Raw genomic sequence first — 57,671 nt, forward strand, 5'->3', positions numbered from 1 at the left:
CGCGTTCGACGGCTCGTTGGACGCGTCTTTGCAGGTCAGCCCGTGTTTTCCGGCCTTGACCGGCCATGACCAACGACCACCGCAACCCCGCGTGATCGTTCCGCTTCAACGTCTGAGGCGCTGCGCCGTCGGGTTCGGGGTCGTGTGCTCGAGGACGTGCTGTGGCGCGTTGTGGGGCACACGACCCGGCGGGGGCCGGGTTCGGGTCAGGTGCTGGTGGCCCAGTGGCCGAGGACGGTTTCGACGGTGTGGGGGTTGATGGGTTTGGAGATGTAGTCGTCCATGCCGGCGGCGAGGCAGCGGTCGCGGTCGTCGTTGGTGGCGCTGGCGGTCATGGCGATGATGGGGGTGTGGTGGACGTCGCCTTCGAGGCGGCGGATCTCGCGGGTGGCTTGGAAGCCGTCCATGCCGGGCATCTGGACGTCCATGAGGACGGCGTCGAAGTGGGTGCGGCCCATGGCGGAGAGGGCGGTGACGCCGTTGTCGGCGACTTCGGTGGTGTAGCCGAGGTGTTCGAGGATGCCGACGGCGACGAGTTGGTTGAGCTCGCCGTCCTCGACCACGAGGATCCGGCCGCGGCCGATGGGGGTCGGGGGGATCTGGAGGGCGGTGGGTTCGCGGCGGGTGCCGATGATGTCGTGCAGGGTGGTGCGTAGTCGGGAGAGCTGGACGGGTTTGGTCATGGAGGCGGCGATGCCGACGGCGCGGGCGTCGGTCTGGCTGACCTCGCCGCCGGAGGTGAGCAGGGCCATGCCGAGGCCGTCGAGGGTGGGGTCGGCGGAGATCCGGTGGGCGAGCTCGAGGCCGTCCATGTCGGGCATGCACAGGTCCAGGACGGCCAGGTCGAAGGGTCGGTGGGTGCGGTGGGCGTCGGCGAGGGCGGTCAGGGCGGCGGGGCCGTCCTCGGCGAGGTCGACGTCGAGGCCCCAGGCGGTGAGCTGGTCGTGCAGGATCAGCCGGTTGGCCTGGTTGTCGTCGACGACCAGGACCCGGAGGCCGGCGAGCTCCTCGGTGCGGTGGGTGCTGGTGGAGGGGTCGTCGGCCAGGCCCAGGGGCAGGGTGAACCAGAAGGTGCTGCCGCGGCCGGGGTGGCTCTCGACGCCGATCTGGCCGCCCATCGCGGTGACCAGGTGCTCGCTGATGGCCAGCCCGAGGCCGGTGCCGCCGTAGCGGCGGGTGGTGGAGGAGTCGGCCTGGGAGAACGGCTCGAAGAGCCGCTCGCGGTCGGCCTCCTCGATCCCGATCCCGGTGTCGGTGACCTCGAACCGCACCACCACCCCACCAAGGCCGGTGTCGGCGTCCGGGTCGGTGTGGGGGCCGGGGTTCAGGCTGGCTTCGAGGCTGGCGCGGACCAGGACCTCGCCGCGGGCGGTGAACTTGACCGCGTTGGAGGCCAGGTAGAGCAGTACCTGCCGCAGCCGGCCCGGGTCGCCCCGCAGGCGGGTGGGCAGCTCGGGGGAGCAGTAGGCCAACAGCTCCAGCCCCTTCGACTGGGCCGGCTCGGCGATCAGCTCGGCGACCTCCTCGACCACCTGGACCAGGTCGAAGTCGATGGTCTCCAGGTCCAGCCGGCCCGCCTCGACCTTGGAGAAGTCCAAGATGTCGTTGATGATCGTCATCAACGCGTTCGCGGCGCTGGCCACCCCCTCGGCGTACTGGCGCTGCCGCTCGTCGAGATCGGTCGACTCCAACAACCCGGTCAACCCGATCACCCCGTTCATCGGGGTCCGGATCTCATGACTCATCGTCGCCAGGAACGTCGACTTCACCCGCGACGCCTCCAACGCCGCATCCCGCGCCGCCGCCAGCTCCCGACGGGTCCGGTACTCCGAGCGCAGCAGCCGCTCGGTGCGCCAGAAGGCGATCAGCGCGATCGCGAGGATGCCGGTCGCGATCGCCACCTCCCGGTCGTGCCCGAGGGCCTTGCTGACCAGCAACAGCACCGGGGGGACGAGCATCGGGCCGATGGCGATCCCGAGCTTGGCCAGCGGCGGTTGCGCGATCACCTGCTCGTCCTCGATGGGGTCGAGGACCAGCGGAGGGCGCAGCGTCGAGACGCCCATCAGGATCACGCTGAGCATCCAGCCCACGTCGAGCAGGGCCGAGACGGCTCCCTCGAGGGGCAGCGTGAAGTAGCCGACGTCGGCGATCAGCCAGCACGCGATGCCGAGTGCGAGCCCGCGGCCGACGACCTGGCGGGTGCGGTGTGCCGACATGGCGCGGAGGACGAGCGCGAGCAGGACGGCGTCGAAAACCGGGTAGCTCACCCAGATCAGGCGGGTCGGCACCGACGCCGCGTGGTCGAACACGATGTCCTGGATCGAGACGGTCCAGAAGATCAGCAGGCTGATCACGACGATCGTCAACGCGTCGATGACCGAGTCCAGGTCGGTGCGGAACGTGCCGTTGCTGCGCCGGAGCATGGCCAGCGAGATCGCCGTCCCGATGGCCACATAGCTGAGGAAGTGGGGCAGGTCGGCCCACGACACGTCCGGGTCCTGGCCGGCCCACGCGTAGATCAGCCACCCCAGGTCGCCGAGCGCGGAGAGCGCCAGCCCGGCGGTGAGCACGCCGGGGACCAGCCGGAGCCCTCGCGGGGTGCGCATCGTCCCGACCAGGCCGACGAGCGGGCCCAGCCAGACACCGATCAGGTACGTCGTGTCGCCGAAGGGCCCGAGGCCCTCGATCAGGTGCGCCACGACGAGTAGGGCCGTCACCCCCCACAGGGCGACGACCCACGACGACGGTCGGTGCGGCACGCTTCCCCCTCTCAGATGAGGCTATCGGCCGGGAGCCGGTCCAGTCCTGGGTTCGAGGGCCCTGCGATCCCGGGACCTTCGACCCTGTCGGCCGCGGGTGGCGACGACCGAGGGTCGCCAAGCCCGAGGGCTCCGAGCCGGATCAGCGTCCGAGCTGCGCGGGTGTCGTGGGTGCGCCGCTGCCGTCGGCCGCCGCCGGGCGCCATCCCGGCGGGCCGAAGACGTAGCCGAGCTTGTCCCGCAGGGTGGGCGCGGCGCGCACGTCGCGGACGATCGCGGCGTACTCGTGGGTCTGCAGGCGCAGGATGCGGTGGGTGCCGACCGGGGTCGTCAGGCCGTACGTCGGCCGGTGCAGCTCGGGCTGGAAGGAGCCGAACAGCCGGTCCCAGACGATCAGGATGCCGCCGTAGTTGCGGTCGAGGTACTCCGGGTCGGTGCCGTGGTGCACCCGGTGGTGCGAGGGCGTGTTCAGCACCAGCTCGACGGGCCGCCACAGCCGGTCGACCCGCTCGGTGTGCACGAAGAACTGGTAGACGAGGCTCACCGAGAAGCCGAGGAACACCAGCGCCGGCGGCACACCGAGCAGGGGGAGCGGCAGCCAGGCGACGATCTCGGCCGAGTTGTTCCACTTCTGCCGCAGCGCGGTCGCGAAGTTGAAGTACTCGCTCGAGTGGTGCGCCTGGTGGGTGGCCCACACGAGGCGGACCCGGTGGGCGACCCGGTGTGCCCAGTAGAAGAAGAAGTCGACGCCGAGGATCGCGAGCGCCCAGGTCCACCACGCGTCGACGGGCAGCTGCCAGGGCGCGACCCACGCGAACAGCGCCGCGTAGAGCACCAGCGCCGCCGCCTTCCACAGCGTCATCGTCACGGCCGAGACGGCCCCCATCGAGATGCTGGCCACGGCGTCGCGTCGGTCGTAGCCGCCGGGCAGGGGCAGTGCCCGGCCGTCGGGCGCGCGGCGGTCGGCGACGGGGCGCTCGTCCTCGAGCAGGTACGCCGCCAGGCCCTCCAGGGTGACGAACAGCAGGAAGAACGGCGCGGCCAGGGCCACCGGGTCGTGCAACGGGTCCGGGATGGCCTGCCAGAGGTCGGTCAGCGCCTGCATGGACGCCGACGATAGTGGAGGGGCCCGACCTCAGACGACGGCTGCCAGTGCGTCGATCAGCGGCCGCGGGTCGGGGTGGTCGCCCGGTCCTTGGAGGATCACGGTGTCCGCCCCCGCGTCGCCGAGGGCCCGGATCCGGGCGCCGAGGTCGGATCCGTCCCGCGGGTCGACGGGCGTGTACGCCGCCAGGTGGGCGGGACCGACCAGCTCACGGGCCCGGCGTACGACGTCGGGGTCGGTGACCGAGTCCAGGAGGACGCCGTCGGCGGCCTCGCCGGCGAGCGTGACGGTGCGCGGCCCGCGCCCGCCGACCAACAGCCGGGGCGGCGTCGGTGGCGGCCAGTCCAGCGCCACCCGGTCCAGCTGCACGTAGCGCCCCTGCGCCTGGACGGTCTCACCGGCCAGCAGCGACCGGACCGCGGCCAGGTGCTCACGGAGCAGGGTCATCGGGGACTCGACGGCGGCACCGACCTGCGCCATCCAGTCCTGGACGCCGTGGCCGAGCGCGACGACGAGTCGCCCGGGGAAGATCCGGGCCAGGGTCGCGATCTCCATCGCGGCGAGCGCCGGGTTGCGCAGCGGCACCGGCAGCAGGCCGACCCCGATGACGAGCCGCTCCGACCGGGCGAGCGCCGCGGCGGCGGTGGTGAGGCCGCCCTCGAGGAAGCAGTCCTCCCACAGCCACAGCTGCCCGATCCCCGCGGCCTCCGCGTGCGCCACCACGGCGAACAGCTCCTCGGGCGGGGACTGTGGGCGGAACACGATGCCGGTCGCGGGAGTCGCGGAGCTCATGACGCCACGCTCTCACGGTGTGGCCTGGTGTCGCCGGTCGGTCAGGTGCTGGTGGCCCAGTGGCCGAGGACGGTTTCGACGGTGTGGGGGTTGATGGGTTTGGAGATGTAGTCGTCCATGCCGGCGGCGAGGCAGCGGTCGCGGTCGTCGTTGGTGGCGCTGGCGGTCATGGCGATGATGGGGGTGTGGTGGACGTCGCCTTCGAGGCGGCGGATCTCGCGGGTGGCTTGGAAGCCGTCCATGCCGGGCATCTGGACGTCCATGAGGACGGCGTCGAAGTGGGTGCGGCCCATGGCGGAGAGGGCGGTGACGCCGTTGTCGGCGACTTCGGTGGTGTAGCCGAGGTGTTCGAGGATGCCGACGGCGACGAGTTGGTTGAGCTCGCCGTCCTCGACCACGAGGATCCGGCCGCGGCCGATGGGGGTCGGGGGGATCTGGAGGGCGGTGGGTTCGCGGCGGGTGCCGATGATGTCGTGCAGGGTGGTGCGTAGTCGGGAGAGCTGGACGGGTTTGGTCATGGAGGCGGCGATGCCGACGGCGCGGGCGTCGGTCTGGCTGACCTCGCCGCCGGAGGTGAGCAGGGCCATGCCGAGGCCGTCGAGGGTGGGGTCGGCGGAGATCCGGTGGGCGAGCTCGAGGCCGTCCATGTCGGGCATGCACAGGTCCAGGACGGCCAGGTCGAAGGGTCGGTGGGTGCGGTGGGCGTCGGCGAGGGCGGTCAGGGCGGCGGGGCCGTCCTCGGCGAGGTCGACGTCGAGGCCCCAGGCGGTGAGCTGGTCGTGCAGGATCAGCCGGTTGGCCTGGTTGTCGTCGACGACCAGGACCCGGAGGCCGGCGAGCTCCTCGGTGCGGTGGGTGCTGGTGGAGGGGTCGTCGGCCAGGCCCAGGGGCAGGGTGAACCAGAAGGTGCTGCCGCGGCCGGGGTGGCTCTCGACGCCGATCTGGCCGCCCATCGCGGTGACCAGGTGCTCGCTGATGGCCAGCCCGAGGCCGGTGCCGCCGTAGCGGCGGGTGGTGGAGGAGTCGGCCTGGGAGAACGGCTCGAAGAGCCGCTCGCGGTCGGCCTCCTCGATCCCGATCCCGGTGTCGGTGACCTCGAACCGCACCACCACCCCACCAAGGCCGGTGTCGGCGTCCGGGTCGGTGTGGGGGCCGGGGTTCAGGCTGGCTTCGAGGCTGGCGCGGACCAGGACCTCGCCGCGGGCGGTGAACTTGACCGCGTTGGAGGCCAGGTTGAGCAGTACCTGCCGCAGCCGGCCCGGGTCGCCCCGCAGGCGGGTGGGCAGCTCGGGGGAGCAGTAGGCCAACAGCTCCAGCCCCTTCGACTGGGCCGGCTCGGCGATCAGCTCGGCGACCTCCTCGACCACCTGGACCAGGTCGAAGTCGATGGTCTCCAGGTCCAGCCGGCCCGCCTCGACCTTGGAGAAGTCCAAGATGTCGTTGATGATCGTCATCAACGCGTTCGCGGCGCTGGCCACCCCCTCGGCGTACTGGCGCTGCCGCTCGTCGAGATCGGTCGACTCCAACAACCCGGTCAACCCGATCACCCCGTTCATCGGGGTCCGGATCTCATGACTCATCGTCGCCAGGAACGTCGACTTCACCCGCGACGCCTCCAACGCCGCCGCCAGCTCCCGACGCGCGACGACCTCCCACTGGAGCATCCGGCCCATCCGCACGGAGGCCCGGCACGAGCCGGGCCCCCGGCGGCCTGCTCGCGGTGCCGATCCAGGCGACCAGGGGAGCCAACCAGACGGCGGCCAGGTAGGTGACGTCGAAAGCGGTTCCGTAGCCGACCATCAGGTGGGCGAACACCAGGACGGTCATCGCCAGCCACAGGGCGACGACTGCCGGTGACGGACGTTTGACTCGCACGGTTCCCCCTCTTCGGAGAACGTATCGGCCGGCAACCGGTCTAGCCCTGGGATTTGCGGACCCGGGATCGCGGTACTTCCGGCCGGTCACGTCGACGCCGGGATCAGCCGGCGGCCTGGAGCAGCTTGCGCCGCAGCGCGAGCGTCGCGCGGCTGTGCAGCTGGCTGACCCGCGACTCGCTCACACCGAGCACCTGGCCGATCTCCGCCAGCGTCAGCCGCTCCCAGTAGTACAGCGCCACGACCACTTGGTCGCGCTCGGGCAGCTCCCGGACCGCGCTCAGGAAGCCCGGCGGGATGTTGTCGTCGGCGCCCGGCAGGTCGGTGGTGGCCCGCGGCGTCTCCTCCTCGTCGAGCACGGCCTCGAAGCTGACGACGCTGGTGTGGGCGGTCTGGCTGTAGATCTTGCGCAGGTCGCGGACGCTGATGCCGAGTCGGGCAGCGACCTCGGTGTCGTTCGGGGTGCGACCCAGGCTGCGCTCCAGCTCGGACTGGGCGGTGTTGATGTCGCGGATCTTCTCGCGCACCGAGCGCGGCACCCAGTCCGCCGCCCGGAGGCCGTCGACCATCGCGCCGCGGATCCGGGAGACGGCGTAGGTCTGGAACTGCAAGCCGCGCTCGGGGTCGAACTTGTCCAGGGCATCCAGCAGGCCGATCACGCCGTCGGAGACCAGGTCCGCCTGCTCGACGGCCGGGGGAAGCCCGGAGCGGACCCGGCCGGCTACGAACTTCACCAGGGGCGAGTAGTGCACGACGAGCCGGTCCCGGGCCTCGCGGTCGCCGTCCTGCTTGAACCGCTGCCACAGGCCGTCGACGGTGTTGTCGGTCTGCACGCGCACCTCCGCTGGTCGCGGCCAGGCTATCGGCTCGCGTGGCGATTGCGGCGCAGGCTCAGGCCAGCCCGCCGGCGTACTCGAAGTGCCACGGCTCCGGACGGCTGCCCCCGGCGGCCGCCCAGCCCGGGTGTACCCAGCCGTAGCCGGGGCCGTGTCCGAGCAGCCAGTCGTTCTCGGTGCTGCCGAACCGTTCGACGCCGCCGCACAGGTCGACCGCCAGCCCGAGCCCGTGCACGGAGGTGCCGGGGGAGGCCGCGAGGCCCGGCTTGGTGGCGAACACCCGCTCCTGCCCGGCGCGCGAGCGGTAGGAGTCGGTGATGCAGAGCGTGGCGCCGAGGTCGCCGGCGTACGCCGCCGCGAGCAGCCGGAACGCCACCGCCGCGTCGCAGCGCAGCTGCTGCGCGCCGTCGGAGGTCGCCGGGCAGAGCGCGTCGGCCGGCAGCTCGCCGTTGGGGTACGTCGGGCGCGGCCGCTCCGGCACGTCGAGGACCAGGGCCGGGTCGTAGGCGTCGCCGTCGAGCCGCACCTCGAAGTGCAGGTGCGGTCCACTGGCGTTGCCGCGGCCACCGACCAGGCCGACCGGGTCCCCGGCGGCGACGACCTGGCCGGAGGCCACGTCGACGCGGGAGAGGTGGGCGTACCAGGTCTGGACCCCGCCGCCGTGGTCGATCCGGACGAGCGTGCCGGCCCAGGCGGGGTGCTGCACGGTGACGGTGCCGGCGCCGGCGGCGACGACCGGGGTGCCGACCGGTGCGGCGAAGTCCAGGCCGGTGTGCACGCCCGTGGACCACAGGGGTCCGGGGCTGCCGAACCCGGCGGTCAGGTGGTAGCTGCCGGGCGAGACCGGCAGCCCGAGCGGTCCTCCGGTGACGGTGTCCGGCGCCAGGCTGGTCGCGCCGCAGGTGCCGCCGGCCGGGGGCGCGGCGTGGTGGCCGCCGCTCTCGACGCCGGCCCGGCGTACTCCCAGCACGGGGCCGGCGAGCGGCCGCACCGCCGCGACGCCGGTCGACGGGTCCGCGACCACGACCTGGTCGCGGCCGATGTACACGCCGCTGGTGCCGAGGCCGTCGCGGCGGCTGCCGAGGACCACGACGTCGCCCACCTGCACGGACGCGCCGGGCACGGTGCGCAGGGCGTCCCACTGGCCGGGGACGTCGGCCGGCAGCGGCTCCACCGACGCGGACGCCCCCCAGGCGTTCGCGACCAGGCCGCCGCAGGCGTAGGCCGTGGGGTCGATCGCCCCGGGAACCTCGGGGAGCCCGAGTCGGTGAAACGCGTCCGAGACCGCGCGGACCGCCTCGGCGGACAGCACGGTGATCGCCGGGCGACCGGGCGGGTCGAGGACGGCGACACCCGGGGACACGTCGTTGCGCGCGTCGCGCAGCGGCTCGAGCGGGGCTCTCGGCCCCCCGGCGAGGTCCGCGAGGCGGGGCGGGACGACGGCGTTGTCGGCCAGCAGCCGCAGGTAGTCCTCCCAGGCGCGCAGCGCCCGCTGGTTGCGGCGGTCCTGGGCGGGGTCGGTGACGGCGTACGCCGCCTGGAACTGTGCGCGCCGGACCGCGGCCTCCGCCGCCTGGCCGGCGCTCCACGCCGCCTCGACCCGGGCCTGCCGGCGCTCGGCGCGCTCCCACGCGACCCGGGCCTGCTCGGTCTCGGTGATCCGCTCGGCGAGCGCGGTGTCGACCAGGTCGACCAGGTCGCGCGCGAACACCGCGTCGTCGGCGGCCTCGGTGGCGCGGTCCAGGTCGGAGGGGCCGGGCCGGACCAGGTCGCCGACGGCCTGCAGGAAGCCGTGGTCGTCGCCGGCCACCTCGGCGCGCAGCCGGGCGGCCTCGGCCTCGGCGCCGGCGGCGGATTCAGCCAGCCGGTCGCGCTGGGCGCTCAGCGCCGCGACCTCGGCGCGGAGCTGCTCGTAGGTGGCCCGGGCGTCGTCGACCGATTGCTGGGCCGTGCTGCTCGTGGGCGTCGCGGCCGCCGCGGGGGTGGGGCTCGCCAGGAGCGTGGACCCGAGGGTCCCGACCGTCACGACGCAGGCGGCAAGCCGCAGCAGGGGGCGTGAGGTCATGGTCCGGGTTCTATTCGTCGAGGAAGGCGATCTCCTGGAGCGCCGCGAGCGAGCGGCGCTCCTCGGGGTCGGGCAGGGGGCCGCTGGGGGAGGGAACGGCGAGTGGTGGTACGGCGAGGGAAGGCACCGGCAACCCGACGGGCGGGGCCGGCGCAGGTGCGGGCACTGGGTCGGGCCTGGCGGCCGGGGGAGCGGATGGCGCCGGCGCGGCCACGGAGGGCGCGGGGGCCGGGGCGCCGAGGAGGGTGCGGACCACCGCCGCCATCTCGCGCAGCAGCCGGACCGCCTCGTCCCGCTCAACGGTCGGTGCGGGGTCGCCGGTCACGATCTGCATGGGTCCTCCGCAGATGGAGCGTAGGTTCGGTGCCGGGCGGCTTAGTGCAAGCCACCCGGCACCGACGTGGGACGACCTGTCAGGCGCAGGCTGCAGTCGAGAAGGTGGACTGGAGACCACCGGCGGACGAGTCGTACTTGATGTAGTTCGCGGCTTCCGACGATGAGGCATTCTTGACGTCGATGCAGTAGACGCCGCCCGTTGCACCCTTGATGTGCACAGCGTTGCCGGAGCTGACCTTGAAGCCGTCAAGCACGGCCGGTGCGGTCGTTGCGGTGCATCCGGTAGCGGAGGTGCTGCATGCGGTCTCTTCCGGAACGGCCGTGGTCGGGTGGTCGACGAGCCACGTCTGAATTGCCGTCGCCGCGTTCTTGGCGTCCGACTTCATGGATGCGTCTACGCCCTTCTTCTGCTGGTTGAGGAACAGCGGGATGGCGATCGCGGCGAGGATGCCGATGATCACGATGACGACGAGGAGCTCGATCAGGGTGAAGCCCTGGTCCTTCTCCTTCAGGGACTTCTGCATCCGAGCAAGCATGTTGGTTCTCCTGTGGGGGAAAGGTCGTGCTGGGGGTCGTGCGGGATCCGTACCGGCAGGCCGGTGGGCCGCATTTGTCATCCACTGCTTCGGCGCCGGGGACGACCGCCTTGAGGGCCGACCCGGAAAAATTCGGACGCGCCCCGGAAACTCGCGCGGACCACCTCAAGTCGGACCCCCCTCGTGCCGATGACACGAGGTCAGGGACATCCGCGTCGGGATGTCCGCACATGGGTGCTCGGAGGATCCGTCGGTGTCGCAGCCTGACCGGGACAGCGGGTTCACGCTGATCGAGGTGATCGTCGTCGTGGCGCTCCTCGGTGCCCTGATGGCGATCTCCGTGGGCGGCTACGACCGCTGGTCCCGGGCCAGCGAGCAGTCCGGCACGGCCCGTGAGCTGCAGACCCTGCTCCGCTCGACGCACCAGCGCGCGATCACCGAGGGCACCGCGATGTGCGTGCTCTTCGACACCACCGACGACGAGTACGCCGTGCACCGCGGCACCTGCGCCGCGCTCGGGGCCCAGGTCGACGGACCGTTCCGGACCGACGGGCCCCAGGTGCACCTCACGTCCCCGACCTTCGTCGGCTCCGGCGGGCCCGGCGTCACGTTCTACTCCCGCGGGACGGCGACCAGCGGGACCGTCCAGGTGACCCGGACCGGATCCTCGAAGGTCTACACCCTCCACGTCGAACAGCTGACCGGCCGTGTCTCGCTCAGCTGACCACCGCCCCGACGACGGCTTCACGCTGATCGAGATCATCGTCGCGCTCGGGATCATCATGACGGTGATGGCCGCGGTGGTGCCCCAGCTGCTCGTGGGCATCAGGTCGGGGGAGACGTCCCGGCTGGTCACCCAGACCAAGGGCGTGGCCCAGGGGCAGCTCGAGCGGATGCGCAACCTGCCCTACCACGTCGCCCCCGAGGCCGGCGACTACCGCGACGTGCTCGACTACTACTTCCGCAACCTCACCACCCCCGGGCCGATCACCTGCACCGACCCCGACGGGCTGGCGACGCCGACGACCGCGTGGACCGGCTACGTCCCGGCCGACGGCGCCCGCTGCTCCTACGAGCCGCAGTCCGGGGAGATGTACCGCTACGTGGTCCCGCACCCGGCCACCGGGACCGATCCGCTCGCGGGCTCCCAGGTCGTCGTCGACACCCAGTTCCTCTCGGCGCCGAAGTCCGACGGGAGCTCCGACGTACTGGCGCCGCCCTCGGGCTACAACACCCAGAGCGCCGGGCGCGACAGCCCGGTCTCCTCCCAGATCGGCGTCACCGTCACCGTCCTCTACGAGCGGCAGGGCAAGACCCGGCCGGTCACGACGTACACCCAGATCGCCGACCAGCCCGCCGCGGCCAGGCGGATCGATCTCGCCGCCACGGCGGCTGCGGTCGACATCGGCTCGATCACGGCGACCAACGGCGCCGAGTCGCTGCAGGCGGGGCTGCTCAGCCTCGCCGGATCGCTGACCTTCGCGAGCACCGCCACCGCCAGCCTCACGGCGGCCTCCGCCGGCCTCGCGACCGGCGAGCAGGGGGCCGGGGCCTCGACGACCGTCGCGGCGCCCTCCGCCGTGGGGATCCTGCCCGCCCCCGCCGGCGGCATCGACGGCACCTGCGGCCTCGCCTGCTGGGGCACCAGCCAGGTCGACCTCGGTGCCGTGAGCGCGACCGACGGGCTCCCGAACGTCGGGTCGGCGGCCAACCCGATGCAGGCCCGGCTCACCGACCTGACCAACCTGGGGCTCTCCTTCGAGAGCGGCGCGGCTGCCGACTACCGACCTGGACTGGATCTCATCGCCCCGCTGGTCCGCCTCGACGCCGCCGCCACCGCCACCGCCAGCGGCGTGAGCGCGACCTGCGCGCCGTCCGGTACCGGGGCGCCGGCGCTGATCCGCTCGTCGGGGTTCCTTCGCACGACGCCGATGACCGACGCCACCCCCACGGCAGAGGCCTGCGCGGTGAGCTCGGCGAGCACGATCTCGCTGTTCCCGACCTCGTTCGCCCCCGACGGCGTGCTCCAGATCGAGCTGATCCGGGCGACTGCACGGTGCGTGGTCAGCGGCGCCGGCCACGTCGCGCAGGCACCCACGTTCGACTACAAGGCCGTCGTACGCCGATACGTCCCGGCCACCGAGCCGGACGTCGCCGGAAGCTACGTCGATGTCCTCGCGATCACCCCCTCGCTGACCGCTGACGACCTCGCGGCGATCGACCCGGCGACCCTCGGCCTCGGCAGCGGGCACAACCTGGGCAACTACGTCGCCTCCTGGTCGGCGCTGGTCCCCGACACGGTCGAGCGGACGGCCGCCAACGGGCTGTCCGCCGTCTCGCTGTCCGGCGTCCTCAAGCTCACCAGCCAGCCCGTGCGGGTGCTGCCCGACGGCACCGTGGACCAGGCTTCGGCCGTCTCGGTGAGCCTCGGCCAGGTCGGCTGCTCGGCCCTGGACGCGCGATGAGGTGGCTGCGCCGCCCGCGGGCCGACAGCGGGGTCACGCTCATCGAGGTGCTGGTCAGCATGGGCCTGTTCGCGCTGATCGGGTCACTGCTCCTGGGCATGGCGCTGTCGACCGACTCGGTCACCGCGAGCACCCGGACCCGCGCCGGGATCACCGAGGAGACCCGGACGGCGATGGAGCGGCTGACCCGCGAGCTGCGGCAGTCGGCCGGGATCGAGGCAGTCACTCTTCCGGGGCCGTCCTCCTCGATGGCGCTCACCTTCTGGACCGACTTCGACGGCGACGGCGTCCGCGACACCGCCGCCACAGATCCCGAGGTGCTGACCTACTGCTGGTCGCCAGCCACGCTTCAGCTCACGCTCGGCTCGACGACCGACTGCGACACCGCCCGGCCGGTGCTCGCGGCCACGGTCGCCTCGGTGGAGCTCGAGCTGGACAGCAGCGAGTGGGCGTACGACGCGAACGGCGACGGCACCACCACCTGGCTCGAGCTCGACCAGAAGGGCGCGCCGGTCGGCAACCAGAACAACCAGCCCGACGGGACCGAGCTGCTCCACATCGACCTGGTCGGCGTGACCATCGCGGTCCGCGACGGCAGCGGCGAGCAGACCTACCACACCCAGATCGACCTCCGGAACAGGAGCTGACGGTGACGCGCACCCCCCCGACGACGTCCCGACCCGGGACCCGGCGCCGCGACGACCGCGGCTCGGCGATGATCCTGACGATGATGGCGCTCATGCTGATCACGGGGCTCGCCTCGACCGTCGCCGTGCTCACCATCGACAACCTGCGCTCGTCGTGGCGGGCCCAGCAGGCCGGGTCCGCGGTCAACGCCGCGGACGCCGGAGTCGCGCAGGCGATGACCTACCTGCGCAGCGCGGGAGTGCGCCCGCTGCGCTGCTCGCCGAGCTGCACGGGCAACTCGTGGGGCAACCAGGACGCGCCGACGACGGTCTCGCTGCCCGGTGGCGCGGGCGAGTCGTACCGGGTGTGGATCGAGGCGGTCTCGCCGTACCCGGTCAACGACCCGGGGCTGTACCGGATCCACTCGACCGGCGGCGCGGCCGGATCCGCCTCGCGCACCGTGCTCGCGGACGTCAGCGTCACCACGACCGAGGTGCCGCGCGGCATCTTCGCCCACACGATCAGCGGTGGCGGCTCGGCGAGCGTCACCCGGCAGAGCGTGTTCTCGACCGGCTGCGTCTGGGAGCGCGACAAGATCGCGATGGTGCCGGGCCAGATCGACGTCGCGTACGGCATCCCGATCGGCGTGCACACCTCCGACTACATCACCACCGCTCACGGCTCGGGCCAGCACTGCTCAGAGACGCAGGGTGGCCTGATCCACGTGACCGGCACCGGCAACAACGTCACCTCCGCCCCGTGCAGCACGGCGTACCCCTACGACCAGGACCGGGCGGGCGGCAGCCTCGTCGACACCCCGTGCGAGTCCGTGCAGACCAGCTACCCCAAGTACTACGGGCCGCAGAACGTCGACGCCGGGCCGGACACCGACGTCGTCGGGTCGTTCGTCAAGGATGACGCCACGCTCGCCAAGTTGTTCAGGCTCAAGGACCCCGCCCTCAGCCCGACCCAGCTCGACCAGCTGCGCAGCGTCGCCCGGTCCCAGGACAACTACTGGACCAGCTCGGACGGGTGGTCCACCCCGGACGAGGAGAACGCGGTGATGTTCTTCGACCTCACGAAGGGCTCGGACCTCGGCGGCACCGTCGACCTGAACCAGATCAGCGACACCGCCTTCGGCCGGGCGGCCAACCTGTCCGACACCGATCCGCTGTGCACGTCGCGCTCGCTGCTGATCGTGGTCGACGGGGGCAACGTCAAGATCAACTCCAACCAACGGCTGTTCGCCTCGATCTTCCTCACCTCGAGCGCGCCGTACGGCCAGGTGGTGAAGGCCAACGGCACGGCGGCCTTCATCGGCACGATCTACGCTGACAAGGTCAACCTGGTCGGCAACCTCGACGCCTCGATGGACACCTGCTTCCTCGCCAACACGAGCCCGGCCCTGCTCGACTTCCGGGCCGGCTCGTACCGCGAGGACGACCGCGGGCTGTCCTGACCCGACGCGACAACTCCCTCAAGCCGGCACCCCCACCGGCCGATGACCCAGATGACCCCTCATCAGTCCCGCGCTCGGAGGACCTGTTGAACGACGCACCGACGAACGGCTTCGGCCTGCCGCTGGCCGCTCGCCGGACGACCGCGCCCGCGGCCGCCCCGGCCACCGCGCCGGCGCCCGCCGTGGCCCCCGTGGCCGCCCCGATGGCGGCACCGGTCGTGACCCCGATCGCGCCCGTCGTACCCTCCGCGCCGGCCGCCCCCTCCGCCAACGTGAACCTCGACGACCTGCTGGTCCACGTGCTGCGGGTCGGGGCGTCCGACCTGCACCTGACCGCCGGCGCGCCGCCGACGGTGCGGCTGCGCGGCGACATGGAGGCGATCGAGGGCTACCCGATGATGGACGGCGAGCAGCTCCGCCGCACGCTCTACGGGGTGATGACCGAGCGGCAGCGCAAGGTGTTCGAGGAGGAGCTCGAGCTCGACTTCGCGTACGCCGTCCCGGGCCACGCCCGGTTCCGCGTCAACGTCTTCCAGCAGCGCGAGCAGCTCGGCGCCGTGATGCGGATGATCCCGTGGGAGATCGTGCCGCTCGAGGACCTCGGCATGCCCGAGGCGGTCGCCGGCTTCACCGACCTCAAGCGCGGCCTGGTGCTGGTCACCGGCCCGACCGGGTCCGGGAAGTCGACGACGCTGGCCGCGATCATCGACCGGATCAACCGGAGCCGGCGCGGTCACATCGTCACCATCGAGGACCCGATCGAGTTCCTGCACGAGCACCAGGGCTGCCTGGTCAACCAGCGCGAGGTCGGCGGTGACACGCACGGGTTCCGCGACGCGCTCAAGCACGTGCTGCGCCAGGACCCGGACGTGATCCTGGTCGGCGAGCTCCGCGACCTGGACACGATCTCGGTCGCGCTGACCGCCGCCGAGACCGGCCACCTGGTGTTCGCGACCCTGCACACCCAGTCCGCGCAGGACACGATCACCCGCGTCGTCGACGTGTTCCCCGCCGAGCAGCAGCAGCAGGTCCGCACCCAGCTCGCCGCGACGCTCCAGGGCGTCGTGTGCCAGACCCTCGTCAAGACCGCCGACGGACAGGGCCGCGCCGCCGCCGTCGAGGTGATGGTCTGCAACTCCGGCATCCGGGCGATGATCCGCGACGACAAGCTCCAGCAGATCCAGGGCGCCCTTCAGGCGGGCGCGAAGGACGGCATGCAGACCCTCAACGCCCACCTCGCCGCGCTCGTGAAGGCCGGCCGGATCACGTACGCCGCCGGCCTCGAGCACAGCTCGAACCGGGCCGACTACGACACGCTGGTCGCCTCCGACGTCAAGCGCGCCCCGGCCGGGTGGCAGTAGCCGTGGCCAGCACCACGCAGTACGCCTACAAGGTCCGCGACGCGCAGGGCCGCTTCACCGAGGGCAAGGTGGAGGCGGCCTCGGAGGCCGCCGTCGCCGACCGGCTGCGGGCGATGGGCTACGTCCCGCTCCAGGTGCGCCCCGCCAACGTCGGCATGCAGCGCGAGATCAAGCTGGGCCTCAAGAAGCGGATCAAGCCGCGCGACCTCGCGGTCTTCGCGCGGCAGTTCGCGACCATGATCGACGCCGGCCTGACCATGCTGCGCGCGCTCGCGATCATGGCCGAGCAGGTCGAGAACCCCGAGCTGCGCAAGGTGCTGCGGGCGGTCAAGCAGGACGTCGAGGCCGGGCACAGCCTGTCCTCCGCCCTGGGCAAGTGGCCGCGGGTGTTCCCGCCGCTCATGGTGAGCATGGCCAGGGCCGGCGAGGCGGGCGGCTTCCTCGACACCGCGATGCGCCAGATCGCCGACAACTTCGAGGCCGAGGTCAAGCTGCGCAGCAAGATCAAGGCCGCGCTGACCTACCCGACCGTGGTGTTCTTCCTCGCGATCCTGATGTGCATCGCGCTGCTGATCTTCGTCGTCCCGGTCTTCCAGCACATGTTCGAGGACCTCGGCGGCGAGCTGCCGCTGCCGACCAAGATCCTGGTGATGCTCTCGGCGGCAATGAAGTACGTCGTACCCGTCGGCGCGGTGCTCACCGGCGCACTCATCTGGTGGTGGCGCCGCTACGGCCGCACCGAGCAGGTCCGCAACGTGGTCGACCCCCTCAAGCTCCGCGTGCCCGTCTTCGGCAACCTGTTCCGCAAGCTCGCTTTGGCCCGCTTCGCCCGCAACCTCAGCACGCTGCTCTCGGCCGGCGTCCCGATCCTTCAGGCGCTCGACATCGTCTCCGACACGACCGGGTCGGTCGTGATCGGCCGGGCGCTGGCCGAGGTCAAGGAGTCCGTGCGCCAGGGCGAGTCGGTGGCCGGGCCGCTCAGCCACCACGACGTGTTCCCGCCGATGGTCGTGCAGATGATCGCCTCCGGCGAGGAGTCCGGTGCCATCGACGCGATGCTCGCGAAGATCGCGGAGTTCTACGACGCCGAGGTCGAGTCGATGACCGAGGGCCTGACCGCCCTGATCGAGCCGCTGATGATCGCGTTCCTGGGCGGCCTCGTCGGGTCGATGATCGTCGCCCTCTACATGCCGATGTTCAAGATCTACGACATGATCGGATGACGGTGCGCGCGCAGACCTCGGGAGACACCGTCCGCGCCCTGGTCGAGGGCGGCTGGATCAGCCGCGACCAGCTCGACGAGGCGGGCCGGCTCGCGGACGAGCGGTCGCAGAACGTGCTCGAGGTGCTGCTCGACAGCGGCTGGGTGGACCGCACGACCGTGGTCCGAACCGCCGCTGCGTCGGCGGGCCTGGAGTACGTCGAGATCACCGACTTCATCGTCGACATGGCGGCCGTGAGCCTGCTGCCCGCGGAGTTCGCGCGCCGCACCGGCGTACTGCCGCTGGTCCTCGAGGACGGCGAGCTGCTGGTCGCCGTGAGCGTGCGTCAGGCCGGCGACATCGAGCTCAAGGACGACCTGAGCCGGCTGACCCGCAGCCGGGTCCGCTTCGCGATCGCCGGCCGCAGCGACATCGAGGCTCGGATCAACCAGGTCTACCGCGCCGAGGGCGAGCTGTCCGACATCACCTCGGACCTGGCGCCCGAGGACGCGGTCGACGACCTCGCGACCCTCACCGAGGTCTCCGACGAGGCGCCGGTGGTCCGGTTCGTCAACCTGCTGATCAACCAGGCGATCAACGACCGCGCGTCCGACATCCACATCGAGCCGACCGAGCGGGACATGCGGGTCCGCTACCGCATCGACGGCGTGCTGCACGACGCCCACCGCTCCCCGAAGAGCATCCAGAACGGCGTCATCTCGCGCCTGAAGATCATGGCCGAGATGAACATCGCCGAGCGGCGGGTCCCGCAGGACGGCCGGATGTCGGTCACCCACCAGGGCCGGCGCATCGACCTGCGCGTCGCGACCCTGCCCACCGTGTGGGGCGAGAAGGTGGTCGCCCGGATCCTCGACACCTCCAACACCCAGCTCGGCCTCGACGACCTCGGGTTCAGCAACGAGAACTACGAGCGCTACCGCTCCTCCTACACCAAGCCCTACGGGATGATCCTGGCGACCGGTCCGACCGGGTCCGGCAAGTCGACCACCCTGTACGCGACGCTCAACCTGCTCAACCGGCCCGACGTCAACGTGATCACGGTCGAGGACCCGGTGGAGTACCGGCTGCCCGGCATCAACCAGGTGCAGACGAACGCGAAGGCCGGCCTGACCTTCGCCTCCGCGCTGCGCTCGATCCTGCGCTCGGACCCCGACATCGTGCTGATCGGCGAGATCCGGGACCACGAGACCGCCCAGATCGCCGTCGAGGCGGCGCTGACCGGCCACCTGGTGCTCTCGACCCTGCACACGAACGACGCCCCCTCGGCGGTGACGCGGCTGGTCGAGATGGGCATCGAGCCGTTCCTCGTCGGGTCCGCGCTCGACGCCGTCCTCGCCCAGCGGTTGTGCCGGTCGCTCTGCGAGCGCTGCAAGCAGGCCTACCAGCCGGACGCCGAGGAGCTGCTGCGCATCGGCTTCCCGTGGCAGGAGGGCGAGGAGGTGCCGGTGCTGTACCGGCACGTCGGCTGCTCCTCCTGCTCGCAGACCGGCTACCGCGGCCGGATGGCGCTGCACGAGGTGATGACGGTGAGTGAGGAGGTCTCCCGGCTCGCCGTCGCGCACGCGTCGACCGACGACATCGGCCGCACCGCACGCGAGCAGGGGATGACCACCCTCAAGGTGGACGGCTGGCAGAAGGTCCTGCAGGGCCGCACCTCGATCGAGGAGGTCCTCCGCGTCGTCGCCTGAGCCCCGAGGGCGAGCCGGCGGGTCGCGGTCCTACTCCTGGGGGATGACGGACAGCGCGGCGGCCGGGTCGGCGCGGTAGCGCACGATCAGCTCGCCGGTGGCCTCGTCGATGCGCTCGTGGAGGGCCCGGCGGTACGTCGTGAGCTGTCGCTCGGCGTCGGTCAGCCGCTCGACCGCGTCCGCGACCTGCTCGGGGTCGTGCGGGTCGACCTCGGTGCCCCACATCTCGCTGAGCTCCGGCAGCTCCGGCAGCGGGTCGGCCGCCCGGACGCTCACCAGTGCCCGGCGGGTGCCGCCGGTGCCGGTGTCGCCGAGGATCCGCACCAGGTCCTCGACGGTGAGCAGGTGGTCGGCGCTGGAGCCGGCGGCCAACAGGTCGAGCCGGGCGTGCACCAGCCGGCGCCAGTAGGACACCCGGTCCTCCTCGGCCTCCAGGCGGTGCCGGTAGGCGCGCAGGGTCTCGAGATCGAGCCCGGCGAGCTGCTCGGAGGCCATCGCGTCGACCACCGGGCGGCGGCGAGACCCCGTCATCGGATCGGGCTCATCGGGGCGGCTCCGCGTCGACCAGCGCCGGGTCGACCCCGGCTCGCTTCAGCATCACGGTGAAGTCGTGGGTGTTGGAGCTGACCAGCTTGGCGTCGGCGACGGAGACCGAGCCGTCCAGCACCAGCCGGACCAGGTGCTGGTCGAAGGTCTGCATGCCCGAGTAGGCGCCGTCGGAGACGATGTCGGGGATCGTGTCGGTGCGGTCCGGGTCGGCGACCGCCTCGGCGAGCCGGGGCGTGTTCACCGCGACCTCCATCGCGACCACCCGGCCCTGCCCGTCGGCGCGCGGCACCAGTCGCTGGCAGACGATGCCGCGCAGCGAGGCGGCCAGCCCCAGGCGCACCTGCTTCTGCTCGTGCGGCGGGAAGAAGTCGATGATCCGGTTGACGGTCTCCTTGGCGTCCGTGGTGTGCAGCGTCGACATCACGAAGTGGCCGGTCTCGGCGGCGGCGAGGGCGGCCCGGACGGTGTCGGGGTCGCGCATCTCGCCGATCAGGATCACGTCCGGGTCCTGCCGCATCGCGGCCCGGAGCGCGACCGCCCAGTCGGCGGTGTCGGTGCCGAGCTCGCGCTGGTTGACGGCCGCGACCTTGTCGCGGTGGATCACCTCGATCGGGTCCTCGATGGTGAGGATGTGCACCGGCCGCGCCTCGTTGACGGCGTCGACCATCGCCGCCAGCGTGGTGGTCTTGCCCGACCCGGTCGGGCCGGTGACCAGCACCAGGCCGCGGGGCTCCAGGGCGAGGCGGTGGATCACCTCGGGCAGGGCCAGGTCGGCCAGGGAGCGCGGCTCGTCGCCGACCAGCCGCAGCACGCAGCCGACCGCGCCCCGCGACCGGAACGCGTTGACCCGGAACCGGCCGATGCCGGGTACGGCGAGCGCGTAGTCGGCCTCGTTGGTGGCGCTGAAGTGGGCGTCGATGTCGGCGGGCATGGTCTCGCGGACCAGCTCCTCGACCTGGTCGGCGGTCAGCGGGTCGACCTGGAGCGGGACCAGCGACCCGGAGATGCGAACGCGCGGCGGGCTGCCGACCTTCACGTGCAGGTCGGAGCCGTGGTTGACCACCACGGCCTGGAGGAAGGGCGCGATCCGCAACGGGGCCGCGCTCGGATCCCGGGGGCTGCTCACGGCCCCTTGTGTACCACGTCGGTGTGGTGCCCGGTCGAGGTACGCCCGGGGGTCCGCCGTCGGTTTCCCCGGGTACCCGGGGAAACCTGCACTCTTCGGGTGAAACTTCGGCCGAAGAGTGCAGGCATTGCCTGTACGGCGCGATCCTCGCCGGCTCCCAGGCCGCTCAGGGCGCCACGCCGTTCTCCACAGGCGCAGAACTGACAGGCTTTCCGGCGACCGGTCGCGGGCAGATGACCCGCATGATGATCCCGATGACCGACCCCCGCCGCGGGCGGATCATGCTGCGCAAGCAGCTGATTGCTGACGGCTACACCGACAGGGCCATCGCCAACCGCGTCAAGGGCGGCGACTGGGTCAAGATCCGACACGGCGCCTACACCGAGTCAGCCACGTGGAACGCCCTGGACCGGGCCGGGCGCCATGCCCTGGTGGCGCGTGCCGTCGTGGCGCAGTCGCGGACGAAGGTCGTGGTCTCGCACGCGTCGGGACTCCCGCTCATCGGCGCGCCGACCTGGGGCATCAACCTGGACCTCGTGCACGTCACCAGGTTGGACGGGAAGGGCGGGCGGTCGGAGGCGGGCGTCTCGCAGCACAGTGGTGCGATCCTGAAGGGCGACGTGCTCGAGTGCGACGGGCTGATGGTGATGTCTCCGACCCGCCAAGCACTTGAAGTGACAACGGTCGCGGACGTCGAGGCCAGCATCTGCGTGATCAGCCACCTGCTGCACGAAGGCAAGACCACCATGGAACAGCTCCGAGCGCGGTACGAGTCGATGCAACAGTGGCCCGAGACCCTCAGGACCGACCTCGCGCTGAGGCTGTCCGATCCTCGCTTCGAGTCGATCGGCGAATGTCGCTCCTACTACCTCTGCTTCCACGAGGGCCTCCCGATGCCGATCCCCCAGTACGAGATCAGGGACGAGACCGGTCGAGTCGTCGCTCGCGTCGACTTCGCGTGGCCCGCGTTGGGGGTCTTCCTGGAGTTCGACGGCAAGGTCAAGTACGAGAAGCTCCTGAAGGAAGGGCAGCGCGCTTCGGACGTCGTCGTTGCGGAGAAGAAGCGCGAGTCGATGATCTGTCGCCTCACCGGCTGGCGCTGCATCCGGATCACTTGGGCCGACCTCGCCGACCCGGTGCGGACTGCGGCGATGATTCGTCGAGCCCTGTCGGCCCGCGCCGCCTGACCGAGGCGATCGGGCAATCCCTGCACTTATCGGCTGAAGTTTCGGCCGAACAGTGCAGGTTTCCCCGGGTACCCGGGGAAACCAACATCCGTCCGGGCCCGGTCTGCCTGCGAGCACGGCCGGCATCGGACCGGCAGGTGCCGCCGACCACCCGGGAAAACCTGCGGCGAACGGTCAAGTCGGGGGCCGGGGCGACCGATGACTCGGGTGACGCACTGCGCCCATCCCCCACGCCGTCATCTCGAGGAATCCATGTCACGCACCCTGGTCGGACTGGACATCGGCAGCTCCGGTGTCCGCGCCGCCGAGTTCGTCCCCGGACGCCGCCGCCTCACGCTGCGCCGCTTCGCGCAGCTCCCGCTGCCGGCCGGCGTGGTCCGGGCCGGCGTGGTCGCCGACGGCGAGGCCCTGACCGAGGCGCTCAAGGAGCTCTGGTCGAAGGGGAAGTTCGGGTCCCGCAACGTCGCGTTGGGAGTCGCGAACGCCGGGGTCCTGGTGCGCCAGCTGGACCTCGACTGGATGCCGCCGGCGGACTTCCGCAAGGCGCTGCGCTACCAGGTCCAGGACGTGCTCCCGTTCTCGGTCGACGAGGCCAACCTCGACCACCACCTGCTCGAGGAGCTCGACGTCGTGGACGAGGACGGCTCGACGCGCCGGGTCGCGCGGATCCTGCTCGTCGCCGCGTCGCGGGACATGGTCGACTCCTTCGTCGACGCCGCGCGCCACGCCCGCCTGCGGATCCAGGCCGTCGACCTGCTGCCGTTCGCACTGCTGCGCGCGCGCACCCCGACGCTGGCCGAGGGCGCCGCGGCGACCGAGGCGATCGTCGACATCGGCTCCGACGTCGTGTCGGTCGTCGTGCACACCGCCGGCGTCCCGCGCTACGTGCGGATGATCCCCGGCGTGGGCGGTGACTCGATCACCGGGGCGGTCCAGCAGCGCTACGACTGGACCTGGGAGGACGCCGAGCGCACCAAGGTGTACGTCGGCCTCCCCGGCCACGCCCACCTCGACCCGAGCCAGGTCACCAGCCTCAGCCCGCGCACCGACGGCCTCGACCACGCCGCCCAGCAGGTCGTCGACGCGGCCGCCCGCGGCCTCGCCGAGGAGATCAGCACCACCCTGGACTTCTACCGCGACTCGGCCCCCGAGCACCCCGGCGGCTCCGAGGCCGGCGACCCGGCCGGCACGGCCGGCACGGCCGTGGGCCGGGTGCTGCTGACCGGGTCCGGCGCCCAGCTGGGCGGGTTCGAGGAGCTGCTCGGCCAGCGGCTCGGCGTACCCGTCGACCGCCTCGACGTCCTCGGTCACGTCCGCGCCCCCGGCCGGCTCCGGCTCGCCGACGTGGACCTGCCGGCGCTCGCGGTGCCCGCCGGTCTCTGCGTGGGAGCGGCCCGATGAGCCGCCGGCGCCCGGAGGCCGCGGGCCTGCCGTCGGTCAACCTGCTCTCGGAGTCGGCGTTCGCGCGGCTGGCGGTCCGCAGGCTCCGGCAGCGGTTCGTCGCCGGCGGTGTCGTGATGCTGCTGCTGGTCGGCGGCGCGTGGGCGTTCCAGCACCTGCGGGTCGAGGAGACCCGCAAGCTGGTCGCCGTCGAGCAGGCGGAGACCACGCGGCTGACCGGGCAGACCCAGGTGCTCGCGCCCGTCCGCACGTTCGTGAACGGCGTCGCGGTGCAGCAGCGCACGGTGGAGTCGGCGATGGGCAGCGAGGTCTACATCTCCGACGTGCTCGACGGCGTGCGCGACGCCACCCCGCCGGGCGCGCAGCTCACGACGGTCGCGGTGACGATCGCCGCGACAGCCGCCGTGGGCGGCGCGGCGGTCGCGGGTGCGGTCTCGGCCTGCCCCGGCCCGGACCCGTTCAACACCCGCACCGTCGTCGGCTGCGTCACGCTCTCCGGTACGGCGGGCAGCCGGGCCGAGGTCGGCGACATGGTGATCGCGCTCGGCGCCTCGCACCTGTTCGTCGAGCCGTTCATCTCCACGACCACCACCGGCGACGGCGAGGCGGTGACGTTCAGCGGGTCGGTGGGCCTCTCGGAGAAGGTCTACAGCGGTCGGTACGCCGCCGCCCCCGCCGACGCCACCGCCGCCGCCCCGGACACCGCTGAGGGAGGCTCGTGATGGACCTCGCCACCCCGGGGGCGACCAAGGTCGTCGGCTCCCTCGCCCTCCTCGTCGTCGTCGGGCTCGGCTGGCAGCTCGTGGTCGGCCCCGAGACCGACGCCCTGGCCCAGGCGCGGGAGCAGGTCACGACCGTGCGTGACCAGAACGCCCTGCTCACCAGCCAGCTCGCCGTGTTGGAGCAGCAGCGCGAGAACCTCGCGGAGACCCGGCGCGACGCGCGCCGGCTCGCGGAGCTGTTCCCGCCGACCGCGGACCAGCCGGGCATGTTCGAGGAGGTCACCGCCGCCGCCGTGGGCGCCGGCATCGGCCCACAGGGCGTCACGACGCTGACCCCGACCCCGCCGGTCCTCGGTACCGCCGACGCGGCCGCTCCCGCGGCCGCCGCGGCGACCGACGCCACGACCGATCCCGCCGCGGACCCGGGCGCCGCGCCCGCCGCCGGCGGACAGCTGCTGGCCCGGCAGACCGTGACGGTCGCCGTCACCGGCACCTACGAGGAGACCCAGCGGCTGCTGGAGAACCTCGAGCACATGCCCCGCGCCTACCTGGTCACCGCGGTCTCGCTGGCCAGCGGCTCCGAGGGCGGGGAGTTCACCACCACCATCACCGGCGACATGTTCGTGATGCCCCCGGTCGTGGACCCCGGCAAGACGCTCAATCTCTCCAGCACCACCCAGCCGGAAGGATGATCGTGGACGCACTGCCCCAGCCGCCCCTGGCCTTCGGCCTCGCCCTGGTCGCGCTCTCGCTCGTCGGGGCGCTCCTCCTGGTGCGCCGCCACCGGCGGGCCGCCGCGGCGCAGCCCGCGACGGACGTGGTCGCCGAGGCCACCCGGATCGAGCCCCAGACCGAGCCCGAGACGGAGCCCGAGACCGAGCTCGCGACGGGGTCCGAGGCTGAGCCCGAGGCTGGGACGGAGGCGGTGATCGTGCGCGCGCTGCGCGCCCAGGTGCGGGTGCTGGAGCAGGCGCTGGTCGTCGCGGCCGAGGCCGCCGCGGAGCCGGCACCCGAGCCCGCGGTCGAGGTCGTGCCGCTCGCCGACGACGCGCTCGCGTCGTACCGGCGTCAGGTGCACGCCGCCGTGCGCGCGGTCGCGCTCGGGGCCGGCGGCGACGAGGCGAGGTACGCCGTCGCGCGGATCGCCGCCGCGATCGGGCGGCTCGACGCGCCGGACGCCTTCGAGCGCCCGGTGCTGCCGGCCGGCACCGCCGACCGGGCCGACCGGCCCGAGCGGCCCGAGCGGCCCGAGCGGGTCGTGCTCGCCTCGGTGCCCCCGATCGCACCCCGGCTGCCGATGGCTGCGGCACTCCCGACGCCGGACCTGATGACGGCGCCCGCGATGGAGCCCGCGTCGGAGCCCGCGACGGAGCTGGCCCGGCCGGAGATCCCCGTCGAGGTCGAGCCTCGCATCGAGCCGCAGGTCTTCGCCGAGGCCGAGATGCACGCACCGGTCGCCGTCGCGGTGCCCGAGACCGAGCTGGTGCTCCCCGTCCCGCCGCCGGCCCCCGCCGAGACGCGGCGCGGCCGGCGCCGCCCGCGCCGCCGTCCGGCCGCCTGAGCGGAGCGACCCGATGACCTTCACCCCGCCCAAGGTCCGGCTGCCCGACGCGTACGCCGAGCTGTCCTGCCGGTACGCCTACGACGGCGACCAGCGGATGGCCCAGCTCGCGGCCTGGGCGGGCGACGTCCACGTCCTGGAGGAGCTGCTCTGGGAGAACGGGCTCGCGCAGGCCCCCGACCCGTTGGCCGCGCTGGCCGCGGTCGGGGAGTCCGTCGCGCTCGCCCTCGAGGAGCTCGCCCAGGACCTGCCCGACGGGCCGCTGACCGCGCGGGCCGTGGTCGAGGCGGCCCGCGAGGCCCTCGTCACCACGTTCGACGAGTCCGTGCACGGGCTGCTGGTCGACCGCTTCGGCGACCTGAGCCAGCTCGACGAGGCCCCGTCGGACCAGGCACGGGCGGGCGCCGGACCGGACCGGGAGGCCCGGCTCGCGGCCCGGCTCGCCGGCCGGAGCGCGGACGCGCTGGTCGGCGACCTGCGGACCACCGCGGCCGACTGCGCGACGATGGCCGGCCTGCTCGCGGCCGACGGCGAGCCGGAGGCGGCCGGCCGGCTGTCCCGGCAGGCCGACACGGCGGCCTTCGAGGCCTACCTGGTGGCCGCCGCCGTGAGGGCCGGTGACGACCCGCTCGCGACCGTGGACCTGCGCTGGGACCTTGCGGACCGGGGTGAGCGCGGCGACCGGGGCCGGCTGCTCGCCGTGCTCGGTGCCGCCGAGCGGGACGCCCTGGCCCGCCTGCTCGAGCCGGAGCCCGAGCCGGAGCCCGCGCCGGAGCCCGCGCCATGATGCCGGCGATCGCGTTCGGGCTGCTCGGCCTGCTGATCGGCTCGTTCCTCAACGTGGTCATCCACCGGGTGCCGGCGGGCCTGTCGCTGGTCTCGCCGGGCTCGGCCTGCCCCACCTGCGCGCACCCGGTGCGCGCCCGCGACAACGTGCCGGTCCTCTCCTGGCTGCTGCTCCACGGCCGCTGCCGCGACTGCGCGGCCCCGATCGCGGCCCGCTACCCGCTCGTCGAGCTCACCGGTGCCGCGCTGTTCGCGACCGTCGGCTGGCGGTTCGGCTCCACGCCGTACGCCGCCGCTGCGCTCGTCGTCGCCGCTGCCGGCGTCGCCCTGTTCATGATCGACCTCGACCACCGGCGGCTGCCGTTCGAGATCACCGGCGCGATGGGGGTCGGCACCGTCGTCGCCCTCGGCGTCGACGCGGTCCGGAACGGCACCGGACCGGTGGTGCCCGCGGTGCTGGCCGCCGCCCTGTGGCTCGCGGTGTACGGCGGCATCTGGCTGGTCACGGCCGGCCGGGGGATGGGCCTGGGCGACGTCGCCCTGGCGCCGGTCCTCGGGCTGGCGCTCGGCTGGCTCGGCTGGGGGCCCGCGCTCGTCGGCCTCGGCGCGGGCTTCGTCATCGGCGCCGTCGTCGGGGTGGCGCTGCTGGCCTCCGGGCGCGCCCGGGCCGGCGCGCGGATCCCGCACGGCCCCTTCCTGCTCAGCGGCGCCGGCCTCGCCATGCTCGCGGGTGGCCCGCTCGCGGCGTCGTACCTCAGCCTCGTCGGCCTCGACTAGACCGGCCAGGAGCGCCCGGGCCAAACCGCCCGCCGTGCGACTCAAGTGACGCCCGGTCGGCACCGATGACCACACCAACCACAGGGGGAACAGGACCGGTTCGGGGGGCGGTGCGGTCTACCGTTGAAATCGGAATTGTTCTAGCAGCGGAAGGACCGGCCACTAGCATGACGGCGAACGGCGCGGCGCTCGGGGAGCCGCTCGTACCACTCGCCTCGGGGACCGACGGTCTCCTGGCCAGTCCGCCGCAGTCCGGGGGAATGATGCGCGAGATCGACCAGGGACAGTTGTTGGCGAGCATTGCCGCGACCTCCCACGACTGCATCCTCTCCCTCGACTCCGAGGCCAAGATCCTGTGGGCGAGCCCGGCGACCGAGCAGGTCCTCGGGTGGCGCCCCGACGACCTGGCCGGTGGCGAGCTCGATCTGCTGTTCCCCCGCGACGGCAGCGAGTTGCGGACCGCGACGATCGCCCGGCTGCTCGCCGGCGAGCCGGTGGAGCCCTTCGTCGACGCGGGCGTGCGCCGCGACGGCTCCTCGTTCAAGGCCCAGGTCACCCTCGGCCCGGTGCACGGCCCCGCGGACGAGATCGCCGGGGTGATCGTGATCCTGCGCGACGTGACCACCCAGCTGCACGAGCAGCACGAGCTGGCGCTCGCCCTCGAGATGTCCCGCGCGCACTTCGACCAGGCCACCACGGCGCAGGCGATCCTCGACCTGCGCGGCCGCCTCGAGTCGGTCAACCCGGCGTGGTGCGACCTGTTCGGCCACGGCGAGGGCTGGTTCGCCGACTGCGAGATCGTCGACCTGGTCCACCCCCTCGACGCCGACAACCTGCTGTCCCGGCTCGGGCGGCTGCGGGCCGGCGAGATCGACTCGATCAGCTACGACGGCCTGTTCCGCGACGCGGAGGGCCGCGATCTGCGCCTCCGGCTCGACGCGGCCCTGCTCCGCGAGCCCGGCGGCCGCCCGTACGCCATCGCTGCCTCGCTCGGCGATCCCGACGACCTCGACGACCTCGATGGCGTCGACGCCCTCCAGGGACTCGAGGGTCTCGACGGCGCGGCGGCGGGGGACGGTGCGTCGGACCGGTCGGCCAGCGACCCCCAGGAGGCCCGTGGGCGCCGGGCCGAGGCCCTGGGCCGGCGCGCCTGGGAGACCGCGGTGGTCATGGACCGCCGCCTCCAGATCACCTACGTCGCCGGCGCGCTGGCGCGGATGCTGCGCTACCGCCCGGACGAGCTGTTGCACAGCCACGGCCTCGACCACGTCCACCCCGCCGACGCGCCCACCGTCTCCGGGATGCTGGGCCGGTTGCTGGCCGAGCCGCGCAGCGCCGAGCACGCGGTGCTGCGGATCCAGGACGGCGAGCAGCGTTGGCGTTGGATGGAGGTGACCGCGACCAACTGCCTCGACGACCCCGAGATCAACGGCATCGTCGCCAACCTGCGCGACGTCACCGAGCGGGTCCGCACCGAGGAGGCGCTGCGGCTCTCCGAGGCGCTGCACCGGGCGATGGTCGAGACCGCCCAGGAGGGCATCATGGCGACCTCGCCCGAGGGCCGGGTGATGTTCGCCAACGAGACCGCCTCGGTGATCGTCGGCCGCCCGGTCGACGAGATGTACGGCGCGGACCCGCGGCAGCTGTTCGGGCTGCCGGACGCCGACTCCGACGACGAGGTCGCCACCCACGAGGTCGTGCACCTGCGCCCCGACGGCAGCGAGCGGATCCTGGAGATCTCGCTGCGCCCGCTCAACAGCCGCAACGGCCGGCTCGGCTCGCTGGTCTCGATCTACGACGTGACCGACGCCCGGCACGCCGAGCGGGCGCTGCGGCGCCGGGCCCTGCACGACCCGCTGACGTCCCTGCCCAACCGCTACCTCTTCCTCGACCGCCTGGAGACCGCGGCCGCCCGCCAGCGCCGCTTCGAGGGCCGCGGCACCGCCGTGCTGTTCCTCGACCTGGACGGGTTCAAGCAGGTCAACGACGGCTTCGGGCACGCGGCCGGCGACGCCGTGCTGCGCGAGGTGGCGGCTCGGCTGCTGGCCTCGGTGCGCGGCACGGACACGGTCGGCCGGCTGGGCGGCGACGAGTTCGCAGTCATCTGCGAGGACACCGGCAGTGACGAGGCGCTCGTCGTCGCGCAGCGCATCCTCGACGCCCTGCACGACCCGATCCGGGTCGGCGACCACGACCACCCGATCGGGCTGAGCATCGGGGTCGCGCTGGCACCGCCGTACGACTTCGACGAGCTGGTCCGCCGCGCCGACGAGGCGATGTACCGCGCCAAGCACGTCGGCGGCAGCCGGATCGCGGTCGCCGGTCAGGACGACGAGGGATCCGCTCCCACCGCGTAGGTCCGGCACAGTGCGCCGGTCCGGGTCGCCTCCTCGGGGGAGACGGCGGGGCTCCACAGCCAGCCCTGCGCGGCGTCGGCGTCGAGGCGGCGCAGCACCTCGGCGTGCTCGTGCGTCTCCACGCCCTCGGCGACGACCGAGAGCCCCATCGTGCGGGCCAGATCGACGATCGAGGCGGTGATCGCGCGCGCGTGCGCGTCGGTGGCGATCTCGCCGACGAAGCTGCGGTCGATCTTGAGCACCGACACCGGCAGCCGGCGCAGGTAGGCCAGCGAGCTGTGGCCGGTGCCGAAGTCGTCGACCGCCACCCGGAAGCCGCGCCGCCGCAGGCTCCCGAGCACCTCCGCCGCCGCGGCGGGGTCGGCCATGGTCGCGCTCTCGGTGACCTCGAGGACCACGTCCTGCGGCGCGACGCCCGCCGCAGCCGCGGCCCGCGCGACGTGCTCCTCGAGTCCGCGGTCGGCGAGCGTGCGCGCCGAGACGTTCACGGCGACGTACGCGGTGGGCGCCAGCACCCCCGCGGTCCGGAGCTTCGCGGCCTCCCGCAGCGCCCGGTCGACCACCCAGCGGTCCAGGGTTGCGGCCAGTCCCTCGGCCTCGGCGACTGCGACGAAGCGCGCGGGCGGCACCGCACCGAGCAGCGGGTGCTCCCACCGGCACAGCGCCTCGACCCCCACCACCTCGCCCGAGTGCAGGCCGACCACGGGCTGGTAGTGCAGCGTCAGCTCGTCGGCAGCCAGGGACCGCGCGAGCTGGACGCCGAGCTCGAAGTGCTGCTCGGCCAGGGCGACCGCGTCGGCGTCGTACTCCTGGACCCGGCCCCGGCCGTCCGCCTTCGCCGCCCGCAGCGCGGTCTCGGCGCGGCGCACCAGCGCGCCGGCGGACGGCGCAGGGGTCAGCGACAGGCCCGCGGACGCGGTGAGCGTGACGTCGCCCGCCGGCGTCGGGAAGCGCGGCCGGAGTGCGCCGAGGGCGTCCTCGGCGATCGCCCGGGCGGCGCGCTCATCGACGTCCTCGCAGACGATGAGGTACTGGTCGCCGCCGAACCGGGCAACGGTGTCGCCGGGTCGCACCGCCGCGGCCAGGCGATGCCCGGCGTCGGCGAGGAGGCGGTCGCCGACGACGTGTCCGCGGGACTCGTTGATGAGCCGGAACCGGTCCAGGTCGACCAGCAGCGCCGCGGTCGACCGGGTCTCCCGCGCGAGGGCGTGCTCCAGGCGGTCGCGCAGCAGTGCCCGGTTCGGCAGCCCGGTGAGGCCGTCGTGGAGGGCGGCGTCGCGCAGCTCGCGCTCGAGCCGACGGGCATCGGTCACGTCGGCGACCATCGCCAGGGAGCCCTCGACCGCGCCGGCGGCGTCGTCGAGGGGCGTGGTCGACACGACGAGTTCCCGCCGGCCGCCGTCCGGGTGCTGGTAGGTCACCTCGTGCCGGCCGGCGCCCTCGTCGGGTCCGGTGGCCAGCAGCCGGGTCACCGGCTGCTCGTGCGGGTCCAGGACCTCCAGCACCGGCCGGCCCAGGATCTGCTCCGCCGCCAGCCCGAGGATCTCCTCCAGGCGCTGGTTGACGTACGCCGAGCGACCGTCGGGCGCGGTCACCCACAGGCCCTCGTCGGCGTTGTCGGCGATCGCACGGTAGCGGCGCTCGGAGGCGCGCAGCGCCGCCTCCGCCCGGATCCGGTCGGTCACGTCGCGCAGGTTGCAGACCACGCCGCCCACCGAGCTGTCCAGCAGGTTCGTCGCCGTGACCTCCATCCAGTGCCAGGTCCCGGCCTGGTCGCGGAGCCGGATCGTCGTGCTCACGGTGCCGCCCGCACCGACGACCTCCGCCAGCATCGTCCGGGCCCGGTCGACGTCGTCGGGGTGGACGTAGTCGAGGGCGTCCTCCGCCAGTATGTCCGCGACCGCGTGGCCGAGGACGCCGACGATCGCCGGCGAGGCGAACAGCACGGTCGCGTCCGGGTCGACCACCACCGCCAGGTCGCTGGCCCGCTGCGCGAGTGCGAGGAAGAAGTCCTCCTGCTGGCCGCGCCGGCGCGCGACGCTGTGCAGTGCGCTGAGGTCCTGGTACAGCACGACCGCGCCGGTCGGCCGCCCGATCCGCTCCCGCACCACGGTCGCGCTGGCCAGCGTCGGCACCGGTCGGCCGTCGGCACGACGCAGGATCCGCTCGGCCTGGGTGGCCTCGGTCTCGCCGCGGAACAGCCGCGCCAGCGCCCGATCCGCGGCACCCGGGTCGGAGCGGTGGGACAGGTCCCGGATCGGTCGCCCGGTGAGGCTGCTCGGTGGCCGGTCGAGCAGCCGCGCGAAGGCCGGGTTGGCCGCGACGACCACGGCATCCTCGTCGAACACCACCTGAGGAACGGCCGACCTCTCGAAATGCTCGCCGTACGCCGGCGCCGCCAGCGGGGCGTGCCGCTGGCGTCGGCTCCGCGTGCGCAGCGGATGCCACATGCGTGGCTCCCCTCCGATCTGCGGTCCCCCGAGTGGGACCCGTTCGTCGGTCGGAGTGACCAGTACCCGATCAGCCGGCGGTCGAACCGTCCGCGGCGAACAGCTCGACGACCGGGGCGACGGCCGGGCCGTGGGCGGTGCAGTCCGCCGGGTGGTCGCTGTACGCCAGGGTGAGGCCGGCCGCCTCGTGCAGCCGGGCCCGCAGGTCGGTGGAGACGTCCTGGCTGAGCAGCGGCCGGGTCACGTTGCCGAGCTCGGCGTGCACGCCCACGCGGTCGCTGGCCGCGCTCAGGCGGCGCAGGACCGATCCGACGACGTGGTCGTAGCGGGCATGGTCGAGGCGGCCGTCCGCGGCGGTGACCCGGCGCAGCGTCTCGTAGGCGTCCAGCTCGACGAGGTGGCCGCGGGCCAGCGCGGTCGCGTGCAGCGGGCCGAGCGAGCGGGCGAAGGCCTCCCGGCGGGCGGCGGTGGTGACGACCAGCCAGGCCTGGCCGGACTCGATGCCACCGCGCAGGCAGCAGGCGGTCGACACGGTGGTCGGCGGGGCGGTGTCGACGATCCGGCGGGAGACGCGGGTCCTGCGCGTCGTCGGTGCCGGGTCGGCGGCGGCGGGCTGCAGGATCCGTGCGACGCGGGCGGCGGCGCGGCCGCCGCGCAGCTCGGCCATCGGTACGGCGGGGCTCCACCAGAAGCCCTGGGCGCGGGCGCAGCCGAGGTCGCGCAGCAGCTCGCGCTGCTCGGCCGTCTCGACCCCCTCGGCGATCGTCTCGAGGCCGAGTCCGTTGGCGAGCCGGACGATGGCCTCGGTGATCGCCAGGTCCTCGGGACGCTCGACCGCGTTGCGGATGAACGACCGGTCGATCTTGACGCCGGTCACGGGCAGCTCGCGCAGGAAGCTGAGGGAGGAGTAGCCGGTCCCGAAGTCGTCGAGGGACACCCCGATGCCCAGGTCCCGGAGCCCGGCGAGGGACGCGCGGGCGGTCTCGTGGTCGCGGGGGAGCGCGGTCTCGGTGGCCTCGAGGACCAGGGCCGCGGGCGGCAGCCCGGACCGGTCGAGGACCTCGCCGACCAGGTCGACCAGGCCGGGCTGGTCCAGGGACCGCGCGGAGAGGTTCACGGCCACGTGGAGGCCGGGGGAGAGCTCGCCGGTGGCGAGCGCGGCGGCGGTCTGCCGGCAGGCGCGGTCGAGGACCCAGCGGTCGAGGTCCGCGACGAAGCCGTGCGCCTCGGCGATCGGCACGAAGGTCCCGGGCGCGACCGCGCCGCGGGTGGGGTGGTGCCACCGCGTCAGCGCCTCGAAGCCGACCATCCGGTCGGTGGTCAGGTCGATCACCGGCTGGAAGTGCACGTCGAGCCGGTTGTCGTCGAGTGCGGCCCGCAGGTCGCCGGCCAGCAGCCGCTGTTCGCCGGCCAGTCGGGCCAGCGCCGGGTCGAAGACCTGGCTGCGCGAGCGGCCGCGCTTCTTCGCCTCGTACATCGCAGCGTCGGCGTGTTTGAGCAGCACCTCGGCGTCGCAGTCCAGGGGTGGGGCGACCGCGATCCCGACGCTGGCGCCTACCCGCAGCGCGCGGTGCTCGATCTGGATCGGCGCGCCGACGACCTCGATGATCTGCTCGGCGAGCCGGCCCGCGGCGTCCACGTCGGTGTCGGGGCAGATCAGCACGAACTCGTCGCCGCCGATCCGGGCCACCACGTCGGTGGGGCGGGCCAGGGTCCGCAGCCGGTCCGCGACCTCGGTCAGCACCCGGTCGCCGGTGAGGTGGCCGTGCACGTCGTTCGCGGCGCGGAACTGGTCGAGGTCCAGCAGCAGGGCGGCCACCGGGCGGCCGCGGCGCCGGCCCTCGGCGAGCGCCTGGGTGAGCCGGTAGGTGAGGAAGGAGCGGTTGGGGAGCCCGGTCAGCGCGTCGTGCATGGTCTGGCGCACCAGCTCGGCCTCGAGCTCGAGCCGGTCGCTGATGTCCCGCGCGACCACGACGAGGCCACTGAGGCCGCCGCGGTCGTCGCGCAGCCCGTTGACGCTGATCGAGACCTGGGCCATCCGGCCGTCGCGGGTGCGCCGCAGCGTGTCCAGCCCCTGGATCGCGTTCCCTTTGCGGACCATGGACAGGATGCGCCGGGGCTCGTCGGAGCCCGGCGGGTGCAGTACGGCGATGTCCGCGCCGATGATCTCTGCGGCGGGGAAGCCGTACAGGCGCTCGCACCCGTCGTTCCAGGAGGTGATCAGGCCGTCGAGCGTGGTGGTGAACACCGCGTCGGCGACCGACTCGACGATGCCGGAGAGCCGGGCGACCGCGGCCTCGGACTCGCGGAGGGCGGCCCGGACCCGGGCGTGCTCGATGGCCAGCCGGACCGGCCGGAGCCAGTCGCCGGCGAAGTCGCCGTGCCGCAGGACCAGGTCGGCGAGGTCCTCCAGGGCCGCGGGGATGGGGCAGTCGTCGTCGACGACGAGCACGGTGGCGGCCGAGCCGGCGTGGCCGCGCACGGTGTCGGTGACGTCGGCGGCGGCGAGATCGGGGGTGCCGACCTCGACCAGGACGCAGTCGTAGGTCGCGGAGCCGAGGGCGACCAGGGCGGAGGGGAGGGTCAGGGCGTGGGTCACCAGCACGTCACGGGCGACGGTGTTCACGCTCGCCGCGATCGCGCTCCCCTCCCGCGACCCGTCGGTGACGACCAGGACCGTGGGCGGACAGAGCGCCGACGGCACTCCTCCGCTCAACACCAGGACTCCCTCCTCAAGCGCCACTTCGGCCGCTCGGGAGGTTTCCGGAGGATTTCCACCCGAGACGACGCTTAGTGTGGCGCGTGTGACGGATGGTTCGCAGCAATTCGGACGAACCTGTCCAGACCAGGCCTGTGCGAGGATCGCCGCTCGTGGACACCGATGTGATCGTGGTCGGGGCCGGTCTCGCGGGGCTCGCGGCGGCCGCCGAGGTCGCCGACGCCGGTCGCCGGGTGGTGCTCGTGGACCAGGAGCCCGAGCAGTCGCTGGGCGGCCAGGCCTTCTGGAGCCTCGGCGGACTGTTCCTGGTCGACAGCCCCGAGCAGCGCCGGATGGGCATCAAGGACTCCCGTGATCTGGCGCTGCAGGACTGGCTCGGCAGCGCGCAGTTCGACCGCGAGGAGGACCGCTGGCCGCGGCGCTGGGCCGAGGCGTACGTCGACTTCGCGGCCGGCGAGAAGCGCGCCTGGCTGCGCGCGATGGGTCTCCGGCTGTTCCCGGTCGTCGGCTGGGCCGAGCGCGGTGACGGCCGCGCGGAGGGGCACGGCAACTCGGTGCCCCGCTTCCACCTGACCTGGGGCACCGGCCCCGGCGTGGTCGAGCCGTTCGAGCGCCGGGTCCGCGAGCACGCCGCGACCGGCCGGCTCCGCCTGGCCTTCCGGCACCGGGTGGACGAGCTGGTCGTCGAGGCCGGCACCGCGGTCGGCGTACGCGGCAAGCTCCTCGAGCCGAGCGGCGTCGCCCGGGGCCGGGCCAGCAGCCGGGTCGAGACCGGCGACTTCGAGCTGCGCGCCCAGGCGGTCGTGGTCACCAGCGGGGGCATCGGCGGCAACCACGACCTGGTCCGCGGGACCTGGCCCGCGCGGCTCGGCACGCCGCCCCGGACGATGGTCGCGGGCGTGCCCGCCCACGTCGACGGCCGGATGCTTGCGATCACCGAGGCGGCGGGCGCCCGGGTGATCAACCCGGACCGGATGTGGCATTACGTCGAGGGCGTGCGCAACTGGGACCCGATCTGGGAGAACCACGGCATCCGGATCCTGCCCGGTCCCTCGTCGCTGTGGCTGGATGCCACCGGCCGGCGACTGCCGGCGCCGTACTTCCCGGGCTTCGACACCCTCGGCACGCTCGCGCACCTGCGCACCACCGGCTACGACTACTCGTGGTTCGTGCTGACCCAGAAGATCATCGAGAAGGAGTTCGCGCTCTCCGGCTCCGAGCAGAACCCGGACCTCACCGGCAAGGACGTCCGGCTGCTGCTCTCGCGGGTGCGGCCCGGTGCCCCCGGCCCGGTCGAGGCGTTCAAGCAGCACGGCGCGGACTTCGTGGTCGCCGACGACCTCGGCGAGCTGGTGCGCGGCATGAACCGGGTCGCTGACCCCGAGGCGCCCGCGATCGTCGAGGCCGAGCTGCGCGACCTGATCGAGCAGCGGGACCGCGAGATCGAGAACGACTACGGAAAGGACGCCCAGGTCACCGCGATCCGCGGTGCCCGCCGCTACCGGGGCGACCGGCTGATCCGGGTCGCCACGCCGCACCGGCTGCTGGACCCCAAGGCCGGCCCGCTGATCGCCGTACGCCTCAACATCCTGACCCGCAAGACGCTCGGCGGCCTGGAGACCGACCTCGACGGCCGCTGCCTGACCGCGGCGGGGGAGCCGCTGCCCGGTCTGTACGCCGCCGGCGAGGTCGCCGGCTTCGGCGGCGGCGGGATGATGGGCTACAACGCGCTCGAGGGCACCTTCCTCGGCGGCTGCCTGTTCTCGGGGCGTACGGCGGGCCGCGCCGCCGCCCACGCGATCTGACCTCGCGTCCAGTACGGCGTGCGGACTCCACGAGCAGCGCGCCCCTCCTCGGCCCGCGACCCTGGAGATCTGATGTCCGGCGTGACCGGAACGGTCGGTCCCACGACGCTACGGTCGAGACGCGTGCCCGTCGAGCATCGTGGTCGGAGCCGCTCCGCTCTGGGGCGGCATGCTTGACTTGCGGCCATGCGTACGCCACGACTGACCCTGGCCGTGACCGCCCTCCTCACCGCGCTCGCGGTCTCCGGCTGCAGCGGCAGCGACGGCGAGCAGCCGGACGCGGAGTCGCCATCCTCGACATCGGCGTCGGAGAGCTCGGAGGCCCAGAAGCCGTTCGAGCGCGCGTGCAGCGTGGAGGCCGAGGTCACCGGCACCGTCGAGGCATCGTGGGCTGGGAAGGGCCGGGCTTCGAACGAGGCAGGCCCGACCATGTATCAGTTCAGCAAGGGCCAGGACCAGATGACGGTCTACGCGGGCAAGGACGACATTCCTACCAACGCCAACATCACGATCGACGGTGCCACCTTCACCACGACCGACCCGGACATCGGCCTCGACGTGGCCGGGAACGGCACGAAGGCCGTCGTCGACGCGGACACCACCGGTGTGGATGGGCCGGGGCCGCACGTGAGTGCGACGTTCACCTGCGGGAAGGGCAAGTCCAAGGGCAACGGCTGACGTCACACGAAGGCGACGGCGAGCAGCAGCGCGCCGATCACCATCGCGAGCGTGAGCACGAAGCCCAACCCGAAGCCCGGCAGGGCCGAGCGGGTGCGCATCGCTCGCTCGACCCGGGCCCAGCGGACCAGCGCCAGCACCGTGACCAGCGCCCCGAACAGGACGAGCAGCACCGCGATGGTGGTCCGGACCCAGGTCGACCCGGGCAGGCCGAGGGCGTGCAGGGCCACGCCGCCGGCGAGCATGGCCATGGCAGTGCGCACCCAGGCCAGGAAGGTGCGCTCGTTCGCGAGCGTGAAGCGCGGGTCGGGCTCCTCGCCCGGCCCGTAGACCCAGTGCGGCCGGCGGTCCGTCATGGGGCCATGCTGCCGTACGGCGTCTCGCCCGAGGATCGGGCCGGCGGGTCAGGAGAACGTCAGCGGGGTGAGCATCCCGTCGCTGTGCACCAGCTGGTTGTCGCTGGTCAGCACCAGGTGGCCGATCGGCTGGGCGGGGTCGCGGACGACCTTGCGGATCACCGGGCGGTGGCCGCGCTCGTACTGCCAGAGTTCGCGCGAGAAGTCCACGGCCCGCGGCGCGAACCGGTTGTCCCGCAGCCACATCGTGTCTCCGAAGACCTCGCCGAGCAGGTAGTTCGTCGAGCCCTCGCCTTTCGTGGAGGCCATCTGGACGGTGCCGCCGTGGGAGACCTGGGTGATCCCGTCGGCGCGCCGCACGCTGACCGTGTGCACCTCGCCGTTGAGGTAGAGGTCGACGTGATGCCTGGCCATGGTCCGCCAGAACGGGGAGGTGGCCCCGCCCTTGTAGTACAGCGCCGAGGACCCGTAGGTGCGCACCGGCCTGATCACCGGGGTGTGGCCCTGGACGACGATCCAGTCGGTCCCGCGCCGCTCGGCGGCTGCGAGGGTCCGGTTCAGCCACTTCAGCTGGTTGCGGTCCAGCTTGGCGATCACGTTGCCGCCCGTGCGCTGGAACACGTCGACGGTGACCAGCAGCACCTCGGGGGAGACGTACTTCGCGTATGCCGTGTCGTGGGCCGCGCCGTGGGGCCGCTCGGCGACACGGTTGGGGGCGAGCACGTGCTTGTAGAAGGACCGCTTGAAGACGTTGAAGCTGTTTCGCTTGAGGCTGGTCTTCGCGAGGTCGTCGCCACCGCGCCACGGGTTGTCGCCGATGTCGTGGTCCCCGACCGCGGCGTACACCGGCAGGTCGCGCCGGTCGAAGCGCTTGCGCCACTCGGAGAAGTAGAAGTCCGCGGCGCGCTTGAGGGCGGCCTTGCGCTCGGCGTAGGTGCGGGTGGGCCCGAAGATCCCGGTGCGGTCGTCGTCGCTGGCCCAGTGCCCATCGACCAGGTCGCCGGCGACGAACACGTCGTCGGGCCGCTCGGACTCGAAGCCGTCGAGGATGGTGTCGATCGTGGTCGCGTAGGAGGAGTTCCAGGAGTTCGGCATGCCCCGGTGCCAGGTCCGCAGTTTGCTCACGTCGGCGAGGTCGCTGTTCATGAAGTCGGGGGAGGAGAGGAACGTGTAGTCCGCGGGGCCCTCGGGCCGGGCCGGCGCTTCCGTCGCCCCGACGGAGGTCGCACTCGACGTCGAGGCGGCCCGGACGGTGGACTCGTACGGCGACGCGTCGGCGCCGACCGTGACGGCAGCGGCCAGCAGGCTGGCGACGCCGACGCCGACGCCGGCGACGGCGGTCAGGAGGGTGCGGGCGGCCCGGTGGGTCGTCTCCATCGCGCTGGTGTTCATCTCTCTCGGCGGTGACGGTCCGAGAACACCCCGGCCCCCAAGTCTGTCGGTTCCGGACGGCCCTAGTTGAAAAGTCCCAGGTGTGATCCGTGTCATGCCGGGCGGCGGAGGCGCGGCTCCGCCGGATCCCTAGGCTCCTCGGGTGACTTCCGAGTTCGACCGCCAGATCGCCGTCACCCGCCAGGACGAGTCGACGTACGCCGCAGACCTGGCGGCGGGCTGGGCCGTCGGTGGCGGGCTGAACGGCGGCTACCTGCTTGCCGTGGTCGGGAACGCGCTGCGGCACACGTTCCCGGACAAGCCCGACCCGATCGCCATGTCGGCCTACTACCTCTCCGCGTCCACCGCCGGACCAGCGACGGTCAGTGTCGACGTCCGCCGTGCCGGCGGCAGCCTCGCGACCGCCGCAGTCGACCTGCGGCAGGGCGACGACGTGCGGATCACCGCGCTGGCGACGTACGGCGACCTCGGCCGGCTCGGCGACGACGTCCGCACCACCGCCGACGAGCCGGACATGCCGCCCCCGGACCGGTGCGTGCCGAACACGATGGCGCCGCCGGAGGTGCGGGCGATCGCGCCGCTGATGGACCGCTTCGACATGCGCTTCCACCCCGACCACGTCGGCTGGGCGGTCGGGGAGCCGAGCGGCAACGGCGTCCTGAGCGCCTGGTTCCGGCTCGCCGACGATCGGGAGCCCGACCCGATCTCATTGCTGCTGGTCGTGGACGCGCTGCCGCCGGTGACCTTCGACCTCGGGATGCCCGGCTGGGCGCCCACCCTCGAGCTCACCGCGCACGTGCGCGCCCGGCCGGCACCGGGCTGGCTCAAGGTGCGGCACGCCACCCGCAACCTGGCCGGCGGGATGTTCGAGGAGGACTGCGAGGTGTGGGACTCCGCCGGCCGCCTGGTCGCGCAGAGCCGACAGCTCGCGCGCCAGCCGCGCACCTAGGTCGAGGCGATCGGTCGGGGAACCGTCACGCGGCGTAACCACACGAAGATTCGAAGTAACGTCCGGCGGACCGCATCGTTTCCTCGGGTGTGCGGGGCGTGGGCAGGGAGCCCCGTGCCCGGTCAAGGCCGGTGATCGTGGGCTGCCCCGAGATCGGCGTGTCCACGTGCGCGTGCGGGAGCGTCCCGGCGCGACCTCCAGGAGGAATCAGATGAGTCGCAGCGGGATCAAGAGCGGCCTGGCCGTCACGGCCGTGACGGGACTGGCCTTGGCTGGACTGCCGCTGCTCGCGTCTCCGGCGTCGGCCAACCCTTTGTCGAACGGCATCGATCCCGACGCCGTGACGTTCTACAGCCAGTACGCGACCGGTGTCTCGGCCGAGAACGACGGCTCGAACTCCACGATCTCCCTCGTGGTCGGCGGCGGCACGAACGTCAACTCGGTCCAGTTCCGGGCCACGCTGACTCCCGGCGGCACGCCCATCAACATCGGAAGCCCGGTCGCCCGGAACGTCGACGGCGTGTTCGGCTTCGACTGGGCCCCGAGCTTCCCGGCCGGGACCACGGCGGTGGAATTCTCCGCGATCCCCAACACCGGCGTGGACAACACGGCGACCAGCGGGGCCGAGATGGTGCTGAGCGACGGGATCGCGAATACCGTCGAGCTGAGCAGCGAGGGCAGTCTCGGAGTCTTCCAGAGCCCCTATGCCGCGGACTCCGGTGGCGACTACGTCGGTGTCTCCGGCACCACCTCTGACGCCGGCAACGTCGAGCTGAGCACGCGCAGCGCCAACCCATCGACGCCCGCAGGCACGGCCACCGCGTCGTCGACCGTCACTGCTCCGGCTACCGATGGCGCGTTCTCGGGTGTGCTGAACATCGACGGCTACACCTACTCCGGGGGTGCCGAGCCGAACCAGATCGCGCTCGGGGCGGCCACCCAGGGCGCGGGCGCCACCGACGACGTCGAGGCATCGACGCTCTACGTGCAACACATCTCCACCGTGTCGGCGACGGCCTCGCGCACCAACGTGCCGACCGGACAGACGGCCGACGTCACCGTGACCGTCAAGGACCAGAACGGCAAGCCGGTCGCGAACGCCCTGGTCGACTACAACAAGCCGGACGGCAGTGATCCCGACACCCTGCCCGACGACTCCGCCACGGCTGCGGAACGCACCGACGCTCGCGGCGTGGCCACCTTCGAGAACCTCGGGGCCGGCACCTACACGTTCTACGCGAACACCACCTCCGAGGTGGACACCCAGAGCGCCGGCGATGTCGCATCCGCGCCGGTGACGATCACGGAGTACGTGCCGACGAACACCACGCTGGCGGCCTCGACCGTGGACGGCTACCGCGACTTCGACCTCGACGAGGTGAGCGGCGCAGAGAACGGGGACGACTTCGTCGCCACCTTGAAGGACCAGCACGGTGAGCCGATCGCCGGCGAGCCGATCGAGTACAGCTGGCACTTCGTGCCCGGTGGCGGTGGGACGCCGACCGACGGTGGGTTCACCAGCGCCGGCACCACCGATGCGAAGGGTCAGGTCGCCGTGCCCTTCCCGACCTGGGGAACCGCCGGCACCTACACGCTGAGCGTGCGGCGCCCGAACGTCAACGGGTCGGGGCTGCTCAACGGCACCCCCGTGACGGTCGACGTCGCGGAATCCGAGATCACGTTCGCAGACGGCGACGCCGTGGGCGCCCCGGTCAACGGATCGGTCACGATCAAGGGGACCCTCGCGCTGGTGGACGGATCCGGGTCATTGGGCGGGCGTACGGTCACCGTCAGCTACAACCCCGGGGTCGGTGGAGACGCCTCGTTCTCGACCGACCAGCCTGCCGGGACCGAGCGCGACGGCGCCTTCCAGGCGACCGCGGTCACCGCGGCGGACGGCTCGTTCTCGGTCTCGCTCACTGACCCCTCGCCCCCGCCGAACGTGCCGCCGACGGACGAGACCGGCACCCTCACCGCAGTGGCTGACGGCCTGAACACCGGCGACACCACGCCTGGCCCGGCCGACGCGACCGACAGCATCTCGGTCACCTTCCGTGAGACCCCCACGGTGAGCGGGATCGACATCGGGACGCAGGTGCTCGCGCCGAGCGGAACGGGCATCTCCGCGGCTGGCCCCGGCGTACCGGTCGACCTCGACATCACCGTGCGTGGTGCGGACGGGGACGACGACCCGAGCAACGACCCGAAGCTGGGCGACGTCCCGGTCCAGGTGAGCGTCGACAAGGGGTTCCTGAGCCCCAACGCCGAGTCCACCGACGACCTCACCCTCGCGTCCGGCCACGACCGCCAGGGTGACCTGTGGGGGTACTTCCAGAACGACGGCGCCGACGAGACCGTGACGACCGCGGACTCGGGCAGCGCGCTCGGCACCACGGGTCTGGTCGCCGCCATCGAGAAGGACGCCGGCTTCGACGACGACGGTCTCACCCAGCTGACGGTGACCGTGAAGGCGGGCGACGTCACGCAGAAGAAGTCGATCACCTACGACGTCAGGGCGCTGCTGAACGCCGGGGACTCCTCGTTCGAGCGGGCCCAGGGCGAGCCGGCGGGCCCGGTGTCGACCACGAAGCGGGTCGACTTCCAACTCTACGTCCACGACCAGTTCGGCAACCTGGCCGGCGACGAGGACGCGCGGGTGACCGACGACTCTCCGATCGCCGACTTCGACACCGACGAGGCCCAGGACAAGACGCTGTCCGACTTCGTCAACTCCGGTCCGGGCGTGACTGCGTTCTCGGATGCGCCGACCACCCAGACGCTCAAGGCGACGATGACGCCCGGGGAGGTGCTCGTCGACGCGGCTGGCAACGCCGCCGTTGGGAGCAAGACCGTGGCGGTGGAGTCCGACCCGGTCATCTGGGTCAAGCCGCCGGCCCCGATCGTGGCCAGGCTCTCCGGCGTCAGCAACGGTGGGCGCGCGGACCGGCTGACGGTCAAGGCGCCCGCCGCCGCAGCGGGAGCGAAGGTCAAGCTCTACAAGGTCAAGCGCGGCAAGCGGACCCTGATCGCGACCGGTGAGCTCAACGCCAACGGCAAGGCAACCTTCCGGGTCAAGGACCGCAACGGCAAGCGCTTCACGAAGTACGTCGCCCGGGTGATGGCGACGGACACGACGAAGGGCGACACGACGAACAAGCGGAGGATCCGCTGATCGTCTAGCAGCACCTCGACGGCACGGGTCCGCGGCGAGCACCGCCGTGGGCCCGTGCCGTTCTCGTCCTCGGGCTCGGGCCGCGGTTCAGCCCTGGAGGACGTCCCGGTCGTGGATGGCCGGCCCCTGGCTCAGCCACCACTTCGCGCCGCGCTGGGTCTCTGCGTCCTCGGACTCGGCGAGACGCGCCAGCTCGGGCGCCCCGGCCATCCCGAGCGCGAAGAGGGTCGCGTGCCGCTCGAGGCTGCGCGCGGCGTCGTACCCGCCTGCGATCGTCGCGCTCTGCTCGGGCGTGAGGTCGCCGCCGAGGCCGGCGTTGACCAGCGCCCGGGCCCGTACGGTCGGGCGCTCCTCCACGATCGCGCGTTCGACGACCTGGTCGCGGAGCTCGCTGTCGCCGACGCGCATCAGCACGGTCCAGGCGCGGGCGGCGAGCAGGTCGTTGCCGTCGGTGGCCAGACGCAGGCAGTGGCGCGCCGCAGCGGGAGCGTACGGCGACGCGGCGATCAGCAGCGCCGCGTGGTGGCGCCGCGGCTTGTGGGAGTGCAGCAACGCCTCGCGCAGCAGGCGGCGCAGCATCAGGTCGGGTTCCTGCTGTTGGTGGGACGGCGTGTCGGCCTGCACGGCCGGCGCCAGGTCGGCGACCAGGGACGCGGCCCGGGCGGCCGGGAGCAGCTCGTCGCCCGTGCGCGCCTGGTCGACGAGGCCGTAGGCGCGCCGGGTCCGCAGACCGCCCATCACCCGCTGCCAGGACTCCGCGGGGAGCCGGACCGCGAGGTCGAAGGCGTCGAGGCGGCCGTCCAGCGGGTCGGCACGACGCAACGCCCCGAGCACGTGCGACTCCAGGCGCGGCAGCGCCGCCTCGTCGAAGTGGCCCCGAGCCAGCTTCACCGCGGCCACCGACGACGCCGCACGGCGCAGGTACTTGTTCTCGCTGTCGGCCGAGAGCATCCGCAGCGTGAGCGCGGCCGCGGCCGGGTCGGGCACCTCGCCGAGCAGGTTCAGGATCGGCGCGACCACCTGGGTGTCGGGGTCGGTGACGAACTTGCCGACCGCCAGGATCAGGTGTCGGCGTGCGTTGGGGTGCCGGATGAAGGCGGCCGCGGCCTCGTAGCGGCGTACGTAGCCGGTCCCGACCGCCGAGCCGAGCTCGGTCACGAGCCGGTGGCACAGCCGGGTCCAGTCGTCCTCGCGGAGGAAGACCCGGTCGAACCGGTTGAAGTGGTCGGCCAGGTGGAGCCAGTCGGCGCCGGTGGCCTGGCCGGTCTCGGCGAGCTCGATCAGCCGGTCCAGCTCGGAATCGGAGATCTCGGTGTCGCCCAGGAGGCTCTCCCGCGGGCTCGGGCCGGTGCCGAAGCTGCGCCGCGGGCCGCCGGCGACCGACACCAACGAGCCCTGGATCAGGCCGAGCACCGACTCGTACGTCGCGGCCACCCGGCTGGGCAGCGGCTGCAGCCCGGACTCCCAGCGCGAGACCCGGGAGGCGTCGACCAGGATGTCGCGCTCGCGCAGCGCCGCGATGAAGCCGTCGCGGCGGGCGAGGTCGGGATCGGGGCCCAGCACCCGGGCGACGGTGAGCAGCCAGGCGACCCGCTGGTCGCACCCGACCAGGCCGGAGCCGAGGGCATGGGGGTCTTCGGGGAGCCGCTGGGGCCGGCCGCGCCGCCGCGGTGGCGGAGTGGTGCGCTCCACTGACATGATCCCCCGATCGCCGGGCGTCGTCCGTAGTACGTCCCTGCCACCCAGGACCATTTATTGCAGGTTTCCAACACGCCCGCAACAACAACGCCGTGGGCCGGGCCACATCCCTAAGGTCCTGCTTGGCACTCAGGATCCGTATGCGAGTGCTGCACACGGGGCTCTCGGGCTCCATGTAAAGGGGCGGGCACACTTCCCGTTCTATTCACTCCGGAAGGAAACACAAGCATGAACAGCAGCGGCATCAAGCGGGGGCTGGCAGTTTCTGCCGTTTCCGCCATGGCGGTGGCGGGTCTTCCGTTCCTCGCCTCCTCGGCTTCCGCCGAGTCCCTGGCTCAGCAGGCGGGTTCGAACCCGACGCTGCTGTCGCCGGCGTCCGACAATAGCCAAGACGTCTCCATCAAGAACGATGGCCAGAACGCGACTGTAAGCCTCGTCGCCAACGCGCCGGTCAACGCGACTCGCGTCGACTTCAGCTACAACGATGGCGCCGACCACGCGATCGGGACCGCGACTCGCGACTCCAACGGCACCTTCGTCATCGAGTGGACGCCGCCGGCCTCGGTGTACAACACCGACGTCACCATCACGGCGGCCGCGTTCGACCAGGACGGCCTGGCCGTCGGCACTGCTGACGACGCTACGAGCGTCCGCGTCTCCACGACCGCCGACTCCATTGAGCTCGACGCCCCGGCCGGAGCTGTCGGCTTCTATGTCCCGAACGATGGCACCACCACCACCGGTAGCGCCATCGTCTCTGGTACCACCTCCGCCCTTACCGGCACCCCGACCGTCGAGACTGTTCTCGGGGGCGCGGGCGCCGGCACAGTGTCGATCGGGACTGCTGGCACCGGCGACACCAGCCGCTCGTTCACTGCGGTAGTTCCCGTCGACGGCACTCTCCTGGACTCCACCGGCACGGGCGCGTCGAACCAGTTCGCCGTTCAGGCTGGCGTGGGTACGCCGGAGACCGGTGACGCGCAGGGTTACAACGCCTACAAGCAGACCATCAACGGCCTGAGCGCCGCGGCGAAGCAGAGCACCGTCACCACCGGTGGTGGCACCGACGTGACCGTCACTGTGACGGACCAGAACGGCAAGCCGGTCGCGGGCGTCAAGGTTCTTCCGTCGGGCGGCACTGACAACGGGACTACTACGTCTGCGTTCACCGACAGCAAGGGCCAGGTCGTCTACACGGGCGTCAAGAAGGGCACGCACCGCTACTTCGCCGACGACAACCTGGACGCCACTTACAACAGCGGCACGGAGTACGCCGCCGATGTGACGATCTCGGAGTACACCGCTGCTCCCGACTCGATCTCGTTCAAGTCGATCGATGGCGACGCGTTCGACATCGACGAGTTCGCTAGTGGTGACCTCACGGTGACCGTGAAGGACCAGAACGGCAACGCCTACGACGCCACGGTCAACTACGCGTGGGACTACGTTCCGTTCAAGCCCACGACGACCGACAAGGCGCAGACCTACAACATGACGCCGGTTGCGACCGGCACGGACGGCATCGCTGAGCTCGCGCTTCCTTCGGGCATCGATGGCAATCCGGGTGGTACCTACACCCTGAAGGCCTACGTCAATCGCGACACCACCCCGGGCCAGCAGGCCGGCGACCTCGGTCTGGACCCGGTGTCGATCAAGACCGGTGAGTCCGACGTCGTGTGGGCGGACTCCTCACCCGCGCAGCGTCAGGCTGGCACCACTCAGACCTTCGACGGCAAGCTCGCGCTGGCCGACGGCACCGGTCTGGCTGGTCGCGACCTCAGCGTGACCTACGCCCACGGCGCCACCGGCACGCACGACGCTGTTCTCGCGCCGCAGGCCAACCAGCCGGCTGGCACCACGCGCACCGGCAACACCAGCGCGACGGTCAAGACTCAGGCTGACGGTGCCTTCGGGATCGCCGTCACCGACCCGTCTGCTGTTGCTCCGGCCACGCAGACCGACGAGACGAGCGACACCCTCACGGCGACCGGTGCGACCGGCGCGGACAAGGTGGGCTCCGATGCGACCGAGGCTCTGACCGTCGACTTCCTGGTCAAGGCCGCTCCGGCGTCGATCACCCTCGTGGCGGACAGCGACTCGACCGCCGATGACCCGGCGACGACCACCGTGGACGAGTCGGAGAACGACCCGTACGAAGAGCTCATCGACAACGCGGCAACCCCGGGTCGTCCGGTGAGCTTCCGCGTCAAGGTGACCAACGGTGACGCTGGCGCCGGTACGGAGCTCGCCAACCAGACCGTGACGCTCACGACCAACCACGGGTCCTTCACGACGCCTGCCGCAACCGCTGGCGCCCTGAAGGCCGACCCGGCACCCGCAGAGGGTGGCCTCTACGGCGAGTGGAAGGACCTTGGCAGCACCACCACGGTCACCACTGACGCCAACGGCCTTGCCTGGGTGACTGTGATCGTCGAGAAGGACAGTGCGTTCGACACCGCTTCGTCGCTCGTCGCCGCCATCTCGGCGACGGTCGGTTCAGTGTCGGCCAACAACCTCGCTTCGGTGACCTTCAACTCGGTCAACCCGCTGAACGGCGGCGAGGTGAAGATCGAGCGTGACGAGGACCAGACCATCACGGTTCTGCCGAAGGCGCCGATCACCGAGACGGCGAACTACAACCTGTTCGTGACTGACCAGTTCGGCAACTTGGTCGACGACGTCCCGGTCAACGTCTCCGACGACACCGACAGCGCGACGTTCAGCCCGGCGAGCCCGGTGAACTCCCAGCTGAAGGACGAGACGGCCGCCCTGATTGCCTCTGCGACCGCTGCGGGTGACCAGGTTCTGACCGGTTCGTGGACTGCGCCGTCGAACACGTGGACCGACAGCACCCCGCTGACGACTACCTTCGACGCGTTGCGTAAGACCGGCACCAAGACGGTGACCGGCCACTCGGAGACGATCAACTGGTACGCGATCGACTACGCTGCGTCGACGTTCGCGCTCACCCACACGGGTGGGGCAACGCAGCCGGTCGGCACCACGGTGACCATGACGTACACCGCGGTGGACCAGAACGGTGAGCCGCTCACCGGGTACGACGTGGTGTTCTACCGCACCGGCCCGGACGACCTGCAGGATGGTGACGGCAACTCGGTCAGCACGACGAACGCTGCTGGTGAGGCGTCCTACGTCTTCCAGGGCGCCAAGGCCGGCGAGGCTACGGTCACTGCCGTCCTCCACGCCCCTGACGGCACTGCCGCCGCAGTCAACGGTGAGCTGATCCCCGAGGGGCAGCAGACCGACGTTGTGGCGTTCGGCACCACCAAGGTCGACCCGCAGCTGGTCGTTAGCGGCCGCGGCGGCAAGATCGACCGTGTCAAGGGCAACGCGATCAACGAGGCTGCCGGCGCCAAGGCGACCCTGTGGAAGAACGGCAAGAAGGTGAAGTCCGGCGTCCTCAACGACAACGGCAACATCGTCTTCAAGATCAAGGACCGCAACGGCGCCAAGAAGACGAAGTACACCGTGAAGATCGGCGCCACCACGCTGACCTTCCGCGACCAGGCCAGCAAGCGCATCCGCTGACCCGGTAGTTCGTCAACGGGCGGGCTCCGGGACAGAAGAGTGACTGTCCCGGAGCCAGCCCTCCCGGGGGCCCTGCTCCCGCAACCCCCGTACAACTGAAGCAACAAGTCGGGACACACAGACGCGGTCCGGGCCATTCTCTGTTTGCCGCTGCGCGAGAATGGTCCGGACCGCCTGTCTCACCCTAGGGCATACGGTCTCTTACGCCCGGCAACCAAGCGCCGCCGATTCGGTGGCGCTTGTCGCATGTCTGGACATACTTTCGGAGGGGTTTCGAGGCTCCTCGCTGGGGCGCTCGTCGTACCTCAACCACCGTCTGACGGCATCGGCAGGGAGACGATCCAACGACGGTGGGGGTGCTCGGTCACCGTCCAGAGCCGGCGGCCGTCGGGGGAGGAGGCGAGGTCCTCCGGACCCATCGGCACTGCCCAGCGGCGCTCGCGGAGCGCACCCGGCCGCCCGGTCCAGAGCGACCCCGGCACCCACGGCCCGTGGGAGGCCGTGAACACGTAGGAGTCGCCGGTCCGGACGACGCCTTGGGCGCGCACCACGCCGCCGCCGGGTGCCTCGACGAGCTCGACCGGGCCGCCGTCGGCGTGGAGGTGGGCGAGGCGGCGGGTCTGGCGCCGGTTGCCGTACTCGCCGACGACCAGCGACCCCGACCGTCCCGGCTCCGTCGAGACGAACGAGAACCGTAGCGGCTCCCCGGACGCCCCGGTGATCGAGAGCCGGTGCCGCACCGGCAGCACGTAGCCGGCGTCGGTACGCAGCACGTCGCCGGTGTCGCAGGCCCACAGGCCGGCCCTCGTCGCGGCGATGTGCAGCGTGGACCCGCTCCAGGCCAGCCCGCCGGCGTGGATGCGCAGCGGCTCGTAACCGTCCGCAGTGGGCCGCACCAGCGTCACGTGCCGGTAGCGCCGTGCCTGCAGGTCCAGCACGCTCAGCCGGGACCCGCCGCCCGAGGTGTACCAGGTCACGCCGAGGACGCCCGGCCTCGGCCCGGGGGAGACGCCCTGCGGCCACCAGACCCGGTCCCGCCGGTCGGCGGCGTCCCACGTCCAGGCGCGGTGCCGCGACCGGCACGGCGCGACCGTACGCCGCAGCCGCCGGTCCAGGTCGCCCAGCACGGCGTCCAGGCCGACCCGGCCGCCGTACCTCGCGGCCAGCGCGTCGACCTCCGCGGCCAGGTCGTCGGTGCGAGTGAGCTGCATCCCGATCACGGTAGCGTCGTCCGCGTGGCGGCAGTGGTGGGCGCGGCGATCCTGCGCGACGGGCGGGTGCTGGCGGCCCGCCGTACCTTCCCCGCCGAGGCGGCCGGGCGCTGGGAGTTCCCCGGCGGCAAGGTCGAGCCGGGGGAGACCCCGGACGACGCCCTGGTCCGCGAGGTCGCCGAGGAGCTCGGCTGCACCGTCGAGGTGACCGCCTGGCTCCCCGAGGAGGTCGCCATCGGCGACCGGCACGTGCTGAGGGTCGCGCTCGCGCGGCTGGTGGCCGGCGAGCCCACGCCGCACGAGCACGACCGGGTCCGCTGGCTCGGCGCCGGCGAGCTCGACGCGGTCGACTGGCTCGCTGCCGACCGGCCGTTCCTAGTCGCCCTGCGTCCCGCGCTCCTGGGATGATCGGCGGGTGCATGGCATCTTCTTCGACGAGGACGACGCCCAGGCGGTCGTCGCGCGGCTGATCGCGCTCGGGTACGACGCGCACGCCGCGCGGGACCGCCTCGCGGGCGAGGACGACGACGAGGACCACCCCTGGGCGGTGCTGACCGACGCGCCCGCGATCGAGCTCGAGCTGCTCGTCGAGCAGTACGACGGCTGGCTGGAGGACGACGCCCCCGCGCCGCCCGCCCCTGCGCCGCTCGACCTGCCGACCGGGCCGCGGACGATCAAGCGGCAGTAGCTGCCGCCGGCTGTCTCGCCACGAGCACCCACGGCGGCCCCGGTCAGCCGATCACATCGATCACGCAGCGTGGGCCGCCTGCGGATGCGAGCTTCCGGTCGGCGGTGACCAAGGTGCCATTGCGGCGCTCGGCGAGCGCCGCGTAGGCCGCGTCGTACGCCGTGAGGTCCTCTCGCAGCTCCCACATGCGGGGCAGCAGCGGCGCCAGGGGTGCCCGACGTAACGGAAGACCCGCGAGATGGTGCAGCGCCGCTGGCACGGCCGACTCGATGGCGGGCCTGCCCCGGGCGAGGCGGCGGAGGGCGGACACGACCTCGGCGTCGATGTGCGCCGGGGCGAACAGCGCGTCGCCGGCGCGAAGCCGGGCCACCACCGCGTCGTACCTCGGGTCGTCCGCCCCGTAGAAGGCCGTCAGCACGGACGCATCGATCACAGCCAGGCTCACGAGTCCTCTCGGACCTCCCGCACGGCTGCCACGGCGTCCTCGATGGTGACACCAGTTCGCTTGGGGGGCGTGTACGAGTCGAGGTGGGCGACACTGATCCCAGGGCTCGGTGGAAGATCCAGCGGCCACGAGCGGTTGTCGTGTTCACGGGACCGGCCGTCGGCCCGGCAGCTCGACCCCTCCGACCTCCCTAGGATCGCCCCATGACGTTCGACCAGCGGCTCCTGCTCGTGCACGCCCACCCCGACGACGAGTCGATCGGCCAGGGCGCGACGATGGCGAAGTACGCCGCCGAGGGCCGTGGCGTCACGCTGGTCACCTGCACCGGCGGCGAGATGGGCGAGATCCTCGTCCCCGAGCTCACCCACCTGGCCGCGGATCAGGAGGACCGGCTCGGCGAGCACCGGCGCGGCGAGCTCGCGGCGGCGATGGCGGAGCTCGGCGTGACCGACCACCGCTACCTCGGCGGCTTCGGGACCTACCGCGACAGCGGCATGAAGTGGCACGAGGACGGCCATGCCGTTCCCGCCGACGACATCCACGAGAACGCCTTCTGGTACGCCGACCTCACCGCGGCCGCCGACCACCTCGTCGAGGTGATCCGAGAGGTGCGCCCGCAGGTGCTGGTCACCTACGACCAGTTCGGCGGCTACGGCCACCCCGACCACATCCAGGCCCACCGGGTCGCGACGTACGCCGCCGCGCTGGCCGCGGTCCCGTCGTACCGCAAGGACCTCGGGGCGGCCTGGGACATCGTGAAGGTCTACTGGGGCGCGATGTCGGAGAGCCGGATGCGCTCCGCCCTGCGCGCGCTGCGCGAGGCCGGCGACACGACGGCCTTCGAGGGCATGGACCCCGACGGCCCGCTGCCGCCGTTCGTCACCGCCGACGAGGACCTGTCCGCGGTCGTCGACGCCCAGGAGCACGTGGACAAGAAGCTGGCCGCGATGCGCGCGCACGCCACACAGATCACCACCGACGGGCCGTTCTTCGCGCTGTCCAACAACGTCGGCAACGTCGCCTGGGGGCTGGAGTTCTTCCGGCTCGCCAAGGGCGAGCGCGGCGAGCTCAACGAGGACGGCCTCGAGACCGACCTGTTCGCCGGGCTCTGAGCCCGGCTCGGGTGCGTCGGGTTCGTTGGGGTCGTTGGGTTTCGGTCGGGATGAGGTGGCTGGCGGCCGTCGGCCTGCTCGTGACCGGCGCCGTGACCGGTGTCGCCGTGGTCGCCCTGCACCCGATCGGCTGGGGCCTGGCGCTCGGCCTCGTGGCCACCGCCGCGGCGGTCGCGGCGCTGCCGGCCGGGTGGTGGTCCCGGCTGGCGTTCGTGGTCGGCTGGGACCTCGTGGTCGGGTGGCTGACCTTCCCGCGCCCCGAGGGCGACTACCTGATCAGCCAGGACGCCTCGGGGTACGCCGTGCTCGGCGCCGCCTTGGTGCTGGTGATCGTCGGGATCGCCACGCTGCCCCGGCCGCGCAAGGAGGTCTCCTAGGATGGCGCCCGTGAATCAGCAGCCGACCGTGCCCGCCCGGGAGAAGGAGGGCGGCAAGGTCGTCCTGCTGATGCTCGCCGGGCTCGTCCTGCTGGCGGCCGCGGCGTACGGCGCCCTGTATCTCGCGGCCGGCGACAAGGTGCCGCGCGGCACCACGGTGGCCGGTGTCGACATCGGCGGCCGTACCCCGGCCGACGCCGAGGCGGCGCTGCGGGCCGGGCTCGCCGAGCGGGTGGACCGGCCGATCCGGATGAGCGCCGACGGGGAGCGCAGCACGATCGACCCCGGCGAGGCCGGGCTGAGCGTCGACTACGCCGCCTCCGTGTCCGACGCCGGCGGCGGCCGCAGCTGGAGTCCCGGGCGGCTGTGGGACTACTGGACCGGCGGGGACGACCTCGACCCGGTCCTCGACGTCGACGAGGCGGCGTTCTCCGCCGCGCTCGACCAGGTGGCCGAGGACGTCGGCACCCCACCGGTCGACGGCGACGTCAGGTTCCGCGACGGCAAGGTCGTCGTCACCGACCCGACCTCCGGCGAGGAGATCGAACCCGAGGCGGCCCGACTCGCGATCACCACGGCGTACACCGCTGAGGACGCGGCCGACGTCGAGCTCGAGCTGCGCACCGCCCAGCCCGAGGTGGACGCCACCGACCTCCAGGAGGCCCTGGAGACGTTCGCCAACCCCGCGATGTCCGGCCCGGTGACCCTGGTCTTCGGCGACTCGCCGGTCCGGCTCGACCCGGTCGAGTACGGCGCGGTGCTCGGCATGCGGCCCGAGGACGGCGAGCTGGTGCCGGACCTGAGGGCGAAGAAGCTGATCGCGCTGGTCGACCGCGGGATCAGCCAGGACGGCGCCCCGGTCGACGCGACCGTCGCCCTGGTGGACGGCAAGCCGAAGGTGATCCCGGCCAAGCCCGGCGTCAGCTACGAGCCCTCCGACGTCAGCGACGCGTTCCTCGAGCTGGTCACCCGCGAGGGCGGGGAGCGCGAGATGGAGGTGAAGTCGACGGTCGCCGATCCTGACTTCACGACCAAGGACGCCCGGGCGCTGAAGATCCGCGAGCAGGTCTCGACGTTCACGACCTACTACCCCTACGCCGAGTACCGCAACATCAACATCGGCCGGGCCGCCGAGCTGATCGACGGGACCGTCCTGAAGCCCGGCGACGAGTTCTCGCTCAACGGCATCGTCGGCGAGCGCACCCGCGAGAACGGCTTCACCGAGGGCTTCATCATCAGCGACGGCATCTTCAAGGAGGACCTCGGCGGCGGCGTCTCGCAGATGGCGACCACGACGTTCAACGCGATGTTCTTCGCCGGCCTGAAGGACATCGAGCACAAGCCGCACTCGTTCTACATCGACCGCTACCCGGTGGGCCGCGAAGCGACGGTCGCCTGGGGCGCGGTCGACCTTCGGTTCGAGAACGACACGCCGTACGGCGTCCTCGTGCACGCGCACGTCACGCCGGCGACGTCCTCGTCCCAGGGCGTGGTGACCGTGTCGATGTACTCCACGAAGTACTGGGACATCTCCACGACCACCTCCGACCGGTACAACTACCGCCAGCCGGCGACCCGCACCCTGACCACCCCCGACTGCTACCCGAACGCCGGGTACGCCGGCTTCGACGTGGACGTCACCCGTACCTTCCGCCGGCACGGCGAGGACGCGGTCGACCACGTCGAGAAGTTCCACACCGCCTACACGCCCTCCGACACGGTGGTCTGCAAGAAGCCCAAGGAGAACTGACCCGCTGGCGCCCCCGGACGTCATCCGGACGGAGCCACAGGTGACACCGTCCGTACGACGTCACGGGGGCGTACGACGTCACGGGGCGCAGGGTCGCGTGACCGCCCTCGCGCCGGGTCGTTGGGCTGGTCATGCGCCGCGCCCTCGGAGTCCTCGCCATCTCACTGCTCGCGCTGCTGGGCGTCACCGGCCTGTCCGCGCCCGCCGGCGCGGACGGCGTGCCGCTGCCGACCAACCCGTTCGGTGAGCCGACCGGGGCCAACGACTGGAGCTGCCAGCCCAGCGCGCAGCGTCCGGAGCCGGTGATCATCGTGCACGGCACCTTCGGCGACAGGAAGAGCCTGCTCGACGACCTGTCCGCGGCGATGGTGGCCGAGGGGTTCTGCGTGTTCTCCCTCGACTACGGCAACCGGGGCACCGGCGACATCGCGACGTCGGCCAAGCAGCTCAAGCGGTTCACCGCGAAGGTCCTGGACGCGACCGGCGCCGCGAAGGTCTCGATGGTCGGGCACTCACAGGGCGGCATGATGCCGCGCTACTACATCAAGTTCCTCGGTGGCGCCTCGGTCGTCGATGACCTGGTCGGGCTCTCGCCGTCCAACCACGGCACCACGGTCGCCGGCGACCAGTCCAACCCGCTCACCGGCGGCTTCTGCACCTCCTGCAACCAGCAGGCCGCCGGCTCGGACTTCCTCACCAGGCTGAACGCCGGCGACGAGACCCCGGGGTCGGTCAGCTACACCCAGATCAGCACCAGGTACGACGAGGTGGTCGTCCCCTACACCTCGGCGTTCCTGGCCGCCGGCCAGCGGACGACCAACGTGACCATCCAGGACTCCTGTCCGGGCGACACGGCCGAGCACGTGTTCATCCCGATGAGCCGGACCGCGATCGCCTGGGTGCTCGATGCGCTGACCCGGCCCGGGCCGGCCGACCCGTCGTTCCAGCCCGAGTGCAGCGCCACCGGCCTCCCGGGCGCCCCCTGACCGCCGACTTGTCGGCCGAACCCTGCACCTATCGGCCGAAGTTTCGGCCCAACAGCGCAGGTTTCCCCGGGTACCCGGGGAAACCGGCACCCGGCGGCCTCCCGTCCCGTTCGCCCGCGGCGCTCGCTCGCGGTCGCTCGTCAACCCCAGTCGTCGGCGATCTTGCCTGCAACGGCCCGGAGGAGCCGCCGCGCGTCGCGCATGCAGACCGCCGGGTCACTCTCCATGTCGCCGAGGGAGTACACCTTGCTCAGGCCGGCCTCACGCTCCTCGAGCTCCGACAGCTCGTTGCGCCCGGCCACCGCGATCACGGTCGTTCCCCGGGCGGATGCTGCTCGCGCCACGCCCACCGGACCCTTGCCTCGCAGGCTCTGCTTGTCCAACGAGCCCTCTCCGACGATGACCAGGTCGGCCGAGGCGGCGACGACGTCGAAACCGGTCAGCTCGAGGAGCAGGTTCGTGCCCGAGGCGAGACGGGCTCCGGCGAGCGCGACGAGCCCGAAGCCGAGGCCCCCGGCAGAGCCCGCGCCGGGCAGGTGGCGGAGATCCTGGCCGGTCGCCGCGGCGACGGCGTCGGCCCACGCTGTCATCCGCGTCTCCAGGGCCGCGACGCAGGGTGGGTCCGCGCCCTTCTGCGGTGCATACACGCTGGCCGCACCATCGGGTCCCGTCAACGGGTTGTCGACGTCGCACGCCACCACGAGGTCGACGCCGGCCAGACGCTCGCCGGGCGGGGTCCGGGGCCGTCCGGCTCTGTGCGGGTGCCGACCGAGTGCTGCGACGTCGATGCCGAGCGCCTCGACCGCCCCGGCACCCCCGTCCGTCGTCGCGCTGCCCCCGGCCCCGACGACGACGTAGGTCGCCCCGCGCGACACCGCCGCACGGATGAGCTCACCGACGCCGTACGTGGTGGCACTCCAGGCCGTCCGCGGATCAGGCGCCGCCGGGAGCAGGGCCAGGCCGGCGGCGGACGACATCTCGAGGACCGCCGTGCGGTCGCGCACGGCGAACGTCGTGCGGACGGGCCGCCCGAGCGGGCCCGTGACCTCGACGTCGACGGGATCGAACCCGAGGCCGAGAGCGAGCTCGACCGTGCCTTCACCGCCGTCGGCGACCGGATGCCTGAGGACCTCGAGCCCTGGCTGCTGCGCGAGTACGCCGGCGATCGCGTCCGCCACCTCCGCGGCGCGCAACGAGCCCTTGAACTTGTCAGGGGCCACGACGACCCGCCGGACTCGGCTCACTGCGGACCTGCGTCCCGGTAGCGAGCGGCCAGGGCCACGTAGTCGGTCGCATTCCGTGCCAGGTCCTCGACCTCCTGAGCGGTCAGCTCGCGGCGACGCCTGGCCGGAACTCCTGCCACGAGGCTGCGAGCCTCGAACTCCGCTCCCTCGAGCACCACGGACCCGGCGGCGACCAGGCACATCGGACCGATCTTGGCGCCGTTGAGGACCACGGCCCGCATCCCGATCAGGGAACCCTCCCCGACCGAGCATCCGTGCAGGACCGCCCCATGGCCGACCGAGACGCTCCGGGCGACCACCACCGGGAGCCCGGGGTCCGCGTGCACGATCGCCCCATCCTGGAGATTGCTCCGCTCACCGAGGGAGATCGTGTCGCCGTCAGCGCGGATGACGCTGCCGAACCACACGCTGGCGCCCCGCTCCACGGTGACCGCGCCGGCGAGGACGGCGGTGGGAGCGACCCACGCCTCCGGGTCGACGTGCGGGCTGTGGTGTCCAAGGCGGAGCCTCATGACGTGCACCTTCCTCAGACGATGGCGATCGGGTCCAGCATCGAACCGGTAGTGCCCTTGATCTTCAGGGGGAGGGCGACGAAGAGGAACTCGTGGATGTGCTCGGCGGCCAGCTCCTCGAGGTAGATCCCCTCGAACAGGTAGATGCCGTGCTCGATCAACAGCAGGGTGTGCACGGGCTGCGGGTTGGCCGGGGAGCCCGGATCCGGTGCCGGTTGGACCTCGTAGGTCTCGGTGTCGCTCCCGGTGGCGACGACGCCCTGCGCCAACAGCCAGCGGGCTGCTGAGAGGTCGGGCCCGGCAGTGGTGTGCCTCGCCATCCGCTCGGTGTCCGGCCACGCGCCCAGGTAGCCGGTCCGGATCAGGACGACATCGCCTCGGCCGACGGTGACGCCTTGGTGGCCGGCCACCGCCTGGAGCTGATCGGCGTTCACCGGCTGGTGCGACGAGAGTGCGTCGACCCCGAGGTATCCGGGCACGTCCAACAGCACCCCCCGGCGGATGAACGGCGGCAGCTTGCTGCCGTCTCCGACCGTGGGCCCACGGTCGCCGAGATGCTGCCGAGCGTTTCCCCCGCCGTACCAGTGGTCGTCCTCGCCGATCGTCATGTGGGCCAGTGCGTCCACGTGCGCACCGCTGTGCGCGGTTCCGCTGACGTTCTCGGCCATGTACTGCAGGTTGACCTCGTTGTGCGGCCCCCAGGGCTCGACGCCGTCGCCTCGCAGTCCGGCGGGTGTTCGGTACATCGTCACCTGGAAGGGCGGATGCGACCCGAAGAGGGGCATCCCGGTGTATCGCGGCAGCGCCAGCGAGAACACCCGCCCCTGCTCCGGCAACCGGAGTGCCGCCAGGACCTCGGCGGGGCTCTGGTGGCCCGCGGGGCCGACGTGGCGGAGGTCTCCCGAGGCCTCCGGGAACGGGGTGCTGGTCATCGGCCGGCTCCTCATGGCTAGGCAGTCGATTATCGATAGTATGCGGGAACCCCT

At 72.4% G+C, this 57,671-nt stretch carries 46 protein-coding genes; 26 read left to right on the top strand and 20 right to left on the bottom strand.

All coding sequences use genetic code 11. The annotated features are described in order from the left end of the window. Positions 1-206: 206 nt before the first annotated feature. The 8 genes from QMC84_RS18510 to QMC84_RS18545 all read right to left on the bottom strand — a co-directional run bounded on the left by QMC84_RS18510 (position 207) and on the right by QMC84_RS18545 (position 10,291). On the bottom strand, positions 207-2,759 hold the full coding sequence (locus QMC84_RS18510) for a response regulator (RefSeq protein WP_300377297.1): 2,553 nt from the start codon (positions 2,757-2,759) through the stop codon (positions 207-209). A gap of 142 nt (positions 2,760-2,901) precedes the next feature. Beyond that, positions 2,902-3,864, bottom strand: coding sequence for a sterol desaturase family protein (locus QMC84_RS18515; protein WP_300377299.1), 963 nt, complete (start codon positions 3,862-3,864; stop codon positions 2,902-2,904). Positions 3,865-3,894: 30 nt separating this feature from the next. Then, the gene (locus QMC84_RS18520) at positions 3,895-4,656 is read right to left on the bottom strand and encodes an LLM class flavin-dependent oxidoreductase (RefSeq protein WP_300377302.1); all 762 of its coding nucleotides are present in this window, start codon (positions 4,654-4,656) and stop codon (positions 3,895-3,897) included. Positions 4,657-4,697: 41 nt separating this feature from the next. Further along, on the bottom strand, positions 4,698-6,320 hold the full coding sequence (locus QMC84_RS18525) for a response regulator (protein ID WP_300377304.1): 1,623 nt from the start codon (positions 6,318-6,320) through the stop codon (positions 4,698-4,700). Positions 6,321-6,634: 314 nt separating this feature from the next. After that, the gene (locus QMC84_RS18530) at positions 6,635-7,363 is read right to left on the bottom strand and encodes a FliA/WhiG family RNA polymerase sigma factor (protein WP_300377306.1); all 729 of its coding nucleotides are present in this window, start codon (positions 7,361-7,363) and stop codon (positions 6,635-6,637) included. A gap of 58 nt (positions 7,364-7,421) precedes the next feature. Beyond that, on the bottom strand, positions 7,422-9,431 hold the full coding sequence (locus QMC84_RS18535) for a peptidoglycan DD-metalloendopeptidase family protein (RefSeq protein ID WP_300377308.1): 2,010 nt from the start codon (positions 9,429-9,431) through the stop codon (positions 7,422-7,424). A gap of 10 nt (positions 9,432-9,441) precedes the next feature. Beyond that, complete coding sequence (locus tag QMC84_RS18540; protein WP_300377310.1) at positions 9,442-9,765, bottom strand: hypothetical protein; 324 nt, start codon at positions 9,763-9,765, stop codon at positions 9,442-9,444. 79 nt (positions 9,766-9,844) lie between these two features. After that, positions 9,845-10,291 (bottom strand): prepilin-type N-terminal cleavage/methylation domain-containing protein, encoded by a 447-nt coding sequence (locus QMC84_RS18545; RefSeq protein WP_300377312.1) that lies wholly within the window; start codon positions 10,289-10,291, stop codon positions 9,845-9,847. Between the two features lie 265 nt (positions 10,292-10,556). On the opposite strand from QMC84_RS18545, the gene QMC84_RS18550 reads away from it, so the two are divergent. The 7 genes from QMC84_RS18550 to QMC84_RS18580 all read left to right on the top strand — a co-directional run bounded on the left by QMC84_RS18550 (position 10,557) and on the right by QMC84_RS18580 (position 19,126). Further along, entirely contained in the window at positions 10,557-11,027 is a 471-nt protein-coding gene (locus QMC84_RS18550) for a GspH/FimT family pseudopilin (protein WP_300377314.1), read from the top strand. Then, entirely contained in the window at positions 11,011-12,768 is a 1,758-nt protein-coding gene (locus QMC84_RS18555) for a type II secretion system protein (RefSeq protein ID WP_300377315.1), read from the top strand. The genes QMC84_RS18550 and QMC84_RS18555 overlap by 17 nt, the downstream gene beginning before the upstream one ends. Next, positions 12,765-13,415, top strand: a complete 651-nt coding sequence (locus QMC84_RS18560) for a prepilin-type N-terminal cleavage/methylation domain-containing protein (RefSeq protein WP_300377317.1) — start codon at positions 12,765-12,767, stop codon at positions 13,413-13,415. Before QMC84_RS18555 ends, QMC84_RS18560 begins: the two co-directional genes overlap by 4 nt. Positions 13,416-13,417: 2 nt before the next feature. Next, on the top strand, positions 13,418-14,854 hold the full coding sequence (locus QMC84_RS18565) for a pilus assembly PilX N-terminal domain-containing protein (protein ID WP_300377319.1): 1,437 nt from the start codon (positions 13,418-13,420) through the stop codon (positions 14,852-14,854). Between the two features lie 86 nt (positions 14,855-14,940). Further along, positions 14,941-16,215: a type IV pilus twitching motility protein PilT gene (locus tag QMC84_RS18570; RefSeq protein ID WP_300377321.1), complete on the top strand. Its 1,275-nt coding sequence runs from the start codon at positions 14,941-14,943 to the stop codon at positions 16,213-16,215. Between the two features lie 2 nt (positions 16,216-16,217). Continuing rightward, on the top strand, positions 16,218-17,438 hold the full coding sequence (locus tag QMC84_RS18575) for a type II secretion system F family protein (RefSeq protein WP_300377323.1): 1,221 nt from the start codon (positions 16,218-16,220) through the stop codon (positions 17,436-17,438). Then, a complete protein-coding gene (locus QMC84_RS18580; protein WP_300377325.1) occupies positions 17,435-19,126 on the top strand; it encodes an ATPase, T2SS/T4P/T4SS family in 1,692 nt (563 codons plus the stop codon). Before QMC84_RS18575 ends, QMC84_RS18580 begins: the two co-directional genes overlap by 4 nt. A 30-nt stretch (positions 19,127-19,156) precedes the next feature. On the opposite strand, the gene QMC84_RS18585 is transcribed toward QMC84_RS18580, so the two are convergent. Together QMC84_RS18585 and QMC84_RS18590 are read right to left on the bottom strand one after the other, a co-directional pair. Next, positions 19,157-19,657 (bottom strand): hypothetical protein, encoded by a 501-nt coding sequence (locus tag QMC84_RS18585; RefSeq protein ID WP_300377327.1) that lies wholly within the window; start codon positions 19,655-19,657, stop codon positions 19,157-19,159. Between the two features lie 10 nt (positions 19,658-19,667). Then, complete coding sequence (locus tag QMC84_RS18590; protein ID WP_300377329.1) at positions 19,668-20,801, bottom strand: PilT/PilU family type 4a pilus ATPase; 1,134 nt, start codon at positions 20,799-20,801, stop codon at positions 19,668-19,670. A 23-nt stretch (positions 20,802-20,824) separates the two neighbouring features. Between QMC84_RS18590 and QMC84_RS18595 the strand changes: the two genes are divergently transcribed. From QMC84_RS18595 to QMC84_RS18630, 8 genes are all read left to right on the top strand, one after another. After that, positions 20,825-21,988: a hypothetical protein gene (locus QMC84_RS18595; RefSeq protein WP_300377331.1), complete on the top strand. Its 1,164-nt coding sequence runs from the start codon at positions 20,825-20,827 to the stop codon at positions 21,986-21,988. A gap of 252 nt (positions 21,989-22,240) precedes the next feature. Continuing rightward, positions 22,241-23,389, top strand: a complete 1,149-nt coding sequence (gene pilM, locus QMC84_RS18600) for a type IV pilus assembly protein PilM (protein ID WP_300377333.1) — start codon at positions 22,241-22,243, stop codon at positions 23,387-23,389. Then, positions 23,386-24,111, top strand: a complete 726-nt coding sequence (locus QMC84_RS18605) for a PilN domain-containing protein (protein ID WP_300377335.1) — start codon at positions 23,386-23,388, stop codon at positions 24,109-24,111. Before pilM ends, QMC84_RS18605 begins: the two co-directional genes overlap by 4 nt. Beyond that, positions 24,111-24,803 (top strand): hypothetical protein, encoded by a 693-nt coding sequence (locus QMC84_RS18610; RefSeq protein WP_300377337.1) that lies wholly within the window; start codon positions 24,111-24,113, stop codon positions 24,801-24,803. The genes QMC84_RS18605 and QMC84_RS18610 overlap by 1 nt, the downstream gene beginning before the upstream one ends. Positions 24,804-24,805: 2 nt before the next feature. After that, positions 24,806-25,672, top strand: a complete 867-nt coding sequence (locus QMC84_RS18615; RefSeq protein ID WP_300377339.1) for a hypothetical protein — start codon at positions 24,806-24,808, stop codon at positions 25,670-25,672. 13 nt (positions 25,673-25,685) lie between these two features. Next, a complete protein-coding gene (locus tag QMC84_RS18620; protein ID WP_300377341.1) occupies positions 25,686-26,459 on the top strand; it encodes a hypothetical protein in 774 nt (257 codons plus the stop codon). Further along, entirely contained in the window at positions 26,456-27,235 is a 780-nt protein-coding gene (locus QMC84_RS18625; protein ID WP_300377343.1) for an A24 family peptidase, read from the top strand. The genes QMC84_RS18620 and QMC84_RS18625 overlap by 4 nt, the downstream gene beginning before the upstream one ends. 167 nt (positions 27,236-27,402) lie before the next feature. Beyond that, positions 27,403-29,592 carry a PAS domain S-box protein gene (locus tag QMC84_RS18630; protein ID WP_300377345.1) on the top strand — a complete coding sequence of 730 codons (2,190 nt, stop codon included), beginning with the start codon at positions 27,403-27,405 and terminating at the stop codon, positions 29,590-29,592. On the opposite strand, the gene QMC84_RS18635 is transcribed toward QMC84_RS18630, so the two are convergent. Together QMC84_RS18635 and QMC84_RS18640 are read right to left on the bottom strand one after the other, a co-directional pair. Continuing rightward, entirely contained in the window at positions 29,559-32,042 is a 2,484-nt protein-coding gene (locus QMC84_RS18635) for a GGDEF domain-containing phosphodiesterase (protein ID WP_300377347.1), read from the bottom strand. The two genes, QMC84_RS18630 and QMC84_RS18635, sit on opposite strands and share 34 nt — an antisense overlap. 70 nt (positions 32,043-32,112) lie before the next feature. Continuing rightward, complete coding sequence (locus QMC84_RS18640; protein WP_300377349.1) at positions 32,113-34,761, bottom strand: GGDEF domain-containing phosphodiesterase; 2,649 nt, start codon at positions 34,759-34,761, stop codon at positions 32,113-32,115. A 152-nt stretch (positions 34,762-34,913) separates the two neighbouring features. On the opposite strand from QMC84_RS18640, the gene QMC84_RS18645 reads away from it, so the two are divergent. Both QMC84_RS18645 and QMC84_RS18650 read left to right on the top strand, forming a co-directional pair. After that, the gene (locus tag QMC84_RS18645; protein ID WP_300377351.1) at positions 34,914-36,566 is read left to right on the top strand and encodes an FAD-binding dehydrogenase; all 1,653 of its coding nucleotides are present in this window, start codon (positions 34,914-34,916) and stop codon (positions 36,564-36,566) included. A 186-nt stretch (positions 36,567-36,752) separates the two neighbouring features. Further along, complete coding sequence (locus QMC84_RS18650; protein WP_300377353.1) at positions 36,753-37,244, top strand: hypothetical protein; 492 nt, start codon at positions 36,753-36,755, stop codon at positions 37,242-37,244. A gap of 2 nt (positions 37,245-37,246) precedes the next feature. Here QMC84_RS18650 and QMC84_RS18655 read toward each other — a convergent pair whose 3' ends face one another. Together QMC84_RS18655 and QMC84_RS18660 are read right to left on the bottom strand one after the other, a co-directional pair. After that, positions 37,247-37,600 carry a DUF202 domain-containing protein gene (locus QMC84_RS18655; RefSeq protein ID WP_300377355.1) on the bottom strand — a complete coding sequence of 118 codons (354 nt, stop codon included), beginning with the start codon at positions 37,598-37,600 and terminating at the stop codon, positions 37,247-37,249. A 48-nt stretch (positions 37,601-37,648) separates the two neighbouring features. Further along, positions 37,649-38,977 carry a metallophosphoesterase gene (locus QMC84_RS18660; RefSeq protein WP_300377357.1) on the bottom strand — a complete coding sequence of 443 codons (1,329 nt, stop codon included), beginning with the start codon at positions 38,975-38,977 and terminating at the stop codon, positions 37,649-37,651. Between the two features lie 157 nt (positions 38,978-39,134). On the opposite strand from QMC84_RS18660, the gene QMC84_RS18665 reads away from it, so the two are divergent. Together QMC84_RS18665 and QMC84_RS18670 are read left to right on the top strand one after the other, a co-directional pair. Beyond that, on the top strand, positions 39,135-39,941 hold the full coding sequence (locus QMC84_RS18665; RefSeq protein WP_300377359.1) for a thioesterase family protein: 807 nt from the start codon (positions 39,135-39,137) through the stop codon (positions 39,939-39,941). A gap of 211 nt (positions 39,942-40,152) precedes the next feature. Then, positions 40,153-43,113 carry a hypothetical protein gene (locus tag QMC84_RS18670; protein ID WP_300377361.1) on the top strand — a complete coding sequence of 987 codons (2,961 nt, stop codon included), beginning with the start codon at positions 40,153-40,155 and terminating at the stop codon, positions 43,111-43,113. An 87-nt stretch (positions 43,114-43,200) separates the two neighbouring features. On the opposite strand, the gene QMC84_RS18675 is transcribed toward QMC84_RS18670, so the two are convergent. Beyond that, complete coding sequence (locus tag QMC84_RS18675) at positions 43,201-44,805, bottom strand: hypothetical protein (RefSeq protein ID WP_300377363.1); 1,605 nt, start codon at positions 44,803-44,805, stop codon at positions 43,201-43,203. 234 nt (positions 44,806-45,039) lie between these two features. Between QMC84_RS18675 and QMC84_RS18680 the strand changes: the two genes are divergently transcribed. Then, positions 45,040-48,360, top strand: a complete 3,321-nt coding sequence (locus QMC84_RS18680) for a hypothetical protein (protein ID WP_300377365.1) — start codon at positions 45,040-45,042, stop codon at positions 48,358-48,360. Positions 48,361-48,665: 305 nt separating this feature from the next. On the opposite strand, the gene QMC84_RS18685 is transcribed toward QMC84_RS18680, so the two are convergent. Beyond that, complete coding sequence (locus QMC84_RS18685) at positions 48,666-49,571, bottom strand: hypothetical protein (protein WP_300377367.1); 906 nt, start codon at positions 49,569-49,571, stop codon at positions 48,666-48,668. A 24-nt stretch (positions 49,572-49,595) separates the two neighbouring features. On the opposite strand from QMC84_RS18685, the gene QMC84_RS18690 reads away from it, so the two are divergent. Together QMC84_RS18690 and QMC84_RS18695 are read left to right on the top strand one after the other, a co-directional pair. Further along, the gene (locus tag QMC84_RS18690) at positions 49,596-49,979 is read left to right on the top strand and encodes a (deoxy)nucleoside triphosphate pyrophosphohydrolase (protein WP_300377369.1); all 384 of its coding nucleotides are present in this window, start codon (positions 49,596-49,598) and stop codon (positions 49,977-49,979) included. A 7-nt stretch (positions 49,980-49,986) separates the two neighbouring features. Then, positions 49,987-50,259, top strand: a complete 273-nt coding sequence (locus QMC84_RS18695) for a hypothetical protein (protein ID WP_300377371.1) — start codon at positions 49,987-49,989, stop codon at positions 50,257-50,259. Between the two features lie 43 nt (positions 50,260-50,302). On the opposite strand, the gene QMC84_RS18700 is transcribed toward QMC84_RS18695, so the two are convergent. After that, the gene (locus QMC84_RS18700; protein ID WP_300377373.1) at positions 50,303-50,704 is read right to left on the bottom strand and encodes a type II toxin-antitoxin system VapC family toxin; all 402 of its coding nucleotides are present in this window, start codon (positions 50,702-50,704) and stop codon (positions 50,303-50,305) included. 203 nt (positions 50,705-50,907) lie between these two features. Here QMC84_RS18700 and mshB point away from each other — a divergent pair, with 203 nt between their 5' ends. From mshB to QMC84_RS18720, 4 genes are all read left to right on the top strand, one after another. Continuing rightward, positions 50,908-51,816: an N-acetyl-1-D-myo-inositol-2-amino-2-deoxy-alpha-D-glucopyranoside deacetylase gene (gene mshB / locus QMC84_RS18705; RefSeq protein ID WP_300377375.1), complete on the top strand. Its 909-nt coding sequence runs from the start codon at positions 50,908-50,910 to the stop codon at positions 51,814-51,816. Between the two features lie 50 nt (positions 51,817-51,866). After that, on the top strand, positions 51,867-52,193 hold the full coding sequence (locus tag QMC84_RS18710; RefSeq protein WP_300377377.1) for a hypothetical protein: 327 nt from the start codon (positions 51,867-51,869) through the stop codon (positions 52,191-52,193). A 10-nt stretch (positions 52,194-52,203) separates the two neighbouring features. Next, positions 52,204-53,943 (top strand): VanW family protein, encoded by a 1,740-nt coding sequence (locus QMC84_RS18715; protein WP_300377379.1) that lies wholly within the window; start codon positions 52,204-52,206, stop codon positions 53,941-53,943. Positions 53,944-54,074: 131 nt separating this feature from the next. After that, on the top strand, positions 54,075-54,929 hold the full coding sequence (locus QMC84_RS18720; protein ID WP_300377381.1) for an alpha/beta fold hydrolase: 855 nt from the start codon (positions 54,075-54,077) through the stop codon (positions 54,927-54,929). A 140-nt stretch (positions 54,930-55,069) separates the two neighbouring features. Here the strand turns inward: QMC84_RS18720 and QMC84_RS18725 are convergent, their stop codons facing one another. The 3 genes from QMC84_RS18725 to QMC84_RS18735 are packed head-to-tail and all read right to left on the bottom strand — an operon-like array spanning position 55,070 to position 57,617. Then, positions 55,070-56,173, bottom strand: a complete 1,104-nt coding sequence (locus QMC84_RS18725) for a glycerate kinase (RefSeq protein WP_300377383.1) — start codon at positions 56,171-56,173, stop codon at positions 55,070-55,072. Beyond that, complete coding sequence (locus tag QMC84_RS18730) at positions 56,170-56,685, bottom strand: gamma carbonic anhydrase family protein (protein WP_300377385.1); 516 nt, start codon at positions 56,683-56,685, stop codon at positions 56,170-56,172. The genes QMC84_RS18725 and QMC84_RS18730 overlap by 4 nt, the downstream gene beginning before the upstream one ends. A 14-nt stretch (positions 56,686-56,699) precedes the next feature. Beyond that, complete coding sequence (locus QMC84_RS18735) at positions 56,700-57,617, bottom strand: cyclase family protein (protein ID WP_300377387.1); 918 nt, start codon at positions 57,615-57,617, stop codon at positions 56,700-56,702. Positions 57,618-57,671 lie beyond the last annotated feature (54 nt).

Source organism: Nocardioides sp. (assembly GCF_030019515.1).
Lineage (GTDB): Bacteria > Actinomycetota > Actinomycetes > Propionibacteriales > Nocardioidaceae > Nocardioides.

Excerpts from the sequence above, each read along its gene's own strand:
- QMC84_RS18625 (WP_300377343.1), top strand. The coding sequence starts at position 26,456 with ATGATGCCGGCGATCGCGTTCGGGCTGCTCGGCCTGCTGATCGGCTCG.
- QMC84_RS18585 (WP_300377327.1), bottom strand. The coding sequence starts at position 19,657 with ATGACGGGGTCTCGCCGCCGCCCGGTGGTCGACGCGATGGCCTCCGAG.
- pilM (WP_300377333.1), top strand. The coding sequence starts at position 22,241 with ATGTCACGCACCCTGGTCGGACTGGACATCGGCAGCTCCGGTGTCCGC.
- QMC84_RS18635 (WP_300377347.1), bottom strand. The coding sequence starts at position 32,042 with ATGTGGCATCCGCTGCGCACGCGGAGCCGACGCCAGCGGCACGCCCCG.
- QMC84_RS18630 (WP_300377345.1), top strand. The coding sequence starts at position 27,403 with ATGACGGCGAACGGCGCGGCGCTCGGGGAGCCGCTCGTACCACTCGCC.
- QMC84_RS18610 (WP_300377337.1), top strand. The coding sequence starts at position 24,111 with ATGGACCTCGCCACCCCGGGGGCGACCAAGGTCGTCGGCTCCCTCGCC.
- QMC84_RS18620 (WP_300377341.1), top strand. The coding sequence starts at position 25,686 with ATGACCTTCACCCCGCCCAAGGTCCGGCTGCCCGACGCGTACGCCGAG.
- QMC84_RS18660 (WP_300377357.1), bottom strand. The coding sequence starts at position 38,977 with ATGGAGACGACCCACCGGGCCGCCCGCACCCTCCTGACCGCCGTCGCC.
- QMC84_RS18670 (WP_300377361.1), top strand. The coding sequence starts at position 40,153 with ATGAGTCGCAGCGGGATCAAGAGCGGCCTGGCCGTCACGGCCGTGACG.
- QMC84_RS18515 (WP_300377299.1), bottom strand. The coding sequence starts at position 3,864 with ATGCAGGCGCTGACCGACCTCTGGCAGGCCATCCCGGACCCGTTGCAC.
- QMC84_RS18525 (WP_300377304.1), bottom strand. The coding sequence starts at position 6,320 with ATGCTCCAGTGGGAGGTCGTCGCGCGTCGGGAGCTGGCGGCGGCGTTG.
- QMC84_RS18605 (WP_300377335.1), top strand. The coding sequence starts at position 23,386 with ATGAGCCGCCGGCGCCCGGAGGCCGCGGGCCTGCCGTCGGTCAACCTG.
- QMC84_RS18655 (WP_300377355.1), bottom strand. The coding sequence starts at position 37,600 with ATGACGGACCGCCGGCCGCACTGGGTCTACGGGCCGGGCGAGGAGCCC.
- mshB (WP_300377375.1), top strand. The coding sequence starts at position 50,908 with ATGACGTTCGACCAGCGGCTCCTGCTCGTGCACGCCCACCCCGACGAC.
- QMC84_RS18685 (WP_300377367.1), bottom strand. The coding sequence starts at position 49,571 with ATGCAGCTCACTCGCACCGACGACCTGGCCGCGGAGGTCGACGCGCTG.
- QMC84_RS18520 (WP_300377302.1), bottom strand. The coding sequence starts at position 4,656 with ATGAGCTCCGCGACTCCCGCGACCGGCATCGTGTTCCGCCCACAGTCC.
- QMC84_RS18540 (WP_300377310.1), bottom strand. The coding sequence starts at position 9,765 with ATGCAGATCGTGACCGGCGACCCCGCACCGACCGTTGAGCGGGACGAG.
- QMC84_RS18650 (WP_300377353.1), top strand. The coding sequence starts at position 36,753 with ATGCGTACGCCACGACTGACCCTGGCCGTGACCGCCCTCCTCACCGCG.
- QMC84_RS18580 (WP_300377325.1), top strand. The coding sequence starts at position 17,435 with ATGACGGTGCGCGCGCAGACCTCGGGAGACACCGTCCGCGCCCTGGTC.
- QMC84_RS18535 (WP_300377308.1), bottom strand. The coding sequence starts at position 9,431 with ATGACCTCACGCCCCCTGCTGCGGCTTGCCGCCTGCGTCGTGACGGTC.
- QMC84_RS18710 (WP_300377377.1), top strand. The coding sequence starts at position 51,867 with ATGAGGTGGCTGGCGGCCGTCGGCCTGCTCGTGACCGGCGCCGTGACC.
- QMC84_RS18545 (WP_300377312.1), bottom strand. The coding sequence starts at position 10,291 with ATGCAGAAGTCCCTGAAGGAGAAGGACCAGGGCTTCACCCTGATCGAG.
- QMC84_RS18560 (WP_300377317.1), top strand. The coding sequence starts at position 12,765 with ATGAGGTGGCTGCGCCGCCCGCGGGCCGACAGCGGGGTCACGCTCATC.
- QMC84_RS18720 (WP_300377381.1), top strand. The coding sequence starts at position 54,075 with ATGCGCCGCGCCCTCGGAGTCCTCGCCATCTCACTGCTCGCGCTGCTG.
- QMC84_RS18730 (WP_300377385.1), bottom strand. The coding sequence starts at position 56,685 with ATGAGGCTCCGCCTTGGACACCACAGCCCGCACGTCGACCCGGAGGCG.
- QMC84_RS18735 (WP_300377387.1), bottom strand. The coding sequence starts at position 57,617 with ATGACCAGCACCCCGTTCCCGGAGGCCTCGGGAGACCTCCGCCACGTC.
- QMC84_RS18680 (WP_300377365.1), top strand. The coding sequence starts at position 45,040 with ATGAACAGCAGCGGCATCAAGCGGGGGCTGGCAGTTTCTGCCGTTTCC.